The sequence below is a fragment of the Exiguobacterium sp. UBA3491 genome (assembly GCF_002377745.1).
Classification (GTDB): Bacteria; Bacillota; Bacilli; order Exiguobacteriales; family Exiguobacteriaceae; genus Exiguobacterium_A.
Genome location: NZ_DFQK01000012.1, coordinates 1 through 48691, shown reverse-complemented (window position 1 = coordinate 48691; position 48691 = coordinate 1). Strand labels below are relative to the sequence as shown.

48 protein-coding genes are annotated in these 48691 nt (G+C 45.5%); 24 read left to right on the top strand and 24 right to left on the bottom strand.

What is annotated here, in order from left to right; all coding sequences use genetic code 11:
• Positions 1 to 80 precede the first annotated feature (80 nt).
• The 4 genes from B4F99_RS03320 (at position 81) to B4F99_RS03305 (ending at position 4357) form a co-directional block, all read left to right on the top strand.
• The gene (locus tag B4F99_RS03320; RefSeq protein WP_214856691.1) at positions 81 to 884 is read left to right on the top strand and encodes an endonuclease/exonuclease/phosphatase family protein; all 804 of its coding nucleotides are present in this window, start codon (positions 81 to 83) and stop codon (positions 882 to 884) included.
• 169 nt (positions 885 to 1053) lie between these two features.
• Positions 1054 to 2466 (top strand): sucrose-specific PTS transporter subunit IIBC, encoded by a 1413-nt coding sequence (locus B4F99_RS03315; RefSeq protein WP_290755341.1) that lies wholly within the window; start codon positions 1054 to 1056, stop codon positions 2464 to 2466.
• Between the two features lie 111 nt (positions 2467 to 2577).
• Entirely contained in the window at positions 2578 to 3435 is an 858-nt protein-coding gene (locus tag B4F99_RS03310) for a PRD domain-containing protein (protein WP_047390781.1), read from the top strand.
• On the top strand, positions 3422 to 4357 hold the full coding sequence (locus tag B4F99_RS03305) for a carbohydrate kinase family protein (RefSeq protein WP_214856693.1): 936 nt from the start codon (positions 3422 to 3424) through the stop codon (positions 4355 to 4357). Before B4F99_RS03310 ends, B4F99_RS03305 begins: the two co-directional genes overlap by 14 nt.
• A gap of 87 nt (positions 4358 to 4444) precedes the next feature.
• On the opposite strand, the gene B4F99_RS03300 is transcribed toward B4F99_RS03305, so the two are convergent.
• Entirely contained in the window at positions 4445 to 5140 is a 696-nt protein-coding gene (locus B4F99_RS03300; protein WP_290755339.1) for an alpha/beta hydrolase, read from the bottom strand.
• Between the two features lie 158 nt (positions 5141 to 5298).
• Here B4F99_RS03300 and B4F99_RS03295 point away from each other — a divergent pair, with 158 nt between their 5' ends.
• Positions 5299 to 6570 (top strand): purine/pyrimidine permease, encoded by a 1272-nt coding sequence (locus B4F99_RS03295; protein ID WP_023469734.1) that lies wholly within the window; start codon positions 5299 to 5301, stop codon positions 6568 to 6570.
• A gap of 44 nt (positions 6571 to 6614) precedes the next feature.
• Here the strand turns inward: B4F99_RS03295 and B4F99_RS03290 are convergent, their stop codons facing one another.
• The 4 genes from B4F99_RS03290 to B4F99_RS03275 form a co-directional block, all read right to left on the bottom strand.
• Entirely contained in the window at positions 6615 to 8108 is a 1494-nt protein-coding gene (locus B4F99_RS03290; protein ID WP_290755337.1) for a peptide MFS transporter, read from the bottom strand.
• A 239-nt stretch (positions 8109 to 8347) separates the two neighbouring features.
• Positions 8348 to 8983, bottom strand: a complete 636-nt coding sequence (locus B4F99_RS03285) for a hypothetical protein (protein WP_058704374.1) — start codon at positions 8981 to 8983, stop codon at positions 8348 to 8350.
• Positions 8980 to 10203, bottom strand: coding sequence for a glutathionylspermidine synthase family protein (locus B4F99_RS03280; protein ID WP_290755334.1), 1224 nt, complete (start codon positions 10201 to 10203; stop codon positions 8980 to 8982). The genes B4F99_RS03285 and B4F99_RS03280 overlap by 4 nt, the downstream gene beginning before the upstream one ends.
• Complete coding sequence (locus B4F99_RS03275) at positions 10200 to 10529, bottom strand: hypothetical protein (RefSeq protein ID WP_035395686.1); 330 nt, start codon at positions 10527 to 10529, stop codon at positions 10200 to 10202. Before B4F99_RS03275 ends, B4F99_RS03280 begins: the two co-directional genes overlap by 4 nt.
• Before the next feature lie 147 nt (positions 10530 to 10676).
• Here B4F99_RS03275 and B4F99_RS03270 point away from each other — a divergent pair, with 147 nt between their 5' ends.
• The 4 genes from B4F99_RS03270 to B4F99_RS03255 all read left to right on the top strand — a co-directional run bounded on the left by B4F99_RS03270 (position 10677) and on the right by B4F99_RS03255 (position 13886).
• Complete coding sequence (locus tag B4F99_RS03270; protein WP_214856696.1) at positions 10677 to 11120, top strand: hypothetical protein; 444 nt, start codon at positions 10677 to 10679, stop codon at positions 11118 to 11120.
• Positions 11121 to 11206: 86 nt separating this feature from the next.
• Positions 11207 to 11380 carry a hypothetical protein gene (locus B4F99_RS03265; protein ID WP_023469740.1) on the top strand — a complete coding sequence of 58 codons (174 nt, stop codon included), beginning with the start codon at positions 11207 to 11209 and terminating at the stop codon, positions 11378 to 11380.
• A gap of 31 nt (positions 11381 to 11411) precedes the next feature.
• On the top strand, positions 11412 to 12968 hold the full coding sequence (locus B4F99_RS03260) for an ABC-F family ATP-binding cassette domain-containing protein (protein ID WP_023469741.1): 1557 nt from the start codon (positions 11412 to 11414) through the stop codon (positions 12966 to 12968).
• 132 nt (positions 12969 to 13100) lie between these two features.
• Positions 13101 to 13886 (top strand): alpha/beta hydrolase family protein, encoded by a 786-nt coding sequence (locus tag B4F99_RS03255; protein ID WP_290755331.1) that lies wholly within the window; start codon positions 13101 to 13103, stop codon positions 13884 to 13886.
• Positions 13887 to 13895: 9 nt separating this feature from the next.
• On the opposite strand, the gene B4F99_RS03250 is transcribed toward B4F99_RS03255, so the two are convergent.
• The 3 genes from B4F99_RS03250 to B4F99_RS03240 are packed head-to-tail and all read right to left on the bottom strand — an operon-like array spanning position 13896 to position 15669.
• The gene (locus B4F99_RS03250) at positions 13896 to 14474 is read right to left on the bottom strand and encodes a hypothetical protein (RefSeq protein WP_290755328.1); all 579 of its coding nucleotides are present in this window, start codon (positions 14472 to 14474) and stop codon (positions 13896 to 13898) included.
• Positions 14462 to 15352 (bottom strand): FAD:protein FMN transferase, encoded by an 891-nt coding sequence (locus B4F99_RS03245; protein ID WP_290755326.1) that lies wholly within the window; start codon positions 15350 to 15352, stop codon positions 14462 to 14464. Before B4F99_RS03245 ends, B4F99_RS03250 begins: the two co-directional genes overlap by 13 nt.
• 11 nt (positions 15353 to 15363) lie before the next feature.
• Entirely contained in the window at positions 15364 to 15669 is a 306-nt protein-coding gene (locus B4F99_RS03240) for a hypothetical protein (protein WP_214856701.1), read from the bottom strand.
• 101 nt (positions 15670 to 15770) lie between these two features.
• On the opposite strand from B4F99_RS03240, the gene B4F99_RS03235 reads away from it, so the two are divergent.
• The 3 genes from B4F99_RS03235 to B4F99_RS03225 all read left to right on the top strand — a co-directional run bounded on the left by B4F99_RS03235 (position 15771) and on the right by B4F99_RS03225 (position 18103).
• The gene (locus tag B4F99_RS03235; protein ID WP_290755321.1) at positions 15771 to 16448 is read left to right on the top strand and encodes a response regulator transcription factor; all 678 of its coding nucleotides are present in this window, start codon (positions 15771 to 15773) and stop codon (positions 16446 to 16448) included.
• Positions 16441 to 17610 carry a sensor histidine kinase gene (locus tag B4F99_RS03230; protein WP_290755319.1) on the top strand — a complete coding sequence of 390 codons (1170 nt, stop codon included), beginning with the start codon at positions 16441 to 16443 and terminating at the stop codon, positions 17608 to 17610. The genes B4F99_RS03235 and B4F99_RS03230 overlap by 8 nt, the downstream gene beginning before the upstream one ends.
• Positions 17611 to 17689: 79 nt before the next feature.
• Complete coding sequence (locus B4F99_RS03225; RefSeq protein ID WP_023469748.1) at positions 17690 to 18103, top strand: DUF2231 domain-containing protein; 414 nt, start codon at positions 17690 to 17692, stop codon at positions 18101 to 18103.
• Positions 18104 to 18169: 66 nt separating this feature from the next.
• On the opposite strand, the gene B4F99_RS03220 is transcribed toward B4F99_RS03225, so the two are convergent.
• The 5 genes from B4F99_RS03220 to B4F99_RS03200 form a co-directional block, all read right to left on the bottom strand.
• On the bottom strand, positions 18170 to 19402 hold the full coding sequence (locus tag B4F99_RS03220) for a DEAD/DEAH box helicase (protein WP_023469749.1): 1233 nt from the start codon (positions 19400 to 19402) through the stop codon (positions 18170 to 18172).
• 104 nt (positions 19403 to 19506) lie between these two features.
• On the bottom strand, positions 19507 to 19806 hold the full coding sequence (locus tag B4F99_RS03215) for a DUF3817 domain-containing protein (protein WP_035411945.1): 300 nt from the start codon (positions 19804 to 19806) through the stop codon (positions 19507 to 19509).
• A 78-nt stretch (positions 19807 to 19884) separates the two neighbouring features.
• Complete coding sequence (locus B4F99_RS03210) at positions 19885 to 20850, bottom strand: ring-cleaving dioxygenase (protein WP_290755315.1); 966 nt, start codon at positions 20848 to 20850, stop codon at positions 19885 to 19887.
• A gap of 119 nt (positions 20851 to 20969) precedes the next feature.
• Positions 20970 to 21170, bottom strand: coding sequence for a cold-shock protein (locus B4F99_RS03205; RefSeq protein ID WP_023469752.1), 201 nt, complete (start codon positions 21168 to 21170; stop codon positions 20970 to 20972).
• Positions 21171 to 21444: 274 nt separating this feature from the next.
• Positions 21445 to 23832, bottom strand: coding sequence for an immune inhibitor A domain-containing protein (locus tag B4F99_RS03200; protein WP_290755311.1), 2388 nt, complete (start codon positions 23830 to 23832; stop codon positions 21445 to 21447).
• 255 nt (positions 23833 to 24087) lie between these two features.
• Between B4F99_RS03200 and B4F99_RS03195 the strand changes: the two genes are divergently transcribed.
• From B4F99_RS03195 to B4F99_RS03185, 3 genes are all read left to right on the top strand, one after another.
• Positions 24088 to 25575 carry an HD domain-containing phosphohydrolase gene (locus B4F99_RS03195; RefSeq protein WP_290755308.1) on the top strand — a complete coding sequence of 496 codons (1488 nt, stop codon included), beginning with the start codon at positions 24088 to 24090 and terminating at the stop codon, positions 25573 to 25575.
• 19 nt (positions 25576 to 25594) lie between these two features.
• The gene (locus B4F99_RS03190; RefSeq protein ID WP_214856605.1) at positions 25595 to 26026 is read left to right on the top strand and encodes a GyrI-like domain-containing protein; all 432 of its coding nucleotides are present in this window, start codon (positions 25595 to 25597) and stop codon (positions 26024 to 26026) included.
• A 173-nt stretch (positions 26027 to 26199) separates the two neighbouring features.
• Positions 26200 to 27735, top strand: coding sequence for a M4 family metallopeptidase (locus B4F99_RS03185; protein ID WP_290755303.1), 1536 nt, complete (start codon positions 26200 to 26202; stop codon positions 27733 to 27735).
• A 107-nt stretch (positions 27736 to 27842) separates the two neighbouring features.
• Here the strand turns inward: B4F99_RS03185 and B4F99_RS03180 are convergent, their stop codons facing one another.
• The 4 genes from B4F99_RS03180 to B4F99_RS03165 form a co-directional block, all read right to left on the bottom strand.
• Positions 27843 to 28703, bottom strand: a complete 861-nt coding sequence (locus B4F99_RS03180; RefSeq protein ID WP_290755301.1) for a hypothetical protein — start codon at positions 28701 to 28703, stop codon at positions 27843 to 27845.
• Between the two features lie 67 nt (positions 28704 to 28770).
• A complete protein-coding gene (locus B4F99_RS03175) occupies positions 28771 to 29754 on the bottom strand; it encodes a YhdH/YhfP family quinone oxidoreductase (RefSeq protein WP_290755298.1) in 984 nt (327 codons plus the stop codon).
• 256 nt (positions 29755 to 30010) lie between these two features.
• Positions 30011 to 30517 carry a hypothetical protein gene (locus B4F99_RS03170; protein ID WP_290755295.1) on the bottom strand — a complete coding sequence of 169 codons (507 nt, stop codon included), beginning with the start codon at positions 30515 to 30517 and terminating at the stop codon, positions 30011 to 30013.
• Positions 30518 to 30566: 49 nt separating this feature from the next.
• Positions 30567 to 31340 (bottom strand): hypothetical protein, encoded by a 774-nt coding sequence (locus B4F99_RS03165; RefSeq protein ID WP_290755292.1) that lies wholly within the window; start codon positions 31338 to 31340, stop codon positions 30567 to 30569.
• Positions 31341 to 31481: 141 nt separating this feature from the next.
• On the opposite strand from B4F99_RS03165, the gene B4F99_RS03160 reads away from it, so the two are divergent.
• Complete coding sequence (locus tag B4F99_RS03160; RefSeq protein WP_290755290.1) at positions 31482 to 33119, top strand: glycosyl hydrolase family 28-related protein; 1638 nt, start codon at positions 31482 to 31484, stop codon at positions 33117 to 33119.
• 39 nt (positions 33120 to 33158) lie between these two features.
• Here B4F99_RS03160 and B4F99_RS03155 read toward each other — a convergent pair whose 3' ends face one another.
• The 3 genes from B4F99_RS03155 to B4F99_RS03145 all read right to left on the bottom strand — a co-directional run bounded on the left by B4F99_RS03155 (position 33159) and on the right by B4F99_RS03145 (position 36008).
• Positions 33159 to 33980: a DUF1028 domain-containing protein gene (locus B4F99_RS03155; RefSeq protein ID WP_290755287.1), complete on the bottom strand. Its 822-nt coding sequence runs from the start codon at positions 33978 to 33980 to the stop codon at positions 33159 to 33161.
• Between the two features lie 99 nt (positions 33981 to 34079).
• Positions 34080 to 35483, bottom strand: a complete 1404-nt coding sequence (locus tag B4F99_RS03150) for a YfcC family protein (protein WP_290755285.1) — start codon at positions 35481 to 35483, stop codon at positions 34080 to 34082.
• Positions 35484 to 35726: 243 nt separating this feature from the next.
• Positions 35727 to 36008, bottom strand: coding sequence for a putative quinol monooxygenase (locus B4F99_RS03145; RefSeq protein ID WP_290755283.1), 282 nt, complete (start codon positions 36006 to 36008; stop codon positions 35727 to 35729).
• Between the two features lie 156 nt (positions 36009 to 36164).
• Between B4F99_RS03145 and B4F99_RS03140 the strand changes: the two genes are divergently transcribed.
• The 4 genes from B4F99_RS03140 to B4F99_RS03125 all read left to right on the top strand — a co-directional run bounded on the left by B4F99_RS03140 (position 36165) and on the right by B4F99_RS03125 (position 39101).
• The gene (locus B4F99_RS03140) at positions 36165 to 36650 is read left to right on the top strand and encodes a cupin domain-containing protein (protein WP_290755279.1); all 486 of its coding nucleotides are present in this window, start codon (positions 36165 to 36167) and stop codon (positions 36648 to 36650) included.
• A gap of 87 nt (positions 36651 to 36737) precedes the next feature.
• Entirely contained in the window at positions 36738 to 37628 is an 891-nt protein-coding gene (locus tag B4F99_RS03135) for an aldo/keto reductase (RefSeq protein ID WP_290755276.1), read from the top strand.
• Positions 37629 to 37641: 13 nt separating this feature from the next.
• On the top strand, positions 37642 to 38574 hold the full coding sequence (locus B4F99_RS03130) for an aldo/keto reductase (RefSeq protein WP_290755273.1): 933 nt from the start codon (positions 37642 to 37644) through the stop codon (positions 38572 to 38574).
• 80 nt (positions 38575 to 38654) lie between these two features.
• The gene (locus B4F99_RS03125) at positions 38655 to 39101 is read left to right on the top strand and encodes an OsmC family protein (protein WP_290755664.1); all 447 of its coding nucleotides are present in this window, start codon (positions 38655 to 38657) and stop codon (positions 39099 to 39101) included.
• Positions 39102 to 39185: 84 nt separating this feature from the next.
• On the opposite strand, the gene B4F99_RS03120 is transcribed toward B4F99_RS03125, so the two are convergent.
• The gene (locus B4F99_RS03120; protein WP_290755270.1) at positions 39186 to 40004 is read right to left on the bottom strand and encodes an HNH endonuclease; all 819 of its coding nucleotides are present in this window, start codon (positions 40002 to 40004) and stop codon (positions 39186 to 39188) included.
• Positions 40005 to 40044: 40 nt separating this feature from the next.
• Here B4F99_RS03120 and B4F99_RS03115 point away from each other — a divergent pair, with 40 nt between their 5' ends.
• Positions 40045 to 41763 (top strand): hypothetical protein, encoded by a 1719-nt coding sequence (locus B4F99_RS03115; RefSeq protein ID WP_290755267.1) that lies wholly within the window; start codon positions 40045 to 40047, stop codon positions 41761 to 41763.
• 47 nt (positions 41764 to 41810) lie between these two features.
• Here B4F99_RS03115 and B4F99_RS03110 read toward each other — a convergent pair whose 3' ends face one another.
• Entirely contained in the window at positions 41811 to 43064 is a 1254-nt protein-coding gene (locus B4F99_RS03110) for a DNA cytosine methyltransferase (RefSeq protein WP_290755264.1), read from the bottom strand.
• Positions 43065 to 43260: 196 nt separating this feature from the next.
• On the opposite strand from B4F99_RS03110, the gene B4F99_RS03105 reads away from it, so the two are divergent.
• Entirely contained in the window at positions 43261 to 44445 is a 1185-nt protein-coding gene (locus B4F99_RS03105; protein WP_290755261.1) for a class I SAM-dependent rRNA methyltransferase, read from the top strand.
• 90 nt (positions 44446 to 44535) lie between these two features.
• Here the strand turns inward: B4F99_RS03105 and B4F99_RS03100 are convergent, their stop codons facing one another.
• Positions 44536 to 45528 (bottom strand): zinc-binding dehydrogenase, encoded by a 993-nt coding sequence (locus B4F99_RS03100; protein ID WP_290755258.1) that lies wholly within the window; start codon positions 45526 to 45528, stop codon positions 44536 to 44538.
• A gap of 109 nt (positions 45529 to 45637) precedes the next feature.
• Between B4F99_RS03100 and pepT the strand changes: the two genes are divergently transcribed.
• Positions 45638 to 46873: a peptidase T gene (pepT, locus tag B4F99_RS03095; protein ID WP_214856589.1), complete on the top strand. Its 1236-nt coding sequence runs from the start codon at positions 45638 to 45640 to the stop codon at positions 46871 to 46873.
• 89 nt (positions 46874 to 46962) lie between these two features.
• Here the strand turns inward: pepT and B4F99_RS03090 are convergent, their stop codons facing one another.
• Positions 46963 to 47832, bottom strand: coding sequence for a prohibitin family protein (locus B4F99_RS03090; protein ID WP_058713675.1), 870 nt, complete (start codon positions 47830 to 47832; stop codon positions 46963 to 46965).
• A 299-nt stretch (positions 47833 to 48131) separates the two neighbouring features.
• Between B4F99_RS03090 and B4F99_RS03085 the strand changes: the two genes are divergently transcribed.
• The coding region (locus tag B4F99_RS03085) for an ATP-binding cassette domain-containing protein (protein ID WP_290755253.1) at positions 48132 to 48691 on the top strand (560 nt) is incomplete at its 3' end.

Sequence of the window (48691 nt, the reverse complement as noted above, 5' to 3'; positions counted from 1 at the left end):
GAGATTAGGGAACTACCTAAAGGTGAAGCTCTTTTATAAGAGTTTCACCTTTCTTATTTGAAAAATCAGGAGGACCACTCATGCGTCTACTCACACTAAACTGTCATTCATGGCAGGAAGAACAGCCACTCGAAAAATTAAACCAGATCGTTCAACAAATTCTCGCTCAAGATTATGATGTCATCGCACTACAAGAAGTGAGTCAATTGATGGACACACCGATCGTCTATGACGATGTGCGCAACGATAACTTTGCCTATTTGATCCAGCAAGCGCTAAAAGAACAAGGTCAAACCTACTCCCTCGTCTGGGATTTTGCTCATATCGGCTATGATAAGTATGAAGAAGGACTCGCTCTTTTGACGAAACATCCAATCTTAAAATCGGACAGTTATTATGTCAGCCGCAGTCAAGATACATTCGATTGGAAATCGCGAAAAATCGTCCGCGCGACGATCCAAGTCGACGGTACACCGATTACGTTCAATACATGCCATCTTGGCTGGTGGGCAGATGAAGTCGAACCGTTCCAGGAACAATTCAATCATTTGATGGCTCGGATGGACCCACTCGAATGGACATTCTTCCTCGGTGATTTCAACAACGATGCCTTAGAACGAAATACAGGTTATGACTTTATGATGCAACGAGGATTGCACGACGTCTTCCTACTAGCTAAGGAAACGGTCGGAATTGAGACGATCAATGGCAACATCGATGGATGGGAAGACAATCAACAAGGATTGCGGATTGATCTCGTCTTATCGAATCGGAAAATTGACGTTGAACGCGTCGGTGTCGTGTTTGATGGGATTCACGGTCCCGTCGTTTCCGATCACTACGGGGTTGAGGTCGATATTCAGATTCAAAAAAATGAATATTAAGTATTGACAACGCTTTCTTTTCTCCTTTAAGATGAAATCAAATCAATAGTGCGGATTGTGACAGTACGGCTGGCAAGACCGAAATGACACCTCGTTAGGAGAGGTGTTGTTCGGTCTTGCCTTTTTTTGTCTCATTCAGCACGTTTCATGAAAAAGGAGGACTTTTCCGATGGATTATCAACAAACTGCTAAACGTGTGCTCGAACTCGTCGGCGGACGTGAGAACATCATCACTGCCGCTCACTGTGCGACACGCTTACGCCTTGTCTTGCATGACGAATCAAAGGTTGATCAAGCAGCACTTGAAGATTTGGATGGTGTAAGTGGCGCCTTCTCGAGCTCTGGTCAATATCAAATCATCTTCGGGACCGGTACCGTCAACAAGGTATTCGCTGCGTTTGCACCACTCGCTGGTGTGAAAGTCGATGGAGAAGAGCCACTCGACGTTAAAAAGGCCGCATCGCAAAAATTAAACCCGTTCGCCCGTCTTGCCCGTTCGCTCTCGAACGTCTTCGTTCCACTCATTCCGGCAATCGTCGCAGCTGGTCTCTTGATGGGATTACTCGGCATGATCAAGGCATTCGGTTGGGTCGAGGGCGATTCGCCGATCGTTCAACTACTTGATATGTTCTCGTCTTCAGCCTTCATCATCTTACCGATTCTGATCGGTTTCTCGGCAGCTCGTGAATTCGGTGCAAATCCGTATCTCGGTGCCGTCATCGGGGGAATCATGACACACCCGTCCCTCTTGAATCCATGGACACTTGGGAACAGTGATCCTGAAGTCATGAAATTCCTCGGAATGAACATCGAGTTAATCGGATACCAAGGAACGGTCTTCCCGGTTCTCTTAACTGTCTGGGTCATGGCAAAGATTGAACAACAAGTCCGGAAACGAACACCCGAGACGCTCGACTTACTCGTCACACCATTCGTTACGGTCCTCGTCACTGGTTTCCTGGCGTTGATCGTCATCGGTCCAATCGGAACGTTGCTCGGGAAAGGAATCTCATTCGTACTCGTCTTCTTCTACGAACAGTTCTCAGTCGTCGCTGGTCTCCTCTTTGGTGGACTTTACTCGACGATTGTCATCACTGGGATGCATCACAGTTTCCATGCAATCGAAGCAGGGTTACTTGCCGATAAAAGTATCGGAAAGAACTTCCTTTTACCGATCTGGTCGATGGCGAACGTCGCTCAAGGCGGTGCCGGACTTGCCGTCTACTTCTTGACAAAGAACGTCAAACTCAAAGCACTTGCCCTACCGTCTGCGTTCTCAGCCTTTCTCGGTATCACGGAACCTGTCATCTACGGCGTCAACTTACGTCTTGGAAAACCATTCATCGGCGGTGCAATCGGTGGTGCGATTGGTGGCGGTTATGTCGTCTTGACGCAAGTCGCGGCGAACGCCTACGGACTAACTGGAATCCCGATGATCGCGATCGTCGCCCCGCTCGGTGCAACGAATTTGATCAACTACCTCGTTGGATTCGTGATTGCGGTCGTCACTGCTTTTGTTTCGACTGTCGTTTTGATGCGTCTTGATTCACGCAAACAAAAAGAAACAGACATTGCTGCTTAATCCTTCATGCGACCAAACCGGGTCCACTGACTCGGTGGTCGCATTTGTCGGTTCGCAAAGCGTCTACGTTCGCTTTATAATAAAGAAAAGACTGGAAAGGAGGACGTCAGGCTGATTATTCATAAAATCCTCAACAACAATGCAGTTGTCGTTAAAGAAAATGGACAAGAACGCATCGTCATGGGACCCGGTATCGCCTTTGGAAAAAAGAAAAAAGATCCGATCCAAGCGACGAAGATCGAAAAAATGTTCATCCCTTCGTTTGAAAATGCGGAACAGTTCAAAGAGATTCTGACGACGACACCACTTGAGATCATCGACTTATCCGAACGCATCATCTCGCATGCAGAAGGTGAACTTCAGACGCCGTTTCATGACTATATTCATGTCAGTCTGACGGATCACCTCGCTCATGCCGTACGGCTAGCACGTGAACAACTCGTCGTGCATAATCGACTAGCGGAAGAGATTCGTCTTTTATATGGACCGGAGTATGCGATCGGAGAATGGGCAGTCCTTGAAATCGAACGCGCGTTACAGGTCACCCTCCCTAAAGAAGAAGCAGCGAACATCGCGCTTCACTTATATAATGCACGCCAGACTCATCCGAACATGGCAACTGCTTTGCAGACGGTGACGTTACTCAATGAACTGCGCGAACAGATTGAAGTCTTTTTTGGACAAACGATCGAGACCTCATCGATGACGTATTATCGTTTCTTCACGCATATGAAATTGGTCCTCGCCCGAATTGAACAAGGAGAAACCTTACACGACATGGATGATGTGATTTTATCTGCCGTCAAAACACGTTATGCCGAGGCTTATGCCTGTGCGAGTCAAATGGGCAATTGGCTGACTGTCGAACTCGATACACGTGTACCTGAATCAGAAATCGGCTATATGGCTTTACACATCGAACGGATTCGTCCGGATCTTGAAAGGAGTTCTACGTATGAAAATCTTTAGTTTGGGGGAAGCATTGATTGATTTGATTCCTCTTGATGCTGAAAACATGACGTTTCAAAAAAATCCTGGGGGTGCTCCTGCCAATGTCTCTGTCGGACTCGCTCGATTAGGCGCTGATAGTTATTTTCTTGGAGCTGTCGGTGATGATTCGATGGGGCACTTCTTGAAAGATACGTTACATCATTATGGTGTTCGTACCGATCATCTCGTCCATGATTCAACACAAAAGACAGGTCTTGTCCTCGTCACGAATGGGCAGGATGGCGAGCGGTCATTTGAGTTCATCAATGCGGAACGCGCTGATATGCAATTCCACGAAACACATGTCCCGGAGGATTTCACATCCGTCGATTTATTACACATCGGTTCGATCTCTTTAATCACTGGAGAATCCGTCAACGCGACACGAAAAGCCATCGCACGTGCAAAAGCACACCAAGTACCGGTTTCTTACGATCCGAACTTACGAGAGTCGTTATGGCCGAATCTTGACGAAGCACGGACGACGATTCGGTCTGTCCTACCGGATGCACAAATCGTCAAACTTGCTGAGGAAGAATTGACGTTTCTAACTGGACAAACGAATCTTGATGACGGGGCTGCTGAATTGTTAGCTGAATATCCGATTCGTCTTCTTGCCATCACGCGAGGAAGTGAAGGATCGATTCTCTATACGGATCGTGCGATGGCTGTCATCGATGCGATTACGGTCGACGCAATCGATACGACAGGAGCTGGAGATGCCTTCATGTCCGGTTTACTCTACCAGTGTGCGTTACGCGATTTTTCATTTGATTGGTCTGAAGATGAACTTCACGACATCGGTCGATTCGCTGCGATTTCAGGCGGACTTGCTGCTTCCGTCAAAGGCGCGATGGCTGCTCTGCCAACGCTCGACGAAGTCGCTCATCGCTTGAGTTGAATCGATGACTCAGTAAAAATAAGGATGGAGAGATTCCGGACTCAATGCCGAAATCTCTCCATCCTTTTCGTTTGATTGATGAATCGATTAAGGTGTATCGATAAATCGTTTGATTTCATCTAATGACTCATCCTGTTGTTCTTTTGACGTTAACGGGCTGCTATTGTCCCCTTTTTGTCGACCGTACATACCAAAGTTCGCATGGTTCCCTTGCTTGATTTCATGGAATACCGCATCTTTTCGAACGTCCTGTTTACTTTTTTCGATATCAGCGACTGGTAAGACACCATCTCGTCCACCATAAATCGTCAACGAGGGCACATCAATCGAATCAATCGGATAGGACGCGAGGAAAACGATCCCCTTAATTTTTGGATGTTGTTCAACGATCGTGGAAGCTGCGCTTCCACCGAGCGAATGCCCGATCAGATACCATTTTTTGATTTGCGGATATTCCTCGATGATATCGAGTCCTTCGTTTGAGTCAAGCAACGCAATCCGAAACGGTAGCTTCGGGATGACGACGAAGTGCCCGTCTTTCGCTAGTTGCTTACCGTAATAACTGTAGGCCGCTGCATCGACTTTTGCCCCTTGATAAAAGATGAATCCGACATCACTCGTCTTCTTTCCAAATGTCAGTTCACGGGGTGTATCTGTCTCCACGTAAGACTTCGCTTGCGTAGAAGCATCATAGTCGAATTGTGCCCAAATCATGAAGGCAAATACGAGCAGTGCCAACAGCGCAGCAATCGTTCCAATGATTCTTATACTCCATTTTTTCATCTCATTCCCTCCCGTTACCGTTATACCCCATATTATGTGTTAAATCACATATGAAAACAAATATTAGAATTTTCAGTCATTGTAAGCATCCCTATCTCTTTTTCATGAATTGGTTTAAGATGAAACCAATATTGTTTTTTCGAAAGGAGATTCACGTTTTGCCGCGTACCCTTGTGTCTACGATTCAATGGTTTTTATTCATCATCTGTACTAACATTGCCCCGCCCCTTGCCATCGCAGCATCGTTTGAACTCTCGGGTGCCGAGACGCTTTCCTTCTTATCTCGTTGTCTATTCGTATTTGCCATCTTAAGTCTCTTTCAAGTCCTGCTCGGACACCGTCTACCAATCATGGAAGGTCCTGCTGGAATTTGGTGGGGTGTATTTGCCCTTTATTCGTCGATTGGTGTCACATTGTACGGCAGTTATTCAAACACTTTACAGTCGCTTGGATTCTTACTCCTACTCAGCGGTATCATCTGTATCGTCTTGACGATGACGGGTGTCTTACGGCGCTTAGTCCCTCTTTTTACACCGCAAGTCATCGGTGTCTACATGCTACTGCTGTCGGCACAACTGTCCGGATCCGTCATGAAAGGATTGCTCAATATCGAGGATGGACGAATTCAAGTATTACCTGCCGTCATCTCGATTCTGACGGTCTTGATCTCGCTTTATTTAGAACGAAGTGATCGCTTACGCCAGTACGCTTTATTAATCACGCTACTCGTCGGTTGGAGCATGTTTGCATTGATCGGTCGTGCCGAGATGCCAAGTTTCGATGGTCCACTGTTCACTTTACCGAGTTTATTACCGTTCGGCGGTATTCATGTCGACTGGAGCTTATTACCGACAGCTCTCATCATCTCGTTGTTGTTAATGACGAACGTCTTAGCGAACATCAAGGTCATCGAACGGATCATCAGTGCCAAGCGTGGTGAAACCGTCAAAGGACAAGTCGGAACAGCTGGTATCACGGCTGGTATCGGACAACTCTTCGCTGGTCTGTTCGGTACGGTGGGGCCTGTCGCCATTTCCGGAACGGCTGGGTTCATTGCTTCAACAGATAACACGGACCGCAAAGCGTTCGTCTATGCGAACATCACGTGTCTCTTCCTCAGTATCGTGACACCATTCGTCGGATTGATCGCTAAAATCCCCGTCGCTGTCGGTTATGCGATGGTCGCACCGATCGTTGCCGGGATGGCGATCATCGGCGTCACGGAAGCAGCCCGCGACTTGAATCGTCAAACGGCGATGATCACGGTCGGTCTCCCGGTCCTCGTCGGCATCGGTGCGTTGTTACTACCGAAAGGAGCAACGGCCGATTTACCGCCACTCGTGACGACCCTGATGTCAAACGGTCTCGTCCTCGGAACATTGGTCGCCTTGCTCGCAGAAGGGTTACGCCATATCCGGACGAATGATTAATAAAAAGACGCTTTCTCGATCGAGAAAGCGTCTTTTTTCATGCATCAGCGAATACCGCGCATGTATTTTTGAAGTTTTGGTGCGAAAGCGAACAAAAGTAATCCGAAGATGACGGCAACGATACCCGTGATACCGAAGTACAAAATCTCCGTGTCATTCGTGTAGTATTTAACGATTTGTGCGTTGACCGCTTGACCCGTTGCGTTCGTCAAGAACCACAGACTCATCGTTTGCGCTGAGAAGGCAGCCGGCGCCAGTTTTGTTGTTGCCGATAGACCGACTGGTGACAAGAAGAGCTCACCGATGACGACGAGGAAGAAGCTCAGTGCAAGCCAGAGTGGACTAACTGACGTCTCCACACCGAACAGGATACCTGGTAGTGTCATGACGATGAACGAAAGTCCAGCGATCAGAAGACCAAACGAGAACTTTTGCATCGTCGTTGGTTGACGGTCACCGAGTTTGACCCAGAAGCTCGCAAAAACAGGTGCTAACACGATGATGAAGAGCGGATTCAACGATTGGAAGAATGCCGGTTGAATCTCAAATCCTAAGAATGAAAGGTTCGTCCGTTCACTTGCGAAGATGGAGAGGACATATGAACCTTGTTCTTGGATTGCCCAGAAAATCGCTGCTGCGATGAACAACGGAATATACGCAATCAAACGTGAGCGCTCATCATCCGTGATCTTTGGACTACGAAGCATGACTGTGAAGTAAGCGATCGGAATCAAGATCCCGAGAATCGTGACCATTAGAGTAAAACGAGAAATCGTCAACAGTCCTGTCATCGATGCAACGACACCGAGTACCGCAACGACGACAACAACGATTGATGCGATCGTGATGAAGCGTTTTTTCTCGTCCCCTTTTAATGGGTTCAAGACGTACGTACCCGCTTGACCAAGGTTTTTCTTTTTCGTCAAGACGAAGACGACAAGTCCTGCGAACATCCCGATGGCAGCGAGTGCGAAACCAGCGTGATATCCACCACGGTCAGCCACTTCACCAACGACGAGTGGTGAGAGGAATGCCCCAGCGTTGATCCCCATGTAGAAGATACTAAAACCAGCATCGCGGCGGTTATCCGTCTTGCTGTACAAATCACCGACGATATTCGATACGTTCGGTTTCAAGAAACCAGTACCGATGACGATGAGTCCCATCGAGATGAAGAGGGCTGTAATGCCTGCTGGTAAAGCAAGGACGATATGTCCTAACATGATCAAGATACCACCATAGAAGACGGTCCGTGACGTACCGAGTAAACGGTCAGCTACCCATCCCCCAATGATCCCTGACATGTAGACGAGCGAACCATAAACGGCCATGATTGACGCAGCTGTCGTCTTATCGATACCTAGACCACCGTTGGCAACTGAATCGTACATGTAGAAGATAAGGATGGCACGCATGCCATAGTAGGAGAAACGCTCCCAAAACTCAGTGAAGAAGAGGGTGAACAACCCTTTCGGATTCCCGAAGAATCCTTTTTGCGGAACGGTCTTGTAGACCTGATCGCGATCAAACTCTGCCATATGATCGGCTCCTTTCATCAATCCTAAATAAGTGCATAATCCATCATCTTTTCCCGCTTTCCCCAAACGATAAGCGTGACGAAACAGATAGGATACGAATACACTGTTTTGCCTGAATTGTCTCACTTCTTTTTTTATATATGAGACAGCACTTTACCATTCAACCGCAAATCATTTGACGAGTCAAATATTATTTACGTTACAAGAATAACAAAAAGAGCAGTCGACTACTCGACTGCTCAGGATTGCATCTGTTTCGATTCGATGATTGTAATTCCAGGCGGTGCATGTAATGTTTCACGTATCATCGCCGCAGCGACTTGACCAGCTTCGATTGGAGCAATGGCGCTCCGCTTCAACAAGGGGCGTAAAACCGTCGAAATTTTCGCAGCCGCTTGTTCGCCTAAGCGGAATTCATCTCGATCCCCTAATAACAAGGATGGTCTAAAAATCAATAACGCGTCATACCCCAGTACACGTAATCCGTTTTCCGTGTCCCCTTTTACACGATTATAGAAGGTTTTGGCATTCGGATGGGCACCGAGCGCCGAAATTAAGGCAAATCGTGTCGCCCCGAGGTCTAACAATTCACGGCCAAGTTCAATCGGATATGTGTAGTCAACCAAACGAAATGCCTCTTGCGATCCTGCTTGTTTGATCGTCGTGCCCAGTGCACAATAGACATGGTCGACGACAGGTAATTCGATTTCTGTCACACGATCAAAATCAATCACCCATTCTTCAAGTTTCGGATGAAAACGGCGCATCGGGCGGCGAACGAGAACATGTACCTCGCTATATGCATCTTCTGCCAACAAACGATCCACGAGTTCTTGTCCGACTAGACCAGATGCTCCTAAAATTGCTGCTCTCATACGTTTCTCCCTCCTTCATGCTGTCGACCAATTGGTACGAAATAGGAACGGTTTCCAGTGATCCGTTCTCCGGCACGTACACCAATCGCACTTGGTCTTCCTCCTAAAATAAAGACACCATACATATACGCGACTTCTCCCTCTTCCTGAAGTGAGTACGTCGGTAGTTCTTGATACGCTTGATAAACAGCCGGTTGATCACGAAACGTATGCTGTTCGTTCTTTAACATGATATGTCCGTGTCCATCATGGACCGTCACGGTATCTCCCTCACGCCCGAAAATCGGTTTTTTAACGAATGATCGCTGGCTTGAAATGAATGGATCAGCGGATAAGTACGTCGGTAAAAAATAACGCGCAATCGTCATGTGGTCCGTTTCGCTCAAGTACGGATGATTGGCTTCATGCAACATCCAGATCAATGCAAGAACCGACTTAGCTTGCATTAAAAAGGCAGACGGCGGGTTGATGATTTCGAGTCGACCCGTCTCGACGAGTTGCAGGAGTAATTGTCCTAAATTTCTTCCGTCCTCATCCCGGTCAAGTAAGGCCATCTCGATCGGAAAGGTTTGACGATATAAGATATCGATTCTTTTACCAGCCTCATCGTACAGACCTTCTTCCGGACGAATCTCTAATGCATGAAGTGGACAATAGGTCGCATCACTCCAAAACGACTGCAAATACTCAGCCGTCAATCGATCCTCGATGTGGTCACCATGTGAGGTGAAGACGACATGCGGATGCTGTTTCGTCCGATGTATCGCGGCTTCGATCGCACGACAGACAGTTGCCTTCAGCCATTTGTTTTCCCCATCGTTGACCCGTTCAAAACCTTGTTTTTCCGCTACGACATCATTGACTTCAAATACTTCTTTAATGAAAGTCGGCGTATCCGCGTTCCATTCCATGAGTGAGATACGATCTGCCGTCGCAATGAAATCAAAGCGTCCGATGACGGTCAACGGTCGCATCGTCTCGAGTCGTAAAAAAGCGAGACTCTCAGACGGGAAGCCAAGCTCTAGCAGTGCCTCATCATCCATCGATCGAAGAATCGGAAGTACTTTTTCAAATATCTTGTAAACTTCTTGCGCCGCGATATGCAGTTGGTCGATTCGTTCTTCCGAGATGGGCATGATTTCCGTCACAGCGTACGGTTCCCCGTCTAGCACATCCCAAAAACGATCGATGTCTCCGTAAAAGGTTTGTCGTCTACTCATCCGCCGAAAAAGCCGGAAGATGAGCCTGTTCCGAATCCCTTTGTCTTCGTGTTATAACTCTTTACTTCTTTTGATTTCGGCGTATACCCTTTTGTTCGCATCGCACTATGCATCAAGGCACGTGAAGCGAAATAACTACCACCCCAGTAATAGTAGCCTGAATGAGTCGACGAACTATCATCACAGTACCAGACACCTTCATCGTTATCATACTCATAGTCATCACAATCCGGATCATCTGGTCGTTCCGCTCGTGCATCATCCGATCCACACCCACTCAGTGTCGTTCCGATCAACAGTGTTGCAGCTAGTGTCGCTTGTTTCATCCAATTCACCGTCTCAGTCCCCTTTCCTTTTACTCTCTTTATGGATAGTATACGCTTTTTTGGAGAGAAAAGTTTCTTTGTTCTGCCGGAACTTTTTTTCCTTGAAGGTGGTAATAGTATCTATAGAATGAAAAGGAGGATTTACGCATGTCACTTGCCTACTATGTTGAAGAAAATGGTGAATTCCAGCCGATCTATCAATATGATCGCTATGCGATCGAACCGGAAGAGATCATCGCCCACCAACTCTGTGAATTCCATATCATCGAAGGACATCAATACGAGCTTCGTTCCAATGAGATGGCAGGTGATTACGATCAATTGATCGTCGATCATATCAAGGCATCACCGCGTGCGACAGAAGAACGCGTTTATCCACCGCACCAAATTCATATCGAGTTCAGACAGTATTTGTCCGACAGCGCTCAACCGCTCCTAAAGACATCAACGGTTCCGAATCACATCCAAGCGATGCGTTTTTTGATCAAAGACAAGATCGAAGTCGAAGGCCACGGTATTTTTGAGCGTGACAGTTGTGAAATCGATATCGACCGGAATTGTTACGTCGTCTATCTCGCCGATACACTTTGAGATGTAAAATCAGGTCTCTTCATTTCCAAGAGACGTTTTTTTTGGCATACTAGAAAGTAAGAACGAATCAATCGAGGTGAACGAACATGAGTGAACAACCAAAAAAACTATCGTTGCAAGAGGCAATGATCGAACGCTTGAAAGCAAAAAAACAAGCGCAAACAAAACGTCCGACTGGCTTACAAGGAACACAAACGAAACAATTGACGAGCCAACAGACGAAAAAAGCAAACAACCAGAAAAAACGGACAGGCGTCTAAGTCACAGGAATTCATGAAATAAGGAGTAATTATGAGTATTTTAACGGTATCTAACTTAAGTCACGGATTCGGTGACCGCGCCATTTTCGAAAATGTCTCCTTCCGCCTGTTAAAAGGCGAGCACATCGGTCTCGTCGGTGCGAACGGTGAAGGAAAATCGACGTTCATGAACATCATTACGTCGCAACTTGAGCCAGATGAAGGAAAAGTCGAATGGGCGAAGCATGTGCGCGTCGGCTATTTAGACCAGCACGCTGTCCTTGAAAAAGGATTAACCATCCGCGATGCACTTAAAGGTGCATTCCAGTACATGTTCGACATCGAACAGGAAATCAATGATTTGTACGGTAAAATGGGCGAAGTCGAGCCAGAAGAACTTGAAAAGATGCTCGAAGAAGTCGGCGTCTTGCAGGACATTCTGACGAATAACGACTTCTATACGATCGATGCAAAAGTCGAAGAAATCGCGCGCGGTCTTGGTCTTGATGAAATCGGACTCGACCGGGATGTACAAGAGCTCAGTGGTGGACAGCGGACGAAAATCCTGCTCGCCAAACTCCTTCTTGAAAAACCAGACATTCTCTTACTTGATGAGCCGACCAACTATCTCGATGTCCAGCATATCGAATGGTTGAAACGCTACTTGAATGAATATGAGAATGCGTTCATCTTGATTTCGCACGACATTCCATTCCTCAATAGCGTCATCAACTTGATTTATCATATGGAAAATCAAGAATTGAATCGTTATGTCGGTGATTACGACAACTTCGTTACGATCCATGAAGCGAAGAAAAAGCAACTCGAGTCTGCGTTCAAGCGTCAACAGCAGGAAATCTCTGAGTTGAAGGACTTCGTTGCTCGGAACAAGGCACGTGTCTCGACACGGAACATGGCGATGTCACGTCAGAAGAAGCTCGATAAGATGGATGTCATCGAACTTGCGCAAGAGCGTCCAAAACCAGAGTTCCACTTCCTCCAAGCACGGACACCAAGTAAATTGATGTTCGAAGCAAAAGGTCTCGTCATCGGATACGATGAGCCACTTTCGCGCCCTCTTGATCTGACGATCGAACGTGGGCAGAAGATTGCGTTGCACGGTGCGAACGGAATCGGGAAATCGACGTTGCTCAAGAGTTTGCTCGGTGAAATTCCAGCTGTCTCGGGTGTCGTTGAGCGAGGCGAGAACTTGCATATCGGGTACTTCGAACAAGAAGTCAAAGAGAAGAACTCGAATACATGTATCGAAGAGATTTGGAATACGTTCCCGTCTCTGACACAACAACAAGTCCGTGCCATGCTCGCGAAGTGTGGTTTGATGACGAAACACATCGAATCGAAAATCGAAGTGCTCAGCGGTGGGGAAAAAGCGAAAGTCCGTCTTTGTAAATTGATGAATACGGAATCGAACATCCTCGTACTCGATGAGCCGACGAACCACTTGGACGTCGAAGCCAAAGAAGAATTAAAACGTGCGTTACAAGAGTATAAAGGAACCGTCCTCTTAATCTCACACGAACCAGAATTCTATGAAGCTGTTGCAACAGACTTATGGAACTGTGAATCATGGACGACAAAAGTATTCTAAGCCATGCTTTACAAAAGATGGGATGCCCAGACGGGTATCCCATCTTTTTAGTTCATACACTTAATCATTGCATGATCGTGCATCTTCACGCACACTAAGACTTAGAAAATGATTATGAAGGAGCGTGTTTTTTTGGAAACGATCACGAAAAAGGCAACACTATCCTATCTCCATGTTCCAAGCGGTGGTTCAGAACAGTTGATTGCCCGTCTCTATTCACCTGAACACACAGCGGATGCTCCACTAATTGTCCTCTTTCACGGATTTCCCGGGAAACAGTTAAACATGGACTGGGCAGTACAACTTCAAAGCGCAGGATACCATGTGCTTGTCACGTCATATCGTGGAACGATCGGAAGTCCCGGACCCTTCCGATTCCAACATGTTCTGGAAGACGCAACGGCAACTTTACGTTACGTCTGCTCCAAGTCTTTCACTACTGAACACGGTATCAAGGCTGATCAGATTACCGTTGTCGGTCATAGCATGGGTGGGTTCGCCGGTCTGCATGCTTTTGCTGAGACACCGGAGGTTGCACATTATGTCGGGATTTCTCCGTTTAATTTTGGACTCGTCGGTCAGCTCGTCCTCGAACATCCGGAATACGAGCCTGTGCTTCATGGTATTCTCGAGCGAGGAGCTGCTTTCCTAAATGACGCCACTGCTGACGCGTTACTCGACGAGTTAAAGCACCATCATACGACCTGGAACTTACTAACGCTAAAAGAACGTCTAGCCGATCGCTCGATGTTGCTCATGACGTCAGAACGGGACGAAACATCGATCAAAGCGCTCCATCATGACTTATTGGTACCCGACAGTCCGTTTGAGGAAGCGATCGTCGATAGTGATCACAACTATATTGAGAATCGGGATGCTGCCTTTAACGAATGGACAGCTTGGCTCGCCCGACAATGAAAAGAGCGCTCAGTGTACGACTGAGCGCTCTTTTGCTGAAGTTCGAGTCCGTTGCATAGGACGGATCCGCATCCGGTATAGGACGAGCGTAAACATCGTCAGTGTTGAGACAGCGTACCAAATCGTCGTAAATAGTGTTCCGGTATCCGTACCGATGAATAGACCGTGTGCCGTCATTAATAGCCAAGCAGGTAAGACGAGCCAGTGTGTCAATTTCCAAAGCGTCTTGCCTAACGTCTCCTTTAAGAAATCCGAAGTCACGAGAACGAACCCGAATAAGTAGAGACTAATCGTTCCTAGCGCATTCCAGAGTGGTTCATAAGAAGCTTGGCCCGGAATCAGGACTTCAAAGATCGTCAGTGGTGCGTATGAATCGACGATGATGAGCGTCGCATGAAGGACGATTGCGAGCAAACCTGCCCAGCCACTATATAAATGCACGTGATGCAGTCGTGCTTTTTGTTTTTTGAATGCCGGGTAGGAACCGAGCAATCCCGCTAAGACAGAAATCGTCATGAAGAAGTGCCCACTTAATCCACTCAACCGGATCATCGTCCATGTTGAGAACAACCATTTCATCCAGTCCATGTCTCACTCACTCCTTTCTGTTCACTTCGCCATTCCCCAGCAGTATCCAAAATCAATAATCGCCCTTTTGGAAACCAACGAAACAGCTTTTCTTGACGTTCTGTCTCTGTCATCTGAAAGGCAAGTTTCGTCATGACTTCCGCTTCATAGAGTTGTGGCGCAGATGCGGTCACTTGAAGAATCGGACTTTTCGTCGGACGTCCTGTTCGTCCATCCAATAAATGATGATGCGTCTGTCCGTCCGTCTTCCACGATCGATAGACACGGTTCGATGTCGCGACCGCGCCTTGTCGCAACTGCACATCAGCGACGCGTTGTTCGGTCTCGGGATGCGTGATCGTGATATTCCATGGTTCCTCATCAGACCAGACGATGACGTCGCCTCCCGCTTCAATCAATCCACGATTCCAGCTTTTTCGTAGTCGTTGCGCTGCAATCATCGCGGCAGCTCCTTTTCCGATGCCACCTAGGTCGATAAAACCGCCTCCGACTCGAGTCACGTCACATCCTTCAATGATGAATGGAGCGATTTCTGGTGGAGCAACCTCTTCATAAGCGACAGCTTGTATGAAGGGAAATGATTGTCGATAGCCATTGGCTTGTTGTTGCGCCAGCAGGAATGGGGAAAAATAACGTTCGGTCTGCTCGAAATATCGTGTAGCGCGGGCAAGCAAGCGGGCTAACGGTAAGGACACCGATAACGTGTCGCCGATCCGTAAGCGATTCAATCGACTGACTTCACTTTGCTCATCAAAGCGTGACCACTGCCGATCCACATAATGAAAGAATCGGACAAGCTCCTCCCATTCTGCTTCATCGATCGGCTGATCCGTCACGAACCGCACCTGATTATGCATCGCATACAATTGTCGCTCCATCTTCCTCCTCCTTACCTCGAATGACTGGACTGACCGTCACTCGATCCACCGGGTTGACTGAAGCCAGATGATTCATCACCTTGCCATTGATCATCATCGTCTTCGTAATATCCATCATCCCCTTCGTATTCGCCTTCATCATCGCTATACTGATTCCCTTGAGATGGTAATGTCGTATCGTTCGAATACGTATCGCCTGTCGAAACAGGTGTCGTCGAGGAATCGTTCGAACTGACACTCAACTGACCAATCGCAAGTCCGATGAAAACGGAACTACTAAGCCCGACGAGCCATTTCGCAAATGGTTTGGGTTTCATCTGTTTCCTCTCCCTTCTTGTTACGTTTACTGTATCGAAAAAAACTGACAACTAACTGACGGTAACTATGGGATAATGAGAAAAAAAGAGGAGCGATGTGCATGCGCGTTTTGGTAGCAGAAGATGATCAGCGTCTTGCAAAGATGTTACGCCTCCATTTGGAGCGGGCAGGATATCAGGTAGATGTTGCGCAGGATGGAGTGGAAGCGCTCCTCCAATGTCAGACGTATCGCTATGACTTACTCGTTCTCGATTGGATGATGCCTCGTAAGAGCGGAGTCGAAGTCGCCGCTACCTTACGGAAAGAACAGTTCGAAGGCGGCATCTTGATGCTGACTGCTCGTGATACGGAAATCGATCTCGTTCATGGTCTCGATAGTGGAGCCGATGACTATCTCGTTAAACCGTTTCAATCGAATGAATTACTGGCACGACTGCGCGCTCTCAGTCGTCGTCAACAAAAGGCATTCGTGTCGACGGTCTCTTTCAATGGACTAGTCCTCGATCTGTCCTCACAAACGATTTCCTACGAGCGACATCCAATCGATTTAACACGACGTGAATTTGAATTCCTTTCTTTGCTCTTAAGACGACCTGAACAGGTGATGAGTCGTGAATTGATCATCGAAGTCGTATGGGGAATCGGAGCGGATATTACGGATAACGCGCTCGATGCGCTCGTCCGACTTGTTCGAAAAAAACTAGATGCGGTCGGAGCTCCTAATTTGATTCGGACAGTTCGCGGATTCGGTTATCGTTTAGGTGATCCGCATGCTTGAATCGATTCGAAAACGACTAACCTTGTTATTCAGTGGTTCGTTTTTTCTTGTACTAGTCCTCATCCTGATCGGAGTGTATGTCACAAACGCCCAATTGCTGAATCGGATGGAATTGAATCAATTGAAGAGCGTATCTGATCGAGATATCTTCGAACGGATCGAGCATGGGGAAGATCAATTCATTCGAAATCCGATCTACTTCCAGTTACTCGATGGTTCAGGAAACGAACGCTATGCAAGTCTGCCGCCAGACGTCGAGTCTAAAACACTGCACCGTTTTTTAAGCTCGAATGATACGACGCAACAAGTGGAATGGGATGATCGACACTTCTTACTGTATCAACGGAGTACCGAAGAAGGACGACTATTGCTGATGAAGGATATCTCTCCGACAGAAGATACCTTACAGCGATTGATTGCCGTTCTGGCGGGGATCGCGGTTCTCGCAACGATCGTCCTGACACTAGTCGGATACATTCTTGCTGGTCGAGCCGTCATTCCGGTGCAACAAGCATTCGATCGCCAACGTCGTTTTACGTCCGATGCTTCACATGAACTACGGACACCTCTGACAATCGTCTATAGCGGAATTGAATTGCTAGAAGCGGAATCACTTTCGAATGAAGGGCGTACGATTCTAGAGGACATTAAAGCAGAAACGGCAGGCATGCAGTATTTAGTCTCTGATTTATTATTACTTGCGCGAGAAGGACAAACTTCACCGAAACAGGAAGTTGATCTTAGTTCACTCGTCCAAAAGACTGTCGAACGTTTTCAGCATGCCTACTCGGATCGTGTCATCCATGCTTCGATTGCGCCTAACTTACGCATGAAAGGGGATGCCCATCAATTGAACCGCTTATTGACGGTCTTTCTTGAGAATGCTCTCGTCTCCAGTGATGACGTCATTGATGTCTCCCTCGAAGAAACTACTACAGAACGCCAGTTGATGATACAGGACCGTGGAATCGGTATCGCTTCCGATCAACAAACTAAAATATTCGAGCGTTTTTATCGGGGTGACCATTCGCGTCATGGAACAGGAACTGGTCTTGGGTTATCGATTGCTCAATCGATTGTCGATCAACATGGCGGAACGATTTCCATTGATTCAACATTAGGTGAGGGCACACGGTTCATCATTCATTTCCCCACTCTTTAAAACGATGTCAGTTAACTGTCAGATAAGCAGGGTAAAGTGAAATTATGCTTTACCATACTTATCCAAGGAGGTTTTTGATATGTTGGGGAACGTACCGCTTCATCCACTTCTTGTCCATGCACCGATTGCACTTTTATTATTTGCGACGATCCTATTACTCATCAGTCTGAAGTGGACACAATTCAAACTGTTTGCCCTTTTTACGCTAGTCGTCGGTCTGATTTCTGGAGTTGCTGCCTATTTGTCTGGAGACGGGGCAGAGGAGTATGCGGAAGCGAACTTAAGCAGCGTTACCCATGCTGCCATCGAAAATCATGAGCATTTCGCGTTGTTCAGTCTTGTTGCCTTTGGTGTCTCGCTGTTATTTTTGTTATTGGGTTACCGCTCAAACAAAAAAATGTTTTTATTACTCAGTTTTGTCGTTGCCATCGTCGGTAGCGGATTACTTGCTTATACCGGTCATCTTGGTGGTCAGATGGTATATGCTAAATAAAAAAGAGCCGGTCCATTTTCTCTTTTTATCAGAGAAGATGGACCGGCTCTTTTATCTTGTTTCTGTTTATTTACGATGTGCGCGTCCCGGGCGACGATTATTCGAACGACGTGTGTTTCCACGTCCTTCTGTCGTCTTCCGTGATCCTTTACTCTGGTCGTGCTGTGCGCGAATCGCCTCTTCAGACAATTCGACGACGATTGGCGTGACCGAGATGTTCAATTCACGTTCCATATCACGGAACGTCCGACCATCTTTCGGTGTCACGATCGAGACGGCAATTCCATCGTTCCCAGCACGTCCTGTCCGACCGATCCGGTGAACATAACTTTCGGCATCGTCCGGTAAATCGTAGTTGAAGACGTGTGTCACACCTGTCACATCGAGTCCACGGGAAGCGACGTCTGTTGCAATCAGGAATTGTGTTTTTCCTTGATAGAACTTCGCCATTGCCTTTTCCCGTTTCCCTTGCGTCAACCCACCATGCAGTTCATCCGTCGGATACCCTTGCATCTGCATTTCTTCGTTTAATTTACTGACACGACGTTGCGTACGGCAGAAAATGATGGCTGCGTATGGACGCATCTCGTCAAGCATCGTCCGTAGTGTCGCCTGCTTGCGACGATCCGTCGTCTCGACGACGAACTGCTCGATCGCTTCTACAGTGATGCTTTCCGCTTCTACCTGCACTTCGACTGGGTTACGCAAATACGTTTTCGCCAGTTCCTCTACTTTAGGTGGCATCGTTGCTGATAACATGACGAACTGGCGATCAACAGGTGCTGCCTCGATGATATCTTCAATTTCTGGCAAGAAACCGATTTGAAGCATTTGGTCCGCCTCATCTAAGACGAGTGTACGTAATTCGCTTAAGTCTAGTGTGCCGCGACCGACATGATCGAGAATCCGTCCTGGTGTTCCGATGATGATTTGTGGCATCCGTCCGAGTCGTTGAATCTGTTTAAAGACGTCTTGCCCGCCATATACCGCGAGAGCACGGTACTGTTCCGTATTGCGAATCAGCTTATGGGTCTCATCTGCGATTTGACGCGCGAGTTCGCGAGTCGGTGCGACGATCAATGCTTGGACCGTTTGCGATTCGACATCGATTTGCTCAAGAATCGGTAAGAGGAACGCTAGTGTCTTTCCTGTTCCGGTTTGTGCCTGTCCAATCAAGTCGCGTCCGTCAAGTAATGATGGAATCGCTTGTTCTTGAATCGGTGTCGGCTCCTTGATGCCTTGTTTTTGTAATTTTTTTATCCACAGGTCACTGATGTGTAATGTTTCAAATGTTGACATAATATATCCTCCTAAAAATTATCCACAGAAAAAAGCTGTGGATAACCTGCTTCGCATAGACAAAAACAGTTATCCACAGCCGTGCTCTATTCAGTATACACAATTTACGCGTTTGTTGCTTCCTGTTTTAACTTCCGATCGAGTATGAACGTACCGAACGGGATGAATGATGCGATGAACGCAATACCCGCCTTGATGATCGACCAATCGTATTTGAATTTCACAACGGCGAGCCAGATCGCGTACATGACGAATAAGACACCGTGAAGTGCACCAACGACCGAAACTGCTTGTGGAATGTCCGCCATATATTTCAACGGCATCGCAATCAACAGTAAGACTAAAAACGAAATTCCTTCTAATATCGCAATCATCCGGAATTGCCCAAGCGTAGTTCTTAACATCCCGTCACTCCTTTTTCCTGATTCCTGCTCTTAGTATACGGGATGGACGATCCATCTGTGACCTGTGTCACAGGATTGTCAGATTTCGAGTGATCGTAACCGAGCTTCGATGGCAGCTCGTTTTGGCTCAAGAAACGGAGGTAACGCAAGTGTCTCCCCTAATGTCTCAACCGACTCATCCGTCGCAAATCCTGGTGTATCTGTCGAGAGTTCAAATAAGATATGATTCGGTTCCCGGAAGTAAAGGGCTTGGAAATAGTGACGATCGACTTTACCGGAGTTCGGTAAGTGATAAGCATTCAGACGTTCGACCCACTTCTCGTACTCCTCACTGTTCGGTACACGGAACGCGACATGGTGCACACCACCACGACCTAAACGCTCCCGATCAAGGTCTGGACGCGCTTCGACGTGGACTTCTGCTCCGATTCCCCCTTCTCCTGTCGCATAGACTTCGATTGGAGCAAAGTCACCTGCTAGTGAAGGATAGCGACCAACATTCCGGAAACCCATCACTTCCGTCAGCACGCGGACCGTTAGTGTCGGATCGTTAACCGTCAATGTCACGGCTCCAAGTCCAACGATGGCATGTTCAGAAGGAATCTCTTCTTGCGGCCATGGGACACCGCCTGCGACACCTACTTCGCCATCTTCCGCGACAAGAATCAAACGCGTTCCTTCCTGATCACGAAACGCCAGTGTCTGTCGTCCAGCACGCTCAATGATTTCGTCATGCTCAACGTCCTTTTCCTCAAACCGTTTTTTCCAAAATTGAAGAGCGGCTGTTGTTTTGACACGAAGAGATGTCGAAGAAATACTCGATGCTCCTGGTACACCCGTTCCAAGATGTGGAATATCGAAAAACGTCAAATCTGTTCCAGGATTCCCTTCTGCGTCTCCATAAAACAAATGATACGATGTCGTGTCATCTTGATTTACTGTTTTTTTAATCAAACGCATTCCGAGTACTTTCGTATAAAATTGATAATTTCGCTCTGCCATGCCTGTTAAGATTGATACATGATGAATTCCAAGTAGCTCCATCTTCGTCACTCCCTGTAAATGATTTGGTAATTGAAGTATAACGCACTAATATCTTGAATTCAAGATATTAGTCTAATAAAAAACCGCCCCTCCGAAAAGGGACGATTGAATAGTTGAAATTAAAGTTTTACGACGTTAGCAGCTTGTGCTCCACGTGCGCCTTCAGTGATTTCGAACTCAACTTCTTGACCTTCGTCAAGTGTTTTGAAACCTTCACCAGTGATTGCTGAGAAATGTACGAATACGTCTTCTCCGCCTTCAACTTCGATGAAACCGAAACCTTTTTCTGCGTTAAACCATTTTACTTTACCTGTGTTCATGGGAACAACCTCCAAAAATAAATTACTTAATACATATGCTGAGCATATGAAAGGAATTCATTATTGTCCCGAAATACATGGAGCAACGAAAAGATTGTTCGTGACACGATGTGAATCCGTAATGACAATAACAATATTAAGCTAACGTAAGTATAAAATGGATGCGCTTTAAAAGTCAAGTTGCCAGACCAATGTTTTTCCAATTGATTCCACTTCTTCTACGTAACTCAAACAAAAAACAGGTTCAGCTGAAACTGAACCTGTTCTTCTGTTTTTAACGGTGGATCCAGACTGCTCCAGCAGAGTTATCTTTTGCTTCACCGATGACTTGAATTTTCAATCCATTGTTCGGAAGCAATTTCCCTGCATCCGGAATCAACTGGTTGATATACGATTTTGAATCATCAAACTTCGTCACACCTGGAAGACCTTTATAGTCGTAAAGTCCACGTGATGGCGAATCGATGAGCCATGCAGGTGCTTTATCATAACTGAAAGCAGCATCTGCGATTTGGTAACGTGTGCTTCCTGTCGTGACTGGCTTACCATTAAGTGTTCCAACGATTGCTTCAGGATGCGAGTCGACGACTCCGAGGAATCCTTCACCTGGGTGAATGCCAACCCAGTTATCGTCAAAGCTTGAGTCACCATACCAAACGACAAGACCTGTGTTGTACTTGACGCCACGTGCATGCTCAAGTGCTTTATCCGAGCCTGCATAGTTACGCCATTCGAGGTAGTACGCGTTATCAGCATAAGAGAAACCGTCTGAAGCGATGAAACCATCAAGCGTGAACTTCGGTGTACCTTCAGCATCGTCTTCAAAGACGACTTTTCCGTCAACTGTCAATTTCGCGTTATCTAGTGCGAAGCCGTCAAGAGCAAGTCCAGCATCTGTAACATATTCGAATTTCAACGTGACTTTCTTACCAGCAAATTCGCTCAGGTCATATGATTTATCGACCCATGCGCCTTTTGTTGATTCGGCACGTTTGTCGCCATCTGTATCTTGATCACCAATCGTATCGATGACTTTCGATTGACCACCAGCAGTCGCTGTGACTGTCAAGAAGTCATAATCGAATTCAACATCATAGAGTGCTTTGAAGTCGAACTTCGCTTCTTTTGCATTCGTCAAATCGAACTCTGGAGATGTCATTGACGTATGCAAATCATTGCCTTTCGTGCTGTAGTAATACTTTTTACCGAATGCTGGATCGATTCCTTTTACCGGTTTTTTCGGTAAGTTCACTTTAATGATCCCTGGATTTTTTGATTTCGTGACACTCTGATCGAGGTACGAAGCTGTTCCAGCTTTCGTGAGCGAATCAAAATCGATTGTTTGGATGTTTGCCCAGTTTCCACCCATTACATTTTGGAAGAACTCTTTATTTTGTGGCGAGAAACTTGTTGGTTCTGTTCCTGCGACGTTACCGTTCCAGCTACCGCCACTCATGATGGACCATGAAGCAACTGGCTCGCCTTGACCTGTGTACTGTGTATCATACTCATCTGGTAATCCAAGATCATGACCGAATTCATGCGCGAATACACCGACTGCTCCATCTTCCGGTTGGACAGTGTAGTCATAAGCAGCCATTTTTCCGCCCCAGTAATCTACACTTGCTGTCGTATTAGCTACAGGATAAACGCCTCCGAGTGTCCAGCGGTGTGACCAGATCGCGTCATCACCAAGTGTTCCGCCACCCGCTTCTTGTCCAGTACCCGCGTGAATGATCATCAAGTGATCGACGAGACCATCTGGTTCATTTAAGTTACCGTCACCATCCATATCATACTGATCAAATTGATCATATTCTGCTAAGTTAATGCCTGATTTGACAGCAGCATTCAATGCATCTTTAACGAGGCCGCGTGGTCCTTTTGCTCCCGGTAGATTATCGTTCCCGCCTTTTGGATCATCTGAACCGTAATCCTTAGCAGTTCCTGGAACCGTTAGCCAGTTCGAAACCTTCCCGTCAACGGAATAACTTCCACCTGATTGCTCTTCGTAATATTGTTTGAATGTCTTTACTTTTTCACCGTTGAAGAGTTCGAATTCCTTATCTCCGAACATGAGATCTTGATAATGTTTTTGGTTAAAATCATTTGAGTACATATATCCAGGTTCTTGCACGACGTTGTTGTGCTTGAAGTCACTATACTCGACGAGGAGAACGAGGACTTTATCCGTCCGTGTTGCTCCGTTATAGGCTGCCTGTTTTGCTTTATCAACTTTGACGAAGCCATTCGGATTGCCTTTTTTGTAGTTGTCATGCTTTTTCTTTAATTGTTTAGCCAATTGATCTTTCTGTTTCGACAAGAAATCCTTTGTTTTCTTATCAAACGCTGCTTCCTTACTTGATTCATGATGATCATGATCGGCTGCCGGTTTCCCATTTGCCTTCTTATCAAGATACTTTTGAACAGCTTGTTGCTTCGTCGCAGCTGAAGCTGCTTTTGAAATGACCCCACGTTTTTCAAGCACTTTTGCTAATCGATCCTGATCGACCGTGTTCAAGTCCATCGGTGCACCAGGTGCTACTTTTTCTGCTGCTTGTACGGATTTTACCTGCCCACCAGGTAAGACCGGACCGACAGCAAAAGCAGCTGCCGTAATTCCAGACAGTACGGCTAAGCTAAGCTGTTTCTTTTTTCCCACGTGAATTGACCCCCTATGTAGTAGTGAAAAGTAAAAGATTACTATACTTTTCTGAATATTCAAATCTTAGTTTATTTTACTTCCTTAATCAATCTTTTTTAAGATAATTAGTGCTTTATGACCATACCTATTTTTGAGTATTAATTTCAAAAGATTTTCAAAAGATTCTTTCACCTTTTTTTCAAAAAAACACCCTTCCACCGTTTTAGAAAACGGTACGCTGAAAGCACTCTAATTCACTAAAGGGAGGATATAATGAGCGCTTTACAACGTTTTGAACGCCACTTACTAAGAAACTATCTGCTCGGTTCATTCATCGCGGTGTTCGGCGTCGGGTGTCTGTTTATTTTTGAGACCCTTACCTTCACGAGGAATGAACAGTTGATTTTAATGGGTATCATGGGTTTATCTGTCAGTCTGATGTTCTTACTTGAATATATGATTTATTCTCGGCATATCGGTGCCTTACGCCGCTTCTTCCAAAACGAGATTCCTTCACTCGCCTCTTTCCAAGAGGCTTATCAAACGACCCATCACTTTCCGGTTCTGACTGTTCAACGCATCATGGGACCACACTTCTTAGGTCTCTCAGTTCCAGCATCACTCCTGACAGCACTCGCAATCTCTCAAGAGTGGTTAAAGATGCCGTACTACTTGATTGGTCTCGCCTGTTTTGGTGCTGTTCTCGTCGCGATTTTGCACGGTCTGATTGAATTTTTTCTAACCTACCGCGTTACGGAGCATATGCTCCTCACGTTAGAGAAGTATGCATTCGAACATGGCTTTGATGTTCCCAGAAAAACGATGGTCGTCACGTTAAAGCAAAAAATGCTGATCAGCACATTGATTATCGGTGTTTTTCCGATCATGCTGTTCGTGCTCGCCTCAGCCGTTCAATTAACGGAAAATGAAAGCCTTCGCTCTTATTGGAGCTGGTCGACGCTTATTTTAATCGTCATCTTGTCCGTCGCGACGTTTTGTAGTCTTCTTCTTTATGAGAACATTCGAAAACCAATTGCGATTCTTCAACAAGGCATTCAAGATGTTGAAAACAATCGTCTCGTCTCGTTACCGAATCCGTATTCTGATGAATTCTCGCACCTCGTCTCTGGTTTTAACCTGATGATGGAAGGAATCAAAAAACGCGATGAACAAAATGAGCAATTGCTGGACAGTCTGTTTACGTTATTTGCCGCAACACTTGATGCCCGCGATCCTTATACGGCAGGACACTCGCTTCGTGTCGCTGCTTATTCAGTGGAAATCGCTACGGCTGCCAACCTGCCGTATGAACAAATCGAGCTATTACGCAAATCAGCACTATTGCACGATATCGGAAAAATCGGCATTCGCGACGATGTGTTATTAAAAGAAGGTCGCCTGACTGACGAAGAATTCCAGATCATTCAGCAACACCCCGTCATCGGTGTGCATATTCTATCCCAAGTTCAGCTGCCAAAGACGTTACAACCAATTCTTCCTGGGGTAAAGTACCATCACGAACGCTATGACGGAAAGGGGTATCCGGAAGGACTCGCAGGAGAGGACATTCCACTCTTCGGTCGGATCATGGCGATTGCTGATGCCTATGATGCGATGACATCCGACCGTCCTTATCGCAAGGGAATGCCAGTGGAAAAAGCTTTATCCATCTTAGAAGAGGGCATGGGTACGCAATGGGACGCCACCTTTACGCATCTTTTTCTAGACTTGAAACGTTCGCCGATTGAAGACGTGTCGTAAATACGGAAAGGAGTTTCTCATGCATCCTAAAATCGTGGAACGTCATGAATTTTATTTTGTTGGTCTTGGACTGACATGTGAAGAAAACGAACTGCATACGTTGATGCCGGAACTCTGGCGTGAATTTTCAAGACGCTCACATGAGATTCCTGCAAAACCAGATAGCTATCCGCTCGATATCTCACTCGAACGAAACGGAACCAAATATTCGCAATGTGTTGGATATCCTGTCTCGTCACTTGACGATATTCCAAAAGGAATGAAAGGTCACCGGATTCCTGCTGCTCGTTATGTCTTTTGGAAACATGAAGGACCGGATATTGAAATTTGGAAGTCATTTGAGAAAATTCAGCGCTTTGCCTCGAAACAAGGGATTGAACTTGATCCTAATGACTTTAAGATTGATGAGACTCGGGACGATGTCCACCATCTCTACCAACGGATTCGTTGAACCATTCGCTTGAATGGTTCTTTTTTTGCGTTGAAATATCTTTCATACTTAATAATTCAGTACAGGTACTACGGACTATATTCAGAAAATTCGATTTAATTCGAATGACTTATTCTCGCTTTTTTAATTCTTTGGCATAGTTAGACTCAACCCAAACAAGGAGGCGATTTATTTTGAAAAAGTTTCTCGCTACATCGCTTGTCGCAAGTGTACTTGTCGTTCCTACGGTCGTAGGTGCAGAAGGTCTTCAAGCTGGTAAACTCACGAAAGCTTCGTCAGAACCAGCTGCAACGATCGTTAAAGATTTCGTGAACAAAAAAGGTGACTTTGCTGTTCAGAATGTCGAAAAAGACGGATCTTCGCAGATTGTACGTCTCCAACAAGAAGTGGATGGCGTCCCTGTCTTTGGTAGTGTCGTCGTCGGGAACGTCGCGAAAGACGGTACTTTGAAAGCAATCGTAAACGATGCGATCAACGTCAAAGGAAAACCAGGTCTCGCGAAAAAAGCAACTCTTTCTGAAAAGAAAGCAATCAAGTTATACCAAAAAGCAATCAAGGCTTCTGAATTCGAAGTCGCTCCAAAAGCAGAACTCGTCATCTATCCTGTTAAAAATGATGCAGTCTATGCGTATAAAGTGACATCGACGGTCCTCGCTGGTAAAGAACCATCACGCTGGACATATTTCATTGATGCAAACTCAGGTAAAGTACTTAATAAGTTCGACCAACTGGCACATGCGAAGCCAGTCAACACAGTTACGGGAACAAATGCAGTCGGTACAGGAACAACAGTTCTTGGCACGAGCGCATCATTTAATACAGTGAAGAGTGGCTCGTACTACTATCTTCAAGATTCAACTCGCGGTAAAGGCATCTACACATATGATGCGAAGAACCGCAACACACTTCCAGGAACACTCTGGTCTGACCTCGATAACAAGTTCAATACGACATATGACCGCGCTGCTGTCAGCGCACATGTCAACGCTGCGAAAACATATGATTTCTACAAAAACACATATGGTCGCAACAGTTATGACAACGCAGGCGCTGCCTTAAACTCATCTGTCCACTATTCAACAAGCTACAACAATGCATTCTGGGATGGAACGAAGATGGTCTACGGTGACGGAGACGGTTCAACGTTCACATACCTCTCAGGCGCACTTGACGTCGTAGCGCATGAATTGACACACGCTGTCACAGAATACACAGCTGGCCTCGTTTACCAAAATGAATCAGGTGCAATCAACGAAGCAGTTTCAGATATCATGGGTACGGTTGCTGAATACTCAGTCGGATCGAACTTCGACTGGCTCGTAGGAGAAGACATCTACACACCAGGAGTCAGCGGTGACGCACTCCGCTCGATGTCGAATCCAGCAGCTTACGGCGATCCAGATCACTACTCTAAACGTTACACAGGTACACAAGATAACGGTGGTGTCCACATCAACTCTGGTATCGTCAACAAAGCCGCTTACCTCCTCGGTAACGGTGGAACGTTCTACAACGTATCTGTCACAGGAATCGGCGTGCCGAAACTCGGTGCGATCTACTACCGTGCCCTTAACGTGTACTTGACTCCGAACTCGAACTTCAGCTCACTCCGTGCAGCAGTCGTTCAATCGGCGAAAGATCTTTACGGTTCAACAAGTGCAGAAGCAACAGCTGCAGCGAAATCATTTGATGCTGTAGGCGTCTACTAAGAAAATCTCCTCCCAAAGGATTTTCATATTTCCTCCCGAGTGTCGGACTCGGGAGGTTTTTTATGCGCAAAAAAGACGAATTCGCTTGGAGCAAATCCGTCTTTCCATTAGTCTTGTCCAGGATCACGGGCAAGACGTAAGCGCATCTTTCCGTTGTCCGGGAATACTTTCAATTGTAAAGATTCTCCCTCGTACCATGTCCCATAGCTTGTATCGACGACAGGTTCACCGAGCGTTGACAAGGCGTTCGTTGAGGCATTCGTCCAGTCGATCGCTTCAATGATTCCGTCCGAGACGACGAGCAGGTATCCGGCGTTCGAGAAGTAATAGGTATTGACCGCGTCCTGTTGCGTATTACCAACAGCACCATATTTTGCTTCGAAGTCAGCAATTGGTTTTCCGAGATACTGCTCCGGCTTATCAATCGGTTGGTTGGCAACTGCTTGCGACAGTGCCGTAAGGACTGCTTTATCTGATGTTCCTTTTGGTGCTTCTAATCGGACATCGGTCTCAGGCAAATACCCTTCGATACTATCATTGAGTTTCAAGTGGACCATTCCGTCTTTTGCATCCAATACCTCATAGACATCACCTAAATCTGCTTTATAGATGACACTACTTCGACTTGCATCGCGATAGACGTTCGCGAACGGACGTGTCACCCAAGCTGCTTGCGCATACTCTGCCGCCTTTTTCTTTGATTTCTTCTTCTCTTTTTTCGCTTCTTTTGGATCCTTTGTCGAGGCTGTCTCTTTTTTCGACTTTTCGTTTTTCGTTGCTTGATCCGTCGTTTTCGGCTTCTCAAGCGTCGATGTTGCTTGAGAGGCATCATTATTCGTCAACATATACAACCAGCCACCTACGATGAATAGCGTTGCTAAAATACCACCAAACGCAATCCCTCGGCGATTGCGTTTCTGTTTCCGTCGTTCTTGTCGAGACTGTCGTTCTTGTTGGTGTTCACTCATGTATGGTTCCTCCTGAAAAGTCGACACAGTTTTTCCCCACTATACCACCAATGTTTACTCGAAATATTTAAATTTCGATGACAGTTCGACCACGATGACGAGAAGTCAGCAGAGCTTCTGCGATTTTAGGTAAGTCGTTCAGTGTTTTGACGTCGACTTCTGATTCAAGATCGACACGCCACTCATCGGCCAGCCGTTGCCATAAGATCTCTCGATATGCAATCGGTGTTTGTACCGCATCGATTCCGATCAAACGAACGCCACGCAGAATGAAGGGATAGACTGTCAGCGTCATCTCTGCCCCACCGACGTTACCACATGTCGTCACGACACCACCATACTGTACGAAGCGAATGACGGATGCGAGCAATGGACCCCCTACCGTATCAATGACACCTGCGTACGTTCCTTTTTTTAATGGACGGTCTGTTTCTTCTAAGAACGTAGTGCGGTCTAATACCTCCGCCACACCTTTTTTAAGTAATCGTTCTTGTTCTACTCGTTTTCCGGTTACGGCGTGTACTGTATAGCCTAATCGAATCAGTAAGGCGATCGCAATCGTACCGACACCTCCTGTCGCTCCAGTCACAAGGATGGGTCCTGTCTCCTTTGAGACAATTCGTGACAGTTCATCGACCGATTGTGCTGCTGTCAATCCTGCCGTTCCATGCCGCATCGCTTCTAATGGACGAATGGATTCTGGAAGTGGCGTCACCCAATCGGCTGGTACACGTATGTATTCTTGAAATCCGCCCGAGGTATTCATTCCAAAATCAAAGCCATTGACGACGACCGCTTGACCGGTTTGAAACCGTGCATCTGTCGTTTGTTCGATATATCCTGCTGCGTCAACGCCTGGTGTGTGCGGATAGGATTTCGTCACTCCTCTATTACCCGACATCGATAAGGCATCCTTATAATTGATACAGGAATGCGTGACACGAATTAAGACGTCTCCTTCCGGTAAATCATCGAATTGTTTCGCCTCAACTTTCCCTTCATAGTTCCCGTCCACCTCTCGTACGACGAATGCTGAAAAAGTGTGTTTCATGATGTCTCTCCTTTCTCTTGTGCTTCTCTATACCCTGTTGTTTCCATCGACACACTAAAAATCCCTGTCGTTTCTCAAAGAAACGACAGGGAGCGGGGGACGGAAAAAAACATCAGCGTTCCATAGGTGGTCAAAGGTAACAGGTCAGTCTGTCAATGGTTCATGGTCATCGGTTTGCCGTCGCCATCTCTTCTCCACAGAGGAAAATTGAGGTCCGTCCCCTTTCCTTGACGTGGAGTCTCACCACGTCAAGGAGTTACATATAACGTCCACCATCAAAGTCAATTGTCGTTTGATAGTTCGCGGCATTGATCGCATTCGATACTTTGTGTGCTTGCCGTTCCACTTCCTCCGCTTTTAAGCGATAGACATCTGGATCGTATAAGGCATGACGAATGATCGTCGTCCCTTCAAATCCGTATTGGAACTCGCGTTTTGGTCGACTTGCGAGCATCTGATAATTTTGTGCCTTTGCCCGCAATTGGGTCGCCCACTCGATTGCTTCGACGAGCGGCATTTCTCCTTCATCCGTCACGATGACAGTTTCTAGATTCGCCGCGTAGACGAGACGATCCAAGACTCGCATATCATGACGCACGATGTCCATGGCGGATTCGACGTCGGTTAAGCTCCGGTCTTGTTGTGCGGGGAGTGCTTCTCCCTTTTCTAAATCAATGAACGCTACGCGCTCCATCTCTTCAATCAGCTGATCAAGCTGTTTCCTCAGAATACTCTTTAATTTCACGGCATCTGCTAGGTACATCATCAACTCCCCTTTCCTGTTCCATTTACGTCATTCCTTTCAAAAGGTTTCAATCAAACTGATGGACGAAGGCTCCAAATTCCCCCTGAATCGTTTGCTTGTCCATCTCCGATATCGTAGTAGCTCTGTCTGTATAGCGTTCTAAGAGATAGGCTTTTATTAGGACATGTGACGGTTGGAATCCGATACGCAGGCACCATTCCTGAAGTGTTTCTGTATCATGTCGCCGTAAGCGGGTCGGGAGTATGTGATTGAACTGGATGAGTTGTTTACGAATCCAGGCATCTGGTAGCTCGACCGGATTTTCAGTTAAAACAAAGTTTTTGGCTAAGGGCTGTAACGAGATGTCAGCTCTTATCGATTCCTCGTCCTGTTTCTTCGTCTTTCGACGTTTCCGCCAAACGATATAGCCTATTATGACTAGAGGTAGAATAAGCAGGCTCATCAGTAACACCGATGAGGACGATCCCCCTTTTTCGTTCGTACCTCGCTCGGCGTTTTTAATTCCTACAGTGATGACCTTATTCTGTTTCTTTTTCGGTTTGAGGTCTTTCTGCTTCTTCGGCTTTTGATTCGTGTCCCAAACCCGTAGATCTTCATCATTCTTCATCTGCTTTTTAGGCAACCACGAAAGAAACGGAATATGTAACAGCTTACCGTTTCTATTGCAGTTCGGTTTACACGATCCATTCGTTTCGACTTCTGACATCTTTATCGCTTGTGGCTTCAATGCTTGAAAAGCCGCTTCCGTCAGCGGCTTACTGATCCCTAATATCAGCAAAATCAATCCGATACCAATTACGAGTCGTTTGCGAAGTGACATCAAAAGCCCTCCTTTTCATAAATCCATTATAATCCAACTGTATATTTTTAGTGTATTTTTATGGATGTTATGAAACAAGGAGTGATTGTTCAATTAGAGGGGAAAAGGTAGACAGACCTATTCAGAGAGGAGAACTATTTCATGTTGAAACTCGATCACACGCATGATCCGTATCAAAATGCGGCGCTGATTCAAGAATACGTTGAAACATCAAGCAACGAACAGGCTGTTCGACAAGCAGAACAACTACTACACGATAGTACATTTATTGCACCACGACGTGATCCTAACCTCAGTCGAACACTTCGTTCGATGATCTCACCGTTATTTTTGACAAACCGTGATAAACATATCCTACCGCTGACACCAGCTTTCGTAACGCCACACGATGAGATTCGACCGAGTTGGTTCGGGCGGCTCAATCATGAATTCGAACGTTTGATCAGTGAAGTCGAAATCGTTGATATCACTTCCTATGGTGCGGTCGGTGATGGACAGACCGATGATACACAAGCGTTCATCGAAGCGCTCGGTGATGGACATCGACAAGTCCATGTCCCAGCCGGTACGTACATCGTTCGAGGAATTCGTTTGCCTAGTTATACGATTTTAACGGGAGCTGGCAAAGGGAAAACGATTATAAAGATGCACGATGACGCACCTAAAGGACGACGTCTTGTGACGAACCAAAATTATCTCCTTGGCAATCATCACCTGCTTGTTGAGAAAATGACGCTTGATTGGAACATCAAACGAATCGGTGACGCAAAGAAAAGTAGCACATGGGGCAATCATTCCAGTTGTCTCACATATGCGCACGTCACTTATGGTTGGGTCTTTGATGTCGAAGCTGTCAATCCAGGACTCCATTGTTTTGATATCTCGACACCGTATTACAATTACAACGGGGACAGTGCTCGAGCGAACTTAAGTAGTTCATTCATCTGGTTCGATGGATTAACCGGTTACGGGTTCGGAGACGACGGGATCACGACGCATCATAGTGACCATCTCTTCATCTCAAACTGCTTTATGCATGACCCAAGTGGACGTGCCCATGCAGAAGGTTTTTCCAATTCGAATGGGATTGAAATCGATGATGGGTCACGCGATATCTGGTTATTCAATAACGCATCAAGTCGTTGCTTCGGTGGACTTGAAATCAAGGCGCATGCGACCTCTTCTGCTGCCTCAACCGTTAAAATCGTTGGTCATTTATCAATTGATGACCACCGTGCCTTTAATTTTCGTCATATCGGGCATCATCAAGCAAGTGATCCAACGTCTCAGACGGCTTACAATATCATCGCAACACGCTTGATTGCTCAGACTCCTCAATATACGGAGCTATATACGAATTCAAAACCACGCGCACTCGTCGTTTCCGCTTATCGTAATGTCGTTATTCATGATTTCACGGTGCTAGGAGATCCGTATTATGACTACCAAGAACAGCCAATGATCGGAATTCAATATAAAGCACGCAACGTTACGATCAGTCAGTTAAAAATGAGTGGATTTCGCCACGCGAAAACGGATATCCAAATCTTTGGTGGAGAAAACGGAGCTGAGGATGTATGCCTTCGGGATATCCGGATCGAGGATTCTGCCAAACACGGGATTACGATCGGTCCTGACATCCATCGCGTCAAGTTAACGAATGTGGCACTAAAAGGAGATGGGACAGTTGGCTTGAATGCTAAATCGGAACCGGAAATGGAACGGTTCATCGCGACCGGATTTAAAGTACCGATTCGTGCTCAGTCGACGCAAGCATGAACAAAACGACAGGATGGACCGTGGTCCATCCTGTCGTTTTCATTGGGATCGAATATACGCAAGGACACGTGTATCAATCGCACGATCCGCTTGTTCGCGCATCTCAAAGTTTTCCGTATGCAGATATGTCCGGAGCGCTTCTTCAAAATCACCGCGGTAGCCAAGTGTCAATAATTTATCCATCAACTCCGACTCTAACGCATCATCGATGGGCTTGATTTCTTCCGGCTTACTCGGTTGTAGGTAAAGTGTGTGCAATTGATAGATGCGTTCGAGTTCTTCAATTGGACTCGGGTGATCATCAACACGTAGATCAATATAGCGATCGTTGAATCCACCGTATCCGCCACCTTCCTTGACGACGAGCAGTGCTGCTGATTGCATCCCACGCGAGTCCCCGCCTGCTGCTTGCCCCGCAGCCAACGCACGCAACAACCGTTCTGCGAGTGGCCCTTGCGTCGATTCAAAGACACGTGCCATCTCTTTGACCGTATTGCCATCTACAAGAATATTCCCTTGCGCCGCAAAATGTTTCCCCGCAATTCCGCCTGCCCAGTCGTTACATCTCTCTCCCGTAAAAGTCGCACTTTTGCCCTGCGCATCGATGATTCCGACTTGACGATCTGCTCGCCCTTCATCCGCTTCCGTTAATCGACGAAGCACTTCATCCGCTGAAGCGCCTTGTTCGATCATCTGCAACCCTTCAGGACCATACGTCGTATTTGCAAATGATTGTGTTGCTACAGCACCTACTCCCGCTTTCGCAAACGGAACAGCACTCCCAACAGCTAAAAATTTCGATTGGACAGCAACACCCCACGCTTGTTCTTTTTCGCAATAACCAACGATTGAATATGTCACTTCAGTTCCCCCTTTAGTCACTTCTCTACCCGTTCGTGATAACGCTTCCCGATTCCTGCAACAGAAAAACCTTCCGGACAGATGTCCGAAAGGTCGACTTCATTGAATACCGAGCGTCACAGCAAGTAATAAGGCGGCACATGCTAAAGCAATCCAAATCGCGAAGAGTTTCCAGACGAAACGTAACCATTGCTCATACGGAATACCTGCGATCGCAAGAAACGCCATCAAATGCGCACTTGTCGGAAAAATCATGTTCGTCAATCCATCTCCGTATTGAAATGCTAAGACAGCTACTTGACGCTCGATACCGAGTAAGTCAGATAAAGGTGCCATGATTGGCATCGTCGTCGCGGCTTGCCCGCTCCCCGATGGAATGAAGAAATTCGTGATTAGTTGTACGATGTACATTCCGATGACAGCGAAGAACGTTGGTAAATGTCCTACGGCATTCGATAAGCCGTAAATGACCGTGTCAATGACACGACCTTCTTCAAGAATGACGACAATGGCACGGGCAAAGCCAACGATCAATGCACCGAACGTCACGGCTTTCGCTCCGTCAATCAGACTCTCAAAAGTACCGTTCACACCGAGTGTGATGATCCCAGCAATCAGTCCAATGATCAAGAACGAGGCTGTCAGTTCCGTCAAATACCAGCCCCACTCGAAAATTCCGATGACGTTGAGCGTGATTCCACCGATCAAAATCAGTAAAACAAAAGCATGACGTTTCGAAAAGCGTGAAATCGTCGTTGCTGCTTCTTCCGCACGACGTTGTTCGAGATCATAAACGAGGCTACGCGTCGGATCCTGTTTGACTTTCCGTGCGTAAGTCATGACATAAAGAATCGTTACGACTAAGAAAACGATATAAACGGCGGTTCGATAACCAAGACCGCTAAAGAGTGGAACTTCCGCGATCGATTGAGCAACACCTACCGTAAACGGATTCAGCATCCCGCCGGCAAAACCAACCGCCGCTCCTAAACTAACGATTGCAGCTCCTGTCATCGCGTCATAACCGAGTGCACGTGCGAGCATGATACCAATCGGTACAAAGATGATTGTTTCCTCTGCCATCCCGATCGTTGCTCCGGCAATCGAAAAGACGAACATCGTCATTGGAATCATGATGTGTCCCTTTTGACCAAACCGACGAATCAATTGATTGATTCCCGCTTCGATGGCACCCGTTTGACGAATGATGCCAAAGACACCACCGACTAAGAAAATGTAAAAGATGATCGCAGCGCCTGCTTCCATTCCTTTCGGGATTGCTTCGAATAAACCAAAGAAAGTGACAGGTGCAGACTCCACCGCGCGATAGGTACCATCGATAACGACGGTCTGACCATCCTGTTTTTCACGGTCGAATTGTCCTGCTGGAAGCGTGTACGTCAAGATGACTGAAATAATGAGAATCGCCATGATGATGGCATATGTATGAGGCATCTTGAAGAATGATTGCTTCGACCGTGTGGCATCTGTTCGATCATTCATGATAAAAGCCTCCTTTTCGTGTCTTTATAAGAATAATGCCCTATTCAGGGAAAAACTAACAGTTTTAATGAAATGTTATGTGATTGTAAAAGAAAAGTGGGACATTTTTAGTCAAATCTCCATCTAAAGATGAACTAGCGAAGGAGCGCGTTGTATAAAACAAAAAAAGAAAGATACCCTAGGTCATAAAACCTAGAATACCTTCCTTATGTGTCACATCACATCAGTTCCTAACTCGTTTCATTATGCTTGGAATGATTGAACGTCTAATGGTTTAGCAAGAGCTGTTTGAGCAAATGCAACGAACTGTCTGAAATGAGCACTTGTGTTATGAGCTTCGATCGCAGCTTGATCTTCCCATTTTTCAATCATCATGAAGACATTTTCGTCTTCTGTACTTTGGAACAGATCGTAGCTGATGTTTCCAGCTTCAGCACGCGACCCTGCTACTAACGTTTTAGTTGCTGCTAAAAATTCTTCTCGTTTTGCGGGTTGTACTTCTAACTTTGCTTCGATGGCGATCATCGGAAAGCCTCCTTTGTAATTTCATTAACTTAAGCATCGTAGCACCTCCCGATTCGTTACGCCATAAAGATGCTCGGACGATTGATGATATTTAATTACGGGTAATTACAGAGGGAATTATTACTTTGTACCACATCAGGGAAGGGAGCAACGAAGATGCGTGTGGAGGTATTTTACTTTGAGGATGACGGACATATTCCGAATAACCCTAATTTTCCGGTCTTGATTTATCGGCATGCATTTGAAGAACCGTCACGCATCGAACAGACTTTCCATTCGCATGACTGGCGTAATAGCTGGGTGGATGGCATTTTTGATTTTCATCATTATCATAGCATCGCCCATGAAGTGATTGGTATCCTCGAAGGACATGCGACCGTCCAACTCGGTGGTCCACTCGGTAAGACCTTTACCTTGACGAGTGGAGACGTTCTCTTACTTCCTGCAGGCACAGGACACAAAGCGCTTGATACAAGTCGACACTTCCGTGTGATCGGTGCCTATCCGAATGGTCAAGACTACGACACACTGACAGGTCAAACAAGTGAACGTCCGGAAAATCTTCAACGGATTCGTCAGGTGATACGTCCCGGTCAAGATCCTGTACTCGGTGATCACGGTCCTTTATTTGAGCATTGGTGACATCTCCTTCTTATGAAGAAGACGTTTTTGTTCGGAGTTCGCGTGGTAAACCCTACTATTGTCTCTCTATTTAAAGGAGGAAGAACGATGAACACAACAGAAAAGACGTTGATACTCGCTGCATTAAAGCAAAAAACAGTGACGTTTCCCGATCAGACACATGTTCGGGCACTCGGACAAGGCACGTGGCGGATGGGGGAAGAGTCGGAGAAGCACGAAGCAGAAATCGAAGCACTCCGTGTCGGTCTCGATAGCGGAATGGAACTCATCGATACGGCAGAGATGTACGGGGAAGGCGCCTCTGAAGAATTAATTCGCGACGCGATCGCTGATCGACGAGAAGAAGTCTTTCTCGTCTCGAAAGTCTATCCTCATCATGCTGGTGGGGAAGCGTTAAAAAAAGCTTGTTCCAAATCGCTTGAACGTCTCGGTACGGATTATCTTGATCTCTATCTTCTTCACTGGCGTGGTGACATTCCACTAAAGGAAACCGTTGAAGGACTGGAAGCCTTAAAACAAGAGGGCAAGATTCGCCGTTGGGGTGTATCGAATTTTGACGTATCAGACATGAAAGAACTGTTGGCACTGCCAAACGGTGACCAGTGTGCTGTCAATCAGGTACTTTATCACCTCGGCTCACGCGGAATCGAGTATGAACTGCTCCCGTTACTACGCGAACATGGTATTCCAGTAATGGCGTATTGCCCACTAGCTGAAGGTGGTTCACTGCGTGATCAACTCCTGAATCATCAGACCGTCGAGGAAATCGCTGAGACACATGGTGTTGAACCTGCACAGATCTTACTTGCTTGGGCGATGCGTGAAGGTGACGTCATCGCAATTCCTAAAGCAGGACAAGCACATCATGTCGAAGCCAACGGTCGCGCCGCACTTTTGAATTTAACAAAAGAAGAGCTAGCTGCACTTGATCAAGCGTTCCCAGCACCAACAAAAAAAGAACCACTCGATATCGTTTAAGGAGGTCATTTTCATGACAAAACATGTTCAACTCGGTCAATCTAACCTATTCGTTCACCCAATCGGTCTCGGTACGAATGCTGTCGGCGGACACAACTTGTATCCAAATCTCGATGAGCAAGCAGGACGCGATCTCGTTCGTGTCGCGTTACAGCAAGGGATCAATTTCCTCGACACAGCTTTCATCTACGGACCAGAACGTTCGGAGGAACTCGTCGGTGAAGTCTGGCACGACACGGTCGCTCGAGAAGATGTCGTCCTCGCGACGAAAGGTGCGCATCAGTTCGTTGACGGAAAAGTCGTCATGAACAACTCACCTGACTTTCTCCGTCAATCGGTCGAAGAGAGTTTAAAACGTCTTAAAACAGACTATATCGATTTATATTACATCCATTTCCCAGATGAATCGACACCGAAGGACGAAGCCGTCGCTGCACTTGCTGAACTGAAAAAAGAAGGAAAAATTCGCGCGATTGGTGTCTCGAACTTTTCACTCGAACAACTGAAGGAAGCGAACAAGGACGGACATGTCGACGTCTATCAAGGAGAATACAATCTGTTTAAACGGGATGCGGAAAAAGAGTTACTTCCGTACATCGTTGAGAACGGTATGTCCTTCGTTCCGTACTTCCCACTCGCCGCTGGATTATTGGCAGGGAAATATACGAAAGAGACGACGTTTGATGATTTACGAAAAAACGACCCGTTGTTCCAAAAAGACGTCTTCGAACAAAACCTCGCAAAAGTCGATCAACTGCGTCCGATCGCAGAAGCGCACAATGCGGAAGTCGCACACGTCGTACTCGCATGGTATTTGGCACAAGATGGCATCGATGCCATCATTCCTGGTGCGAAACGACCGGATCAGGTGACAGATACGTTGCGTACGTTAGACGTTCAGTTATCGCAAGAGGATATTGAAAAAATCGACCAAATTTTTAGCTGATCGTTCTCTTCTTATGCACATGAGCAGAATAGGCGAAAAATCATACTGAACTTCGTATGATAGAGGCATGGAGGCGATTGATCATGAAGCACCATTTTCATTTAACTGCAGACTGGCCGGGAAATCGCAATGATGTCGGTCAGATCGAGACAGGTGAGTTAAAAACAAAAATTTCAATTCCGGACGCTATGGATGGTCCAGGGGTTGGCACGAATCCAGATGAGATGTTGCTTGGGGCAGCTGCTACATGCTATATCATCACGCTTGCCGCAATGCTTGAGCGTAGTAACATCCCAAAAGTCTCCTTAACGATGGAATCTGAAGGCATCGTTGATGTCACGAACGGCGTCTTCACATACGATGCGATCATTCATCGTCCGAAACTCTTATTACCAACCGATCTGTCAGATCGTGATGTAGAGAAGGCGCAACGTCTCGCTGAAAAAGCGGAAGGTTCGTGTATGATTACGCGGGCACTGGCTGGTAATGTCAAAGTATCGCTTGAGGCTGTTGTGGAGCGCGTGTAAGTTAATTTTCAACAATTAGAAATCAAATACTCCTTTAACTATGCATTTTCTAAATCACAGTTAAAGGAGTATTTTTTACTGAACTCAATAACGATAAGGAGTTTTCAAAGAACCTTGTATCTTCCTTTTTAGCATCTCGTAAGAAGCATTTTCATCTTGTCTCATTAATTTATGAATTATTCGATGGCAACTTGCACATAATAGAGCTAAGTCTTCAGTTTGAGTATCTGTTATACCACTTATACTTAATTGATTTTTATGATGCGCTTCAATGTAACCTTTCCCGATAACTCCATAAACTTCCTCATAATTCATCGCACAAATATCACAGAATAATTGACCAGCATGTTTAATTGCAAACTGTTCTTTTGCTTTTTTAACTACTTTTGCATTTCGCTCTGTTATGTAATGCGTGGCGAGTCGCTTTTCGCCTTCTGTATAACGCTCATCTTCTAGTAGACTTTCAGCAATGTGCGAGTTAAGTACTTCACTTTCGTCTGTATAGTACTCTGTTGGAAAAGCAAAGTATTCTTTAAATTTGCTTTCGAAAGTATCAAAGGTCATAAAGGGGTGAAATTTTTCCAGCTTAAATGATTTATCTGATCCGTTCAGATCTTTTTTTAGGTTAATTACTTCATTTTGATTCAGCCATACAAATTGTATATCGTTTATTCTGACTAATTCTTCCTCATTGGTAATACAAAAAATAAGGTAATCATATTCGGTTATTTTCGTATCTCGGATGCCATACATTCCACCCGTTGCCCCTCTTATTCCGATACGTTTCCCATCTAAAATTTGCTTATTCTTTTCTGATTTAAATGATACATTATATTGATCAGACAACGATTTTAACCACTCTTTTGTTAACTTTTTCATTACACTTACAATGTCTTTTTGCACGATCTATCCCTACTCTCGCTTCATTTGGAGGATTGTATTCATGATAAGAAAACAAAAATTTTTAGGAAACCAACATACGAAAGATGTTGCGATGTATTTAGAACAATTGATTCAAGAGCAATCATCTCTTTCACAAGAACAACATCCCGCAACAATCGTTGCTCAATTTTTATTCACCCAATTTCCGAGAACGAGTGAAGTCAAAACTAAATTTGATTTTGAACGTGCTGATCATCATGCTGATTTATATATCTATCAAGACGAACATGTTTATCCGATTCATTTATTTTACCTTAAGAAAAATACAACGATTCAACCTAAAAATCCTGGTGCTAAATCCTTCTTAAGCAAGTATTTTAGTTTAATAGAGGCTCAACATACATTCAACGCATTACTGGATCAGGCGCGTTCTAATCTTTTCAAAGATATTGCGATACACCACGGAATAACTGATTTATATGTGTCAGAAGTAGCTTTAAAAAAATCAATTCATGCATTGCAGTTAGATGAGACCATACTTAAAGCCTATCGTAAACGATTCTTAGAAAGTATTCGAGATCATTGTTATTCGCTCCTTTTTGATAGCCTGAATGAGCAGCAATCTGATTTTTTTAGAGGTTTCAAGCATCTATCGATGATTGAAGAATATAAAGTCATATTCATCGAAGAAACCTCTGAAATCAAACTAGAACAACAGACAATTCAAACATTCAAATCCGTACATTTGTTGAAAAAGAATAATTCATCGATTCATATCTTAGTGGACGACTATGAACTCGAGCTTCGATTCAAGTTCGAGTCTTCTTTGACATCTTCCATTAAATTAGCGACGAAGCTATCGCATACTCGTGAATTAACGAATCAATTTCAACAAAAAACGAAGCAACTCAATGCAAAGTGGTTAAATGCTTTTGAAGATTCTCTACATACTCATACATTACTTACTCATTCAAATAAAAGTAATGCCATCGGTCGCTGTCATGAAGTCCTTACGTTATATCAATTCATCAAACACGATCCAACGATTCATTTAGTCGATCCTACTCAAGTCCATCAGACATTAACAGCTTACTATTCGTATCTTGAACCAAACGTAATGCAACAACTTATTGATAATGCTCACGTTACAACTTCTGTGTTACTTCAATACCTAAAAGATGTATATGGTAAGTCTCAGATTGAACAAGTTCAACTCGTATCAGATAGCTATGTCGCGAATAAATTAGAAACAGCAGACATCTTACTCACTCTTCGACATGAACAAACCTTGATTGAGCTTCCCCTGTCCTTAAAAGCACTAAAAGCGCATAATTCTGTCATGACGATTAAAAATCCAGGTGCTGGTACGATCCTTTCTTATCAATATTTTGATGTTTTCGACGAAATGCAGGAGTTCATTGCAAGGATAAAAGAAAAGTACTTGGTCGGATTGATTTCACGTCAGGAAGTCCTCTCTGAGGTATCGAACGAAATCACAAGACACCTTTCCATCGCTTCACAAACGTCTCTTGTTTCTGGATTAAAAAAAATGATTGGAACGAATTTATCGATTGTCTCTTTTTATCAAAGTTTAACGTGCTCCATTCATCCACCGATTGAAGTCGGAGGGCATATTCATGTATCTCAACATTCATCGACTACGACACGCTTGACTTGGTCCAACGGTAACGAATACTTGAACTTTCGAGTTAAGTTCAGTGCTGGTGCCTCTCATGGATGGTCGTCCCTTAAATTATCGTGTGAACGTTCCGTCTCATAGTGCTAAAAAAACGGACCTACTCATCAAAGAGCAGGTCCATTTTACACTTAAAAGAGTTTCAGTTGTTGTTCCGATTGTTCTACAACCAATTCCTCTGATTTCAACCAATCTGTGATTGGTTGCAAAATACGCAATGCTAAGAGTACCGGTACAGCGTTACCAATTTGTTTGTACTGCTTATCTAACCGATTGTTTAGTTGTGTTTTCATGTTGCCACCATCGTAAAATTCGAACCAATCCGGAAACGTTTGGATACGCGCCGATTCTCGAACGCTCATACGACGATTAGAACCTACTAGACTCCATTCATCTTTACCTATCTTTTGCATCGCCTCACCGCCCGGCCATAATTGTGCCTGTCTGCCGGACGCTTGAATCGTAAAGGCTTGCTCCGTCCACTGCTTTTTACGATTACGAGATAAGTACATCGGAGAAAAACCACCACTATACACATCAGTTGGTTCCTGCGGTAAATCTGCAATCGTCTCTTCTAAAGTCACATAAGGATACTTCCCTAGAGGACCGTGCGTAGCTTTCGGGAATGTATATTTAAACGAGACATCCTTTCGAACACCAATGATAAAGACACGTTCTCGAAGTTGCGGCACCCCGTAATCCCGTGCATTGACAAGTTGATAGCTCACTTCATAACCTGCCGCAGCAAAGTCTTCAATAATTTGGCGTGCTACTTCACCTTTTCCTAAAGTTAATAGTCCTTTTACGTTTTCAGCGACGAATATTTTAGGTCGTGCTTGCATGATCGCCCGAATGAAATGGATATATAAAAAGTTACGTTCATCATCAATTAGACGTGGACCAGCTGAACTGAATCCAGGGCAAGGAAATCCACCAAGTATGACATCACATTCAGGAAAGTGTTTGATCTTTCGTATATCTCGACTATCTTGAAAGACGTCTGTCGAAAAGTTCATCTTATATGTGACGGCAGATTCTCGAAACATGTCATTTGAAAAAATCGTCTCTGTTACGTTTCCTTTTGATATTAATTTCTCAAAAGCTTCTTTTGATTGAAAAACTCGTTCAATGACATCTTCTCCGTACAGACTAACAAGTCCAGCAAGTTCTAATCCTAAATCTAATCCTCCCGCTCCAGAAAACAGACTAATCACACTATGTGCTTTTGTTGAGCGTTTGATATCAGAAAAAAAAGCGGTATCGTCTGTTTCAAAAATACGATTTGTTTCTTCCTGGATTTTTTCGAACAGTACATTTTTGACATCAATCTCTTCATATTCAGTTAAAGGACGGTATTTTGCTCGTCCTCGTTCGTTTAATTTCATAGGTTTACCTCCTGGCAACATCCTCTTGCCTTTATTATAAGCGAGCATCCGTTAAAAGGCCAGCGTTCTGATTAAATCGTAGAATAATTGCTTTTAAAGACATCGCTTCTTTTATATACCAGTTATCCACATGTGGATAACTACATTTATGGTATAATTATGCCACTTATCCACAAGTAGAAATGAGGAAACTTACATGTCTCGTGAACTTTATCCGATCGTTGTCAAACCAGAATGGATTGAATCGATTCGAAGCGGGTATCCCGCATTACGCAAGGAAATGTTCGAAGCCTTACAACATGTCAAAGAGGCAGGCGGACTGCTCCATCTGATGACAGAACATAAAGAATACCTCGCGACTGGTTATTTTGGCAAGCAAGAAAAAGGTGTCGGTTGGACTCTCTCCATGGACGAGCAAGAAGCGATTGATGTCGACTTCTTCAAACAACTTTTTGAACAAGCATTAGACAAACGAAACGAATTTTTTGAAGAGTATTCAGAAGCCTTCCGTATCTTTAACGGTGCAGGAGATGGTATCGGTGGTTTGACAATTGATTGTTATGATCATCATTACCTTATTACATTCGAAAATGAAGGCATCTATACATTCCGTCCACTGATTCTTGAAGCTCTTGAATCACTACTGAATTACAGGAGCATTTATGAAAAACGAGATTTCCTCGTCGATCTTCAACCCGTCAAAGGCGACGACTTTTTGAAAGGGGAACGAGGCGATTTTCCTGAAGTCGCACAAGAATACGGTGTGTTGTATGAGTATGACTTGGATGCTGGTATGCGGACTGGTTTTGACATTGCCCAACGTGAACTTCGCCGAATCCTTCTCGATTCCGTCGAACGAAAAACCGTACTTAATCTCTTTTCTGATACAGGAACATTAACGGTAGCGGCCCTTTATGGTGAGGCTGCTCAAACGACAAGCGTTGATTTCTCGACACGTAGTCGAAATAAGACAAAAGATAATCTTGTGTTGAACAGTTTTACTCCTGAGAAACAGAAGATTTTAGTTCAGGATGCGTTCGACTACATCGAACAAGCGGATAAGAAGACTCGTTTTGACGTAGTCTTGTTCCATCCACCCGTACAAGTCAATACACGAACACGTCAGTTTCGGACCGAACAGGATCTCGCCCTTTGGATCCAAAAAGTCATTCATTTAACGAATCGCGGAGGACTGCTTGCGATTACGACAGATAGTCCCGCTCTTGATGCGTCACAATTGAAAAAAGCTGTGGAGCAGGCGTTCAACAAGTTGCGTCAAAAATTTGAAGTCGTATGGGAGCAGCCGGAGCAGAAAGATTTCCCGACTCCTCCTTCCATGCCACAACTCGCTCCAAAAAGTATTCTTGTTCGCCGTAAATGACGTGTTATCTAAAAAATCCGCTACTGAATTTTTCAGTAACGGATTTTTTATATTTTTAACAGGAAATGTAAAATGAATGGAGAATCATTTTTAATGGGTTGGATATACACTCACTTTACCAAAGTGTGATGTTCGATCAAATCGTTGATAGAGATCGTTCAACGCATCGCGTTCATAGGGAATCTGCTCTTCAATCCGTATTTCAATCATTCCTTCTTTCACTAAATGCATGAGTTCTGATAAGTGACGTTGCTGTTGTTTCATCTCCTCTACTTTTCCTTTCAGCAACGGAAGCGCGACGAACACAGCTTCAAGTGACAAGGCTTTACTATGCATCATCGTTAAATTTTGTGTCGTCCGTGTCGCGATCGAAATGATGCGTCCCCGCTCTTTTGCGAGTATGAACGATTCTTGTAAATGGTCACCACCGACTGTATCAATGATGACGTCGAATCCATCCAGATCGAGTCGTTTGAGCAATGTTTCAGCTGATTCTTCCTTGTACCGGTGAACGTGAATCCCTTTTGCTTCTAGCCAAGCTGCCTTCTCGTCAGAAGAGGCGCTCGCTGTGACGTCACACCCATAATGACGAGCAAGTTGAACGGTAAGATGTCCTACTCCACCCGTTCCGCCTGCTACATATACGCGGATTCCTGGGGTAATCGCGATTCGCTCTTTTAAAATTTCCATTGCTGTCAATCCAATCACCGGTAAACAACCAGCAACCTCAGCCGATACCCCTTCCGGTCGTAAGACTGCCATTTGTTCAGGCACAAGCATTTCTTCCGCTAACGCACCGGCGCGTTTTCCAAGTCCACCGCCGAATGCGACGATGCGATCGCCGACAGAAAAAGACGTCACCCCCTCCCCGATTTCAATCACTTTCCCCGTTACATCACCCTGGAGAATTCCAGTCGTTGAAGCCGCCGCCACATGTCCGAAAAACATCTTCGTATCAAGTGGATTGATGCTTGACCCCTCGATTTGAACCCGTAATTCGTACTTCCCCGCTTTTTCGGGTGTGACGTCTTTTTCTGTAAGTGATGCATTTTTTCCGTACTGATCGACTACGAATGCTCTCATGAAGAATTCCCCCTTTTTCAATATTAGTCTATCATGATTCAGAATTCTCTCACATTAGTCGTTCATGCTATGATGAAGATATCTTATGACGAGAAGGGACGTTTTTGATTTGAAACAAGAATTGATTGATCGTCTAACTACATACGTGAAAGTCGATACACAGTCGAACTATGAGAGTATGACTGTTCCAACGACAGAAGGGCAATGGACACTAGCTCGTTTGCTCGTAGAAGAATTAAAGACAATTGGCATGGAAGAAGTCACCGTTGATGATAATGGTTATGTCATGGCGACATTACCTGCCAATACAGACGCAGACATTCCTACAATCGGTTTTCTCGCTCATCTCGATACAGCGACAGACTTCACAGGTACGAATGTCCGTCCACAACTCGTGGAAGCGTATGACGGACATCCCATCACGTTAAGTGAAGTGCCATCCGTCATTCTATCGCCAACTGATTTTCCTGCACTGCACAACTACGTCGGTCACACCTTGATGACGACAGATGGGACGACATTACTCGGAGCCGATAATAAAGCCGGAATCGCAGAAATCATGACAGCCATGCATCATTTGATTTCACATCCGGAAATTAAGCATGGTCGTATTCGTGTTGCCTTCACACCTGACGAAGAGATTGGTCGTGGACCACATCACTTTAATGTCGAAGCGTTCGATGCCACGTATGCTTATACGGTCGACGGCGGTCCGCTTGGTGAGCTTGAATACGAGAGCTTTAATGCGGCGGCGGCTAAAATCGTCTTCCACGGAACAAATGTCCATCCGGGAACAGCAAAAGATAAGATGGTCAATTCGCAGAAACATGCGATGGCGTTCCACGATCGTCTTCCCGGAGAAGAGTCTCCTGAATTCACGGATGGTTTTGAAGGATTCTTCCATCTGATTTCATTTGACGGTTCGGTCGAAAAAACGACGCTCGACTACATCATTCGTGATTTTGATCGTGAAGCCTTCGAGGGACGGAAACACTTCTTGTCTGCCCTTGTCGATGAGTGGAACAAAAAGTATGGTGCTGGTAGTGTGGAAATCGACTTACACGATCAGTACTACAACATGCGTGAAAAAATCGAGCCCCACATGCACATCGTCGATATCGCTCATGCAGCGATGGAGTCGCTTGACATCACACCGATCATTAAGCCGATCCGTGGTGGAACGGATGGCTCACAACTTTCATACATGGGTCTTCCGACACCGAACATCTTTACCGGTGGTGAGAACTACCACGGCAAGTTTGAATTCATTTCGGTCGATAATATGGTCAAAGCAACACAAGTGATCATTGCCATCGCTCAAGGATTTGAACAAGCTTCGCGCTAATCAAAAAGCAGATTCTCAGCGCTGAGAATCTGCTTTTTTTCATGTCTGGCGTTGTGGTCTTTATGCGGTTTATCTTAGACATATTTCAATTAGTTTTTTTCTTGTGTCGTACCGTCAGGAATCGGTAGTTGAACCATACTCCCTGATCCACTGACGAGTGGTGATTTCCCGTCCCACTTCTTGACGGCTTCATATTGAATCATTTCTTTCGTCAACGTCTTCTGTAATTCTTTTTGTGCTTTTGCCAATCCTTGAGCTTCGATCAAACGCGCATCGGCTGCTCCTTTTGCTTCTACGCGAAGACGTTCTGCCTCTGCTTTAGCGATTTCAAGATCCGTTTTCTTTTTATCGAGTTCCTGCGACGCTTTGACACGCGCATCGATTGCTTCCTGTGTCTTTTCATCTGGTTTTGGTGCACCGAGTGCGACATCCTCGATGATGAACCCGATGTCCTTGACGTCTTCTGCAAACTGCGTCTGAATGCTCGTCGAGACGTTTCCTGATTTTTCACCGAACAGTTCGAGGACGGTAACTTTCGAGATTTGCTCACGAGATGCATCATAGAGTCGTTGTTTCAAGTAACCTTTGGCAATCTCATCGATTTCGATTGGTCCGAACTTGTTGAAGACTTTTGTCACCTTATCCGGCGAAACGGAGAAGCTGTATGTAAAGTCGACGACGATGTTCTTTCCGTCTTTAGTCGCAAGCGTCATGTTATCAAGCGATTTCGTCTGTGTACGGATCGGATACTCCGTCACCCGTGTGATCGGTGAAACGACATGCCAGCCTTGCGATAACGTCTCATCTTTGACACCGCTTGACGGGGTATAAACGACACCAACTTGTCCGGGTTCGATTTGTTCGACGACGAACGGCGTTGTAGCCAGCAGGGCTAATACAAGTACACCGGCGATGATCATCGATGGACGAATTTTTTTCTTCGGTTTGATTTCTCTCATTCTGAATCTCCTTTATCAATCTTTTCTTGGATATAGCGATAGAGTTCCATGCCAAGCAAAACGATGAGGGCGAAAAACAATAACGTGAAAAAGATGGCCATCTAACCCCTCCTCTAGCGAATTCCTTACTTTCTTCTACGCATCCATCTGGAAAATGTTTCATTATTTTAAATGTCCGGTTGCTTATTTTTAATTTCTGTCCTAATATGGAAAGAACTTTGCCTGCTCTACGACAGATCACGATTTGTGGTACACTCGAATGAGCACATCACTTACTAGAAACGAGGGTTCATCTCTATATGATTACAGTACAAAACGTCGGTCTTCGCTTTGCGGACCGAAAATTATTCGAAGACGTCAACATCAAGTTCACGCCAGGTAACTGTTACGGTCTGATCGGTGCGAACGGCGCTGGTAAGTCGACATTCCTGAAAATTCTCGCTGGTGACATCGAAGCACAACAAGGCGATGTCATCATCACACCAGGCGAACGCTTAGGCGTCCTTCGCCAGAACCATTATGAATACGAAGAATTCCAAGTCATCGAAACAGTCATGATGGGACACAAACGTCTCTATGAAGTCATGAAAGAAAAAGATGCCATCTATATGAAAGAAGATTTCTCAGACGAGGACGGCATGCGTGCTGCTGAACTCGAAGGTGAATTCGCTGAGATGAACGGTTGGGAAGCGGAGTCGGAAGCAGCGATGCTTCTTCAAGGACTCGGCATCAAGGAAGACCTTCACTCGAAAACGATGGCTGAGCTGACAGGATCTGAAAAAGTTAAAGTCTTGCTTGCGCAAGCGTTGTTCGGTAAACCAGACATTCTCTTACTCGATGAGCCGACGAACGGACTCGA

Coding starts and splice junctions, on each gene's coding strand:
- B4F99_RS03320 (WP_214856691.1), top strand. CDS start 81: ATGCGTCTACTCACACTAAACTGTCATTCATGGCAGGAAGAACAGCCA.
- B4F99_RS03315 (WP_290755341.1), top strand. CDS start 1,054: ATGGATTATCAACAAACTGCTAAACGTGTGCTCGAACTCGTCGGCGGA.
- B4F99_RS03305 (WP_214856693.1), top strand. CDS start 3,422: ATGAAAATCTTTAGTTTGGGGGAAGCATTGATTGATTTGATTCCTCTT.
- B4F99_RS03300 (WP_290755339.1), bottom strand. CDS start 5,140: ATGAAAAAATGGAGTATAAGAATCATTGGAACGATTGCTGCGCTGTTG.
- B4F99_RS03290 (WP_290755337.1), bottom strand. CDS start 8,108: ATGGCAGAGTTTGATCGCGATCAGGTCTACAAGACCGTTCCGCAAAAA.
- B4F99_RS03285 (WP_058704374.1), bottom strand. CDS start 8,983: ATGAGAGCAGCAATTTTAGGAGCATCTGGTCTAGTCGGACAAGAACTC.
- B4F99_RS03280 (WP_290755334.1), bottom strand. CDS start 10,203: ATGAGTAGACGACAAACCTTTTACGGAGACATCGATCGTTTTTGGGAT.
- B4F99_RS03275 (WP_035395686.1), bottom strand. CDS start 10,529: ATGAAACAAGCGACACTAGCTGCAACACTGTTGATCGGAACGACACTG.
- B4F99_RS03270 (WP_214856696.1), top strand. CDS start 10,677: ATGTCACTTGCCTACTATGTTGAAGAAAATGGTGAATTCCAGCCGATC.
- B4F99_RS03265 (WP_023469740.1), top strand. CDS start 11,207: ATGAGTGAACAACCAAAAAAACTATCGTTGCAAGAGGCAATGATCGAA.
- B4F99_RS03260 (WP_023469741.1), top strand. CDS start 11,412: ATGAGTATTTTAACGGTATCTAACTTAAGTCACGGATTCGGTGACCGC.
- B4F99_RS03250 (WP_290755328.1), bottom strand. CDS start 14,474: ATGGACTGGATGAAATGGTTGTTCTCAACATGGACGATGATCCGGTTG.
- B4F99_RS03245 (WP_290755326.1), bottom strand. CDS start 15,352: ATGGAGCGACAATTGTATGCGATGCATAATCAGGTGCGGTTCGTGACG.
- B4F99_RS03240 (WP_214856701.1), bottom strand. CDS start 15,669: ATGAAACCCAAACCATTTGCGAAATGGCTCGTCGGGCTTAGTAGTTCC.
- B4F99_RS03235 (WP_290755321.1), top strand. CDS start 15,771: ATGCGCGTTTTGGTAGCAGAAGATGATCAGCGTCTTGCAAAGATGTTA.
- B4F99_RS03230 (WP_290755319.1), top strand. CDS start 16,441: ATGCTTGAATCGATTCGAAAACGACTAACCTTGTTATTCAGTGGTTCG.
- B4F99_RS03225 (WP_023469748.1), top strand. CDS start 17,690: ATGTTGGGGAACGTACCGCTTCATCCACTTCTTGTCCATGCACCGATT.
- B4F99_RS03220 (WP_023469749.1), bottom strand. CDS start 19,402: ATGTCAACATTTGAAACATTACACATCAGTGACCTGTGGATAAAAAAA.
- B4F99_RS03215 (WP_035411945.1), bottom strand. CDS start 19,806: ATGTTAAGAACTACGCTTGGGCAATTCCGGATGATTGCGATATTAGAA.
- B4F99_RS03210 (WP_290755315.1), bottom strand. CDS start 20,850: ATGGAGCTACTTGGAATTCATCATGTATCAATCTTAACAGGCATGGCA.
- B4F99_RS03205 (WP_023469752.1), bottom strand. CDS start 21,170: ATGAACACAGGTAAAGTAAAATGGTTTAACGCAGAAAAAGGTTTCGGT.
- B4F99_RS03195 (WP_290755308.1), top strand. CDS start 24,088: ATGAGCGCTTTACAACGTTTTGAACGCCACTTACTAAGAAACTATCTG.
- B4F99_RS03190 (WP_214856605.1), top strand. CDS start 25,595: ATGCATCCTAAAATCGTGGAACGTCATGAATTTTATTTTGTTGGTCTT.
- B4F99_RS03180 (WP_290755301.1), bottom strand. CDS start 28,703: ATGAGTGAACACCAACAAGAACGACAGTCTCGACAAGAACGACGGAAA.
- B4F99_RS03175 (WP_290755298.1), bottom strand. CDS start 29,754: ATGAAACACACTTTTTCAGCATTCGTCGTACGAGAGGTGGACGGGAAC.
- B4F99_RS03170 (WP_290755295.1), bottom strand. CDS start 30,517: ATGTACCTAGCAGATGCCGTGAAATTAAAGAGTATTCTGAGGAAACAG.
- B4F99_RS03165 (WP_290755292.1), bottom strand. CDS start 31,340: ATGTCACTTCGCAAACGACTCGTAATTGGTATCGGATTGATTTTGCTG.
- B4F99_RS03160 (WP_290755290.1), top strand. CDS start 31,482: ATGTTGAAACTCGATCACACGCATGATCCGTATCAAAATGCGGCGCTG.
- B4F99_RS03150 (WP_290755285.1), bottom strand. CDS start 35,483: ATGAATGATCGAACAGATGCCACACGGTCGAAGCAATCATTCTTCAAG.
- B4F99_RS03145 (WP_290755283.1), bottom strand. CDS start 36,008: ATGATCGCCATCGAAGCAAAGTTAGAAGTACAACCCGCAAAACGAGAA.
- B4F99_RS03140 (WP_290755279.1), top strand. CDS start 36,165: ATGCGTGTGGAGGTATTTTACTTTGAGGATGACGGACATATTCCGAAT.
- B4F99_RS03135 (WP_290755276.1), top strand. CDS start 36,738: ATGAACACAACAGAAAAGACGTTGATACTCGCTGCATTAAAGCAAAAA.
- B4F99_RS03130 (WP_290755273.1), top strand. CDS start 37,642: ATGACAAAACATGTTCAACTCGGTCAATCTAACCTATTCGTTCACCCA.
- B4F99_RS03115 (WP_290755267.1), top strand. CDS start 40,045: ATGATAAGAAAACAAAAATTTTTAGGAAACCAACATACGAAAGATGTT.
- B4F99_RS03110 (WP_290755264.1), bottom strand. CDS start 43,064: ATGAAATTAAACGAACGAGGACGAGCAAAATACCGTCCTTTAACTGAA.
- B4F99_RS03105 (WP_290755261.1), top strand. CDS start 43,261: ATGTCTCGTGAACTTTATCCGATCGTTGTCAAACCAGAATGGATTGAA.
- B4F99_RS03100 (WP_290755258.1), bottom strand. CDS start 45,528: ATGAGAGCATTCGTAGTCGATCAGTACGGAAAAAATGCATCACTTACA.
- B4F99_RS03090 (WP_058713675.1), bottom strand. CDS start 47,832: ATGAGAGAAATCAAACCGAAGAAAAAAATTCGTCCATCGATGATCATC.